54 protein-coding genes and 1 tRNA gene (2 of these 55 cut by a window edge) are annotated in these 56,622 nt (G+C 63.3%); 24 read left to right on the plus strand and 31 right to left on the minus strand.

Annotated elements, in window-relative coordinates; all coding sequences use genetic code 11:
* A protein-coding gene (locus BLU74_RS02500) for a haloacid dehalogenase-like hydrolase (RefSeq protein WP_089764781.1) crosses the window boundary here: on the plus strand, positions 1-359 show its 3' portion. The gene continues 319 nt to the left of window position 1, outside the view; only the last 359 of its 678 coding nucleotides appear in the window; its start codon lies off the left edge, out of view; the stop codon is at positions 357-359.
* A gap of 137 nt (positions 360-496) precedes the next feature.
* On the opposite strand, the gene BLU74_RS02505 is transcribed toward BLU74_RS02500, so the two are convergent.
* Positions 497-1,561 carry a PEP/pyruvate-binding domain-containing protein gene (locus tag BLU74_RS02505; protein ID WP_089764783.1) on the minus strand — a complete coding sequence of 355 codons (1,065 nt, stop codon included), beginning with the start codon at positions 1,559-1,561 and terminating at the stop codon, positions 497-499.
* A 35-nt stretch (positions 1,562-1,596) separates the two neighbouring features.
* Positions 1,597-3,498: a PEP-utilizing enzyme gene (locus BLU74_RS02510; RefSeq protein WP_089764785.1), complete on the minus strand. Its 1,902-nt coding sequence runs from the start codon at positions 3,496-3,498 to the stop codon at positions 1,597-1,599.
* Positions 3,499-3,665: 167 nt separating this feature from the next.
* On the opposite strand from BLU74_RS02510, the gene BLU74_RS02515 reads away from it, so the two are divergent.
* Positions 3,666-4,370, plus strand: coding sequence for a metallophosphoesterase family protein (locus BLU74_RS02515; protein ID WP_089764787.1), 705 nt, complete (start codon positions 3,666-3,668; stop codon positions 4,368-4,370).
* A gap of 68 nt (positions 4,371-4,438) precedes the next feature.
* Here BLU74_RS02515 and BLU74_RS02520 read toward each other — a convergent pair whose 3' ends face one another.
* From BLU74_RS02520 to BLU74_RS02535, 4 genes are all read right to left on the minus strand, one after another.
* On the minus strand, positions 4,439-5,917 hold the full coding sequence (locus BLU74_RS02520; RefSeq protein WP_089764789.1) for an aldehyde dehydrogenase family protein: 1,479 nt from the start codon (positions 5,915-5,917) through the stop codon (positions 4,439-4,441).
* 64 nt (positions 5,918-5,981) lie between these two features.
* Positions 5,982-6,458 carry a hypothetical protein gene (locus BLU74_RS02525; RefSeq protein WP_089764791.1) on the minus strand — a complete coding sequence of 159 codons (477 nt, stop codon included), beginning with the start codon at positions 6,456-6,458 and terminating at the stop codon, positions 5,982-5,984.
* Entirely contained in the window at positions 6,455-6,988 is a 534-nt protein-coding gene (locus BLU74_RS02530; RefSeq protein ID WP_089764794.1) for an aromatic-ring-hydroxylating dioxygenase subunit beta, read from the minus strand. Before BLU74_RS02530 ends, BLU74_RS02525 begins: the two co-directional genes overlap by 4 nt.
* Complete coding sequence (locus BLU74_RS02535) at positions 6,988-8,385, minus strand: aromatic ring-hydroxylating oxygenase subunit alpha (protein ID WP_089764796.1); 1,398 nt, start codon at positions 8,383-8,385, stop codon at positions 6,988-6,990. Before BLU74_RS02535 ends, BLU74_RS02530 begins: the two co-directional genes overlap by 1 nt.
* A 231-nt stretch (positions 8,386-8,616) precedes the next feature.
* Between BLU74_RS02535 and BLU74_RS02540 the strand changes: the two genes are divergently transcribed.
* Entirely contained in the window at positions 8,617-9,711 is a 1,095-nt protein-coding gene (locus BLU74_RS02540) for an alcohol dehydrogenase catalytic domain-containing protein (protein ID WP_089764799.1), read from the plus strand.
* A 93-nt stretch (positions 9,712-9,804) separates the two neighbouring features.
* Positions 9,805-10,356 carry a hypothetical protein gene (locus BLU74_RS02545; protein WP_089764801.1) on the plus strand — a complete coding sequence of 184 codons (552 nt, stop codon included), beginning with the start codon at positions 9,805-9,807 and terminating at the stop codon, positions 10,354-10,356.
* 64 nt (positions 10,357-10,420) lie between these two features.
* On the opposite strand, the gene mutL is transcribed toward BLU74_RS02545, so the two are convergent.
* The 4 genes from mutL to BLU74_RS02565 all read right to left on the minus strand — a co-directional run bounded on the left by mutL (position 10,421) and on the right by BLU74_RS02565 (position 18,100).
* Positions 10,421-12,799, minus strand: coding sequence for a DNA mismatch repair endonuclease MutL (gene mutL, locus BLU74_RS02550; protein ID WP_089764803.1), 2,379 nt, complete (start codon positions 12,797-12,799; stop codon positions 10,421-10,423).
* Positions 12,796-13,221 (minus strand): NUDIX hydrolase, encoded by a 426-nt coding sequence (locus BLU74_RS02555; protein WP_089764805.1) that lies wholly within the window; start codon positions 13,219-13,221, stop codon positions 12,796-12,798. The genes mutL and BLU74_RS02555 overlap by 4 nt, the downstream gene beginning before the upstream one ends.
* A 249-nt stretch (positions 13,222-13,470) precedes the next feature.
* On the minus strand, positions 13,471-16,218 hold the full coding sequence (gene mutS / locus BLU74_RS02560; RefSeq protein WP_089764807.1) for a DNA mismatch repair protein MutS: 2,748 nt from the start codon (positions 16,216-16,218) through the stop codon (positions 13,471-13,473).
* A gap of 208 nt (positions 16,219-16,426) precedes the next feature.
* Entirely contained in the window at positions 16,427-18,100 is a 1,674-nt protein-coding gene (locus BLU74_RS02565) for an NADH-quinone oxidoreductase subunit D (protein WP_089764810.1), read from the minus strand.
* Between the two features lie 85 nt (positions 18,101-18,185).
* Here BLU74_RS02565 and BLU74_RS02570 point away from each other — a divergent pair, with 85 nt between their 5' ends.
* On the plus strand, positions 18,186-18,866 hold the full coding sequence (locus BLU74_RS02570; RefSeq protein ID WP_245705702.1) for a helix-turn-helix domain-containing protein: 681 nt from the start codon (positions 18,186-18,188) through the stop codon (positions 18,864-18,866).
* 6 nt (positions 18,867-18,872) lie between these two features.
* Here BLU74_RS02570 and ubaA read toward each other — a convergent pair whose 3' ends face one another.
* Positions 18,873-19,685 carry an SAMP-activating enzyme E1 gene (gene ubaA / locus BLU74_RS02575; RefSeq protein ID WP_089764812.1) on the minus strand — a complete coding sequence of 271 codons (813 nt, stop codon included), beginning with the start codon at positions 19,683-19,685 and terminating at the stop codon, positions 18,873-18,875.
* Positions 19,686-19,758: 73 nt separating this feature from the next.
* Positions 19,759-20,052 (minus strand): MarR family transcriptional regulator, encoded by a 294-nt coding sequence (locus BLU74_RS02580; protein WP_089764814.1) that lies wholly within the window; start codon positions 20,050-20,052, stop codon positions 19,759-19,761.
* 166 nt (positions 20,053-20,218) lie between these two features.
* On the opposite strand from BLU74_RS02580, the gene BLU74_RS02585 reads away from it, so the two are divergent.
* Positions 20,219-21,451, plus strand: a complete 1,233-nt coding sequence (locus BLU74_RS02585) for an ABC transporter substrate-binding protein (RefSeq protein ID WP_089764816.1) — start codon at positions 20,219-20,221, stop codon at positions 21,449-21,451.
* A 63-nt stretch (positions 21,452-21,514) separates the two neighbouring features.
* Positions 21,515-21,928 carry a Rieske (2Fe-2S) protein gene (locus BLU74_RS02590; RefSeq protein WP_089764818.1) on the plus strand — a complete coding sequence of 138 codons (414 nt, stop codon included), beginning with the start codon at positions 21,515-21,517 and terminating at the stop codon, positions 21,926-21,928.
* Between the two features lie 13 nt (positions 21,929-21,941).
* On the opposite strand, the gene BLU74_RS02595 is transcribed toward BLU74_RS02590, so the two are convergent.
* Both BLU74_RS02595 and leuS read right to left on the minus strand, forming a co-directional pair.
* Entirely contained in the window at positions 21,942-22,139 is a 198-nt protein-coding gene (locus BLU74_RS02595; protein ID WP_089764820.1) for a hypothetical protein, read from the minus strand.
* Positions 22,140-22,270: 131 nt separating this feature from the next.
* Positions 22,271-25,153: a leucine--tRNA ligase gene (leuS, locus tag BLU74_RS02600; protein WP_089764822.1), complete on the minus strand. Its 2,883-nt coding sequence runs from the start codon at positions 25,151-25,153 to the stop codon at positions 22,271-22,273.
* Positions 25,154-25,246: 93 nt separating this feature from the next.
* Between leuS and BLU74_RS02605 the strand changes: the two genes are divergently transcribed.
* From BLU74_RS02605 to npdG, 4 genes are all read left to right on the plus strand, one after another.
* Entirely contained in the window at positions 25,247-26,116 is an 870-nt protein-coding gene (locus tag BLU74_RS02605; RefSeq protein WP_089764824.1) for a TIGR01548 family HAD-type hydrolase, read from the plus strand.
* Between the two features lie 66 nt (positions 26,117-26,182).
* The gene (locus tag BLU74_RS02610) at positions 26,183-26,563 is read left to right on the plus strand and encodes a hypothetical protein (protein ID WP_089764826.1); all 381 of its coding nucleotides are present in this window, start codon (positions 26,183-26,185) and stop codon (positions 26,561-26,563) included.
* Positions 26,560-26,808: a hypothetical protein gene (locus BLU74_RS02615; RefSeq protein ID WP_245705703.1), complete on the plus strand. Its 249-nt coding sequence runs from the start codon at positions 26,560-26,562 to the stop codon at positions 26,806-26,808. Before BLU74_RS02610 ends, BLU74_RS02615 begins: the two co-directional genes overlap by 4 nt.
* Positions 26,809-26,881: 73 nt before the next feature.
* Entirely contained in the window at positions 26,882-27,550 is a 669-nt protein-coding gene (gene npdG, locus BLU74_RS02620; protein ID WP_089764829.1) for an NADPH-dependent F420 reductase, read from the plus strand.
* Between the two features lie 16 nt (positions 27,551-27,566).
* On the opposite strand, the gene hisE is transcribed toward npdG, so the two are convergent.
* The 14 genes from hisE to BLU74_RS02690 form a co-directional block, all read right to left on the minus strand.
* Entirely contained in the window at positions 27,567-27,869 is a 303-nt protein-coding gene (gene hisE / locus BLU74_RS02625; protein WP_089764831.1) for a phosphoribosyl-ATP diphosphatase, read from the minus strand.
* 154 nt (positions 27,870-28,023) lie between these two features.
* Positions 28,024-29,889 (minus strand): PINc/VapC family ATPase, encoded by a 1,866-nt coding sequence (locus BLU74_RS02630; RefSeq protein ID WP_089764834.1) that lies wholly within the window; start codon positions 29,887-29,889, stop codon positions 28,024-28,026.
* Positions 29,890-30,002: 113 nt separating this feature from the next.
* Positions 30,003-31,685: a methyl-accepting chemotaxis protein gene (locus BLU74_RS02635; RefSeq protein WP_245705704.1), complete on the minus strand. Its 1,683-nt coding sequence runs from the start codon at positions 31,683-31,685 to the stop codon at positions 30,003-30,005.
* A 178-nt stretch (positions 31,686-31,863) separates the two neighbouring features.
* Positions 31,864-32,490: a non-canonical purine NTP pyrophosphatase gene (locus BLU74_RS02640; protein ID WP_089764836.1), complete on the minus strand. Its 627-nt coding sequence runs from the start codon at positions 32,488-32,490 to the stop codon at positions 31,864-31,866.
* Positions 32,491-32,581: 91 nt separating this feature from the next.
* Positions 32,582-32,869, minus strand: coding sequence for a DUF5808 domain-containing protein (locus BLU74_RS02645; protein ID WP_089764838.1), 288 nt, complete (start codon positions 32,867-32,869; stop codon positions 32,582-32,584).
* A gap of 208 nt (positions 32,870-33,077) precedes the next feature.
* Entirely contained in the window at positions 33,078-34,673 is a 1,596-nt protein-coding gene (locus tag BLU74_RS02650; protein WP_089764840.1) for a bifunctional N(6)-L-threonylcarbamoyladenine synthase/serine/threonine protein kinase, read from the minus strand.
* A 30-nt stretch (positions 34,674-34,703) separates the two neighbouring features.
* A complete protein-coding gene (locus BLU74_RS02655) occupies positions 34,704-35,021 on the minus strand; it encodes a 30S ribosomal protein S24e (RefSeq protein WP_089764843.1) in 318 nt (105 codons plus the stop codon).
* Positions 35,022-35,072: 51 nt separating this feature from the next.
* Positions 35,073-35,606, minus strand: a complete 534-nt coding sequence (locus BLU74_RS02660) for a GTP-dependent dephospho-CoA kinase family protein (protein ID WP_089764845.1) — start codon at positions 35,604-35,606, stop codon at positions 35,073-35,075.
* A 7-nt stretch (positions 35,607-35,613) separates the two neighbouring features.
* Positions 35,614-35,811, minus strand: coding sequence for a transcription elongation factor subunit Spt4 (gene spt4, locus BLU74_RS02665; RefSeq protein ID WP_089764847.1), 198 nt, complete (start codon positions 35,809-35,811; stop codon positions 35,614-35,616).
* The gene (locus tag BLU74_RS02670) at positions 35,812-36,390 is read right to left on the minus strand and encodes a DNA-directed RNA polymerase (protein WP_089764849.1); all 579 of its coding nucleotides are present in this window, start codon (positions 36,388-36,390) and stop codon (positions 35,812-35,814) included.
* Between the two features lie 3 nt (positions 36,391-36,393).
* Complete coding sequence (locus BLU74_RS02675) at positions 36,394-36,777, minus strand: PIN domain-containing protein (RefSeq protein WP_089764851.1); 384 nt, start codon at positions 36,775-36,777, stop codon at positions 36,394-36,396.
* Between the two features lie 67 nt (positions 36,778-36,844).
* On the minus strand, positions 36,845-38,074 hold the full coding sequence (locus BLU74_RS02680) for a translation initiation factor IF-2 subunit gamma (protein ID WP_175454543.1): 1,230 nt from the start codon (positions 38,072-38,074) through the stop codon (positions 36,845-36,847).
* Positions 38,075-38,237: 163 nt separating this feature from the next.
* A complete protein-coding gene (locus tag BLU74_RS02685; protein ID WP_245705719.1) occupies positions 38,238-39,755 on the minus strand; it encodes a ribonuclease FAU-1 family protein in 1,518 nt (505 codons plus the stop codon).
* Positions 39,756-39,823: 68 nt separating this feature from the next.
* Complete coding sequence (locus BLU74_RS02690; protein WP_089764858.1) at positions 39,824-40,195, minus strand: DUF7532 family protein; 372 nt, start codon at positions 40,193-40,195, stop codon at positions 39,824-39,826.
* A 147-nt stretch (positions 40,196-40,342) separates the two neighbouring features.
* Between BLU74_RS02690 and BLU74_RS02695 the strand changes: the two genes are divergently transcribed.
* Positions 40,343-41,347, plus strand: a complete 1,005-nt coding sequence (locus BLU74_RS02695) for a PrsW family intramembrane metalloprotease (RefSeq protein ID WP_089765264.1) — start codon at positions 40,343-40,345, stop codon at positions 41,345-41,347.
* Between the two features lie 34 nt (positions 41,348-41,381).
* Here the strand turns inward: BLU74_RS02695 and BLU74_RS02700 are convergent, their stop codons facing one another.
* On the minus strand, positions 41,382-42,047 hold the full coding sequence (locus BLU74_RS02700) for a riboflavin synthase (RefSeq protein ID WP_089764860.1): 666 nt from the start codon (positions 42,045-42,047) through the stop codon (positions 41,382-41,384).
* Positions 42,048-42,223: 176 nt separating this feature from the next.
* Between BLU74_RS02700 and BLU74_RS02705 the strand changes: the two genes are divergently transcribed.
* The 3 genes from BLU74_RS02705 to BLU74_RS02715 all read left to right on the plus strand — a co-directional run bounded on the left by BLU74_RS02705 (position 42,224) and on the right by BLU74_RS02715 (position 44,409).
* Entirely contained in the window at positions 42,224-42,922 is a 699-nt protein-coding gene (locus tag BLU74_RS02705; protein ID WP_089764863.1) for a DUF7114 family protein, read from the plus strand.
* 94 nt (positions 42,923-43,016) lie between these two features.
* A tRNA-Thr gene (locus BLU74_RS02710) sits at positions 43,017-43,088 on the plus strand.
* A gap of 196 nt (positions 43,089-43,284) precedes the next feature.
* The gene (locus tag BLU74_RS02715) at positions 43,285-44,409 is read left to right on the plus strand and encodes a tyrosine-type recombinase/integrase (RefSeq protein ID WP_089764865.1); all 1,125 of its coding nucleotides are present in this window, start codon (positions 43,285-43,287) and stop codon (positions 44,407-44,409) included.
* A 192-nt stretch (positions 44,410-44,601) separates the two neighbouring features.
* On the opposite strand, the gene BLU74_RS02720 is transcribed toward BLU74_RS02715, so the two are convergent.
* Entirely contained in the window at positions 44,602-44,928 is a 327-nt protein-coding gene (locus BLU74_RS02720; protein ID WP_089764867.1) for a hypothetical protein, read from the minus strand.
* Between the two features lie 99 nt (positions 44,929-45,027).
* Between BLU74_RS02720 and BLU74_RS18360 the strand changes: the two genes are divergently transcribed.
* The 5 genes from BLU74_RS18360 (at position 45,028) to BLU74_RS02740 (ending at position 50,071) form a co-directional block, all read left to right on the plus strand.
* Positions 45,028-45,333, plus strand: coding sequence for a hypothetical protein (locus BLU74_RS18360; RefSeq protein WP_139175591.1), 306 nt, complete (start codon positions 45,028-45,030; stop codon positions 45,331-45,333).
* Positions 45,330-45,764, plus strand: a complete 435-nt coding sequence (locus BLU74_RS02725; protein ID WP_089764870.1) for a JAB domain-containing protein — start codon at positions 45,330-45,332, stop codon at positions 45,762-45,764. The genes BLU74_RS18360 and BLU74_RS02725 overlap by 4 nt, the downstream gene beginning before the upstream one ends.
* An 88-nt stretch (positions 45,765-45,852) precedes the next feature.
* Entirely contained in the window at positions 45,853-46,083 is a 231-nt protein-coding gene (locus BLU74_RS02730) for a hypothetical protein (protein ID WP_089764873.1), read from the plus strand.
* A 360-nt stretch (positions 46,084-46,443) separates the two neighbouring features.
* Complete coding sequence (locus BLU74_RS02735) at positions 46,444-48,921, plus strand: HsdM family class I SAM-dependent methyltransferase (protein WP_245705705.1); 2,478 nt, start codon at positions 46,444-46,446, stop codon at positions 48,919-48,921.
* Between the two features lie 61 nt (positions 48,922-48,982).
* A complete protein-coding gene (locus BLU74_RS02740; protein ID WP_089764878.1) occupies positions 48,983-50,071 on the plus strand; it encodes a hypothetical protein in 1,089 nt (362 codons plus the stop codon).
* Here the strand turns inward: BLU74_RS02740 and BLU74_RS02745 are convergent.
* The gene (locus tag BLU74_RS02745) at positions 50,057-52,090 is read right to left on the minus strand and encodes a phospholipase D-like domain-containing protein (RefSeq protein ID WP_175454544.1); all 2,034 of its coding nucleotides are present in this window, start codon (positions 52,088-52,090) and stop codon (positions 50,057-50,059) included. The two genes, BLU74_RS02740 and BLU74_RS02745, sit on opposite strands and share 15 nt — an antisense overlap.
* A gap of 125 nt (positions 52,091-52,215) precedes the next feature.
* Between BLU74_RS02745 and BLU74_RS02750 the strand changes: the two genes are divergently transcribed.
* The 4 genes in view from BLU74_RS02750 to BLU74_RS02765 are tightly spaced (at most 24 nt apart) and all read left to right on the plus strand, a layout consistent with a single transcriptional unit that may run on beyond the window.
* Positions 52,216-53,334 (plus strand): MarR family transcriptional regulator, encoded by a 1,119-nt coding sequence (locus BLU74_RS02750; RefSeq protein ID WP_089764882.1) that lies wholly within the window; start codon positions 52,216-52,218, stop codon positions 53,332-53,334.
* On the plus strand, positions 53,327-54,049 hold the full coding sequence (locus BLU74_RS02755) for a hypothetical protein (protein WP_139175594.1): 723 nt from the start codon (positions 53,327-53,329) through the stop codon (positions 54,047-54,049). The genes BLU74_RS02750 and BLU74_RS02755 overlap by 8 nt, the downstream gene beginning before the upstream one ends.
* On the plus strand, positions 54,046-56,334 hold the full coding sequence (locus tag BLU74_RS02760) for an argonaute/piwi family protein (RefSeq protein WP_089764886.1): 2,289 nt from the start codon (positions 54,046-54,048) through the stop codon (positions 56,332-56,334). The genes BLU74_RS02755 and BLU74_RS02760 overlap by 4 nt, the downstream gene beginning before the upstream one ends.
* A 24-nt stretch (positions 56,335-56,358) precedes the next feature.
* Positions 56,359-56,622: the 5' end (the start) of a metallophosphoesterase family protein gene (locus tag BLU74_RS02765; RefSeq protein WP_089764889.1), read on the plus strand. Its footprint extends 1,110 nt past the window's final position; only the first 264 of its 1,374 coding nucleotides appear in the window; it begins with the start codon at positions 56,359-56,361; its stop codon lies off the right edge, out of view.

A 56,622-nucleotide genomic window follows, 5' to 3' on the forward strand; every position in this document is an offset into this window, starting at 1 on the left:
TCGCGGACGAACTCGCCCTCGACTGGGAGCGGGCGAACACGCCGGTCGCCACGGACGGCGTGCTCACGGGTGAACTCCGCGGAGAGATCGTCGACCGCGGGAAAGGCCCCGTGCTCGACGCCCTGGTGGCCGATCTCGGCATCGACCACGACCAGGTCATCGCCATCGGTGATGGCCCGCACGACGAACCGCTCTTCACCCGCGCCGGCTTTTCGATCGGTCTCGACCCGAAGCCGTCGGTTCGGGAGGTCCCCGACGTCGTCATCGACGAACGGGACTTCTTCCGCACCGTTCCGTATCTGCACGAACGGGGGGTACTCGACGCCACGGTCCGTGGTGAACGGTCCGCCGAGTGTTGACGGTGCCGCGAACCGGCGTCGAGCGACTGTCGTCCCGGACCGACGGCTGGGGCGAGAGCAGGTGTGACCGACCGGACGAGACCGCTCGTCCACCGATGAACGAACGCGACCCGGCGAGCGAGGTCCCCGCGGAACGGTTATAGCTGATCGAGAATCCGATCGGCGGCACTCGCGGACGTGTCTACCTCGGTCCGACGCTCCTCCTCGTCGTTCCACGCCGTCTCGGGACGACTCTGGAGGATGTAGAACTGCTTCTCATCGCCCGTTTCCTCGATCGCCCACTCGATGTCCTGGGGCCGATCGTAGTGCTGTTCGATGGCCTTCGCGAGGTCGGTCAGTTTGATGATCTCGTCGGCGGTCAGCGAGGGAACGTCCCGTTTGTCGTCCTCGACGGAGACCTCCTCCGTCCCAGCGTCTGTCGGGACCGTCATGATGTCTTTCTTCTGGACGTTGCGATCGACGATCTTGTAGACTGGCTTGTCGACGAGGAAGCTATCCGGAGTGACCGAGCCGCTCACGACGGCCTCGCCGAGTCCCCAGTTGGACTCGATGCGGACCTTCGATCGGTCGCCGTTCGAGGGGTTCAGCGTGAACATCACGCCGGAGGTCCGCGCGTCGACCATCTTTTGGATGCCGACGCTGATGAGCACCTCGTCGTGCTCGAAGTCGTGCTCCTCGCGGTACGTGATCGCCCGCGCGGTGAACAGACTGGCCATACACGCTTTCGTCCGCTGTTTCACCGACTCGAAGTCGCTGACGTTGAGATAGGTGTCCTGCTGGCCGGCGAAACTGGCGTCGGGCAGATCCTCAGCCGTCGCCGACGAGCGGACCGCGACCTGTAAATCCGTCGTGCCGGCTTCAGATCGGAGTTGCTCCCAGGCGGATCGCAGTTCGGCCGAGAGGAATTCCGGGAACTCGGCGCGCTCGATGTGTTCGCGGATGTCTTCGCTGGCTGCGGCGACGTCGTTGTCGTCGTCGATGTCGACCGTCGAGAGTCGCTCTGTGATGTACTCGGTGAGCGACTGTGTTTCGAGAAACGCCTCGTAGAAGTCGGTCGTGACGGCGAACCCCGGCGGGACCTCGACCTCCTCGCCGGCCTCCATCAGTTCGCCCAGGGAGGCGTTCTTGCCGCCCACGAGGTCGACGCTATCTTTCGTGCAATCCGGCGACGCGAAGTGAAGTGTGTACGTTGGCTCGGTCATTGTATGGTCTCTATTGACAATGTGTTACTTAGCGATTACTCCGCTCGTTCCAGAATCTCGACCTCGCCGGTTTCCCCGTCGAGGCGGACGATGTCGCCGGTCTCGATGATCGAGGTCGCGTGTCCGGTGCCGGTCACCGCCGGGAGACCGTACTCGCGGCACACGATCGCCGCGTGACTCGTGATTCCGCCGTCGTCCGTCACCGCGCCCTTCGCTCGCGGGAAGACCGGGGCCCACGCGGGGTTCGTCAGTGGGGCGACGAGGATCTCGCCCTCCTGCAGTTTGTCGATGTCGCTGGAATCCTTGACGATGCGGGCCGGGCCTTCGACCTGTCCGGATGAGGACCCGAACCCGTCGAGGTTCGTCTCGTCGCCGCTGTCGGACTCGATGTCCAGCCAGTTTTCGACCTTTTCGGTCGTGATGCCCCACAGCATCTGCATCAGCGGGTCGGTGACTTCTTCGGGCGGTTCGCCCAGTGCGGGCGAGGGGTCCCACGCTTTGGCAGCCTCGAAGATCTGTCGGCGCTCCGCGGCGCGGTCCTGCCAGCGCTCGGAGACGAACGCGCCCTTCCCGAGCGCCCACGTCTCACACGCCTCTTCGAGCAACTCCGCCACCTCGAATCGGTTAAAGAGGAAGATGTCCTCCTCGTCGGCCAACAGCCCGTGGTTGACCAGCAGTTCGCCGAACTCTCGCATCTTGCGGAAGACGATGGTGTGCAGCCAGTTCTCGATCCAGAACTGGTGGTTCTCGGCGTACTCATAGACGGCCATACAGGTCTCGTAGGCCGCATCGAACTCCTCGCGCTCCTCGGGGCTCAGATACTGCCGGTACTCGTCGACCACCTCGTCGCGCTCGGCCTGCAGTGCCGCGAAGTCCCGGCCGAGTTCCTCGCCGGCTTGCAGCCGGTCGACCTTCGACTCGAGGTGATCGAACGGGGCCTGGAGGTCCTCGATCCACGAGCCCTTGTAACTGTGGAACCCGTCGCCGTACGTCATATAGAACCAGGGATCTTTGACCTCGTCGAACCGCTCCATAAATTCGGTTCCCGCGTCGGTCGCTCGAAGCCGGGCGATCTTCTCGTCCGGCGATCCCTCGGACGTCAGCACGTCGGTGACGTCCGACCCGAGTTCCACGGCGAACTCGGCCAGTTCGTTCAGTTCCTGGTCGGGGCGGAAGACGTCGGCTTCCACGGCGGAGACCATCTTCCCGATCGCGTCGTCGGAGATGTCGGGGAACAGCTCGCGGCTGAGCTCGGTGAACTGCATATACGCCAGGTAGGCGAGATACAGGAACTCGAAGTGACGTTGCCACCCTTCGAGGGCGAGTTCGGTCAGCCGGTTGTAGTTTCGGACCACCTCGAGCGTCGATTGGCTCTGGCCTTTGCCCTGCGTGATCACGTCGTCGGGGACGTACTCCGGAAGGGCCGACGGGACGTCGAGGTCGTCGATCTCGCGGCCGATCTCTTTGACCGCGGGCAGCCAGACGCCGTTGTACAGGGCGTCGTAGTTCTCGTAGTAGTACTCGCTCCGCTCTTTGAAGAGCTTCCCGCGCTCTTCGAGCAGTTCCTCGTCTTCGACGTTGATACCGGTGAAGTACGCGTACCCGGCGACGACGCGGATGTCGACGGACATCGACGGCGGTATCGCGAAGACGCGGCTGGTGTTCTGCGCCATCGCGATCTGCCACGCCTGCGCGCTGATCGTCATATCCCACGGCAGCAGCGGCTCGGTCGTGTCTTTCTTGTCCCAGAACCAGAACCGATCTCGCTCGTACTCCGTTCGGTCGTCGGTGAGTTCGAACCGGAAGTACTCGGGGTACATCTCCTCCCAGCCGTCCAGTTCCGCGGGGAGGTCTAGTTCGCCCGCGTGGGGGAAGCGCGTCCGCGCTTCGTCTGTCGTGTGGCCCGTTGGTTTCTGCGCACTCTGGTCAGATCCCATGCGAATAGTCACCGCGACACAGCTATTTATAACTAACGAAGGTTAGAGTAGTATTGTAACCTAATACCCGACTGAGAGAAACTATTGTATTCTATATCTCGGATGATATGGATATAAATTCCGGATAAGGGAGTAGTTTGATTACACCGTAATTACAACGGGGTGCTATGCGAGTCGGACTCATCAGCGACGTTCACGCAAACCGTCCCGCCCTCGACGCCGTCCTCGAAGCGATGCCCGACGTCGACGCGCTCGTCCACGCGGGCGACGTCGTCGGCTACGGCCCGTTTCCCAGCGACGTCATCGAACGTTTCCGAGACGAGGGGATCGTCTCGATCCAGGGGAATCACGACCGCGCGGTCCTCGGAACGTTTCACGACAACTTCCATCGGATCCCGAAGACGGCTGCCCAGTGGACGACAGAACGGCTGACCGACGACGAACTCGCGTATCTGGACGCGCTCCCGGTCGAGCGCGAACTGGCTGGTGGCCGTCTCAAGGTCGTCCACGGCGCTCCCGGAAACCCCAACACCTACACCTATCCCGAGGACTTCTCGGCGGACTTGCTCGGCGAGGAGTCGGTGTTGGCGGTCGGTCACACGCATCTCCAGGCGAAAGCCAGCTTCGACGCGGGCACCGTCGTCAATCCCGGCAGCGTCGGTCTCCCGCGGGACGGCGACTGGCGGGCAGCCTACGCGGTGGTCGACCTCGATGCGGGGACCGTCGACCTGCGGCGGGTCGAGTACCCCCGCAAAGAGACCCAGGAAGCCCTCGCGGCGAACGACCTCCCGGAGGTCCTGATCGACGGCCTCGAACACGGCGAGTTGGTGTTCGGGCGGGCGAAACGGTCGGTGGACGATTCGGTCGAGTAGGCGCTCCATCGCGTTACCGGTGCTGTGTTCCCGTCGTCGAGGGTGCTGTGTTCCCGCCGTCGAGCCGTCTAGAACGGGTAGTCCCGCGGCTGGTGCTGGATCGAGGTCCACTTCGTCTCGGTGAGTTCGTCGATGATCCACTCGCCGTTGTACCGGCCCATTCCGGAGGCTTTCATCCCGCCGAAGGGCACGTGCGGTTCGTTGTTGATCGGCTGGTCGTTGATGTGGACCATCCCGGCGTCGATCCGGTCGGCGACGTCGCGGGCCCGCTGGACTCGCCCGGCGTGGACCGACGCCGCGAGGCCGTACTCGGTGTCGTTGGCGAGTTCGACCGCCTCGTCGTCGCTCCCGAACGGCACCACCGGTGCGACCGGGCCGAAGTGCTCGTTGCAGGCGGCGGCCATCTCGTTCGACATCCCCGAGAGCACCGTCGGTTCGACGAAGAGGCCGTCGGCGTCGCCGCCGAGTTCGAGCGTCGCGCCCGCTTCGAGGGACTGCTCGACGTACGACAGCATCGAGTCCCGCTCTGCCGCGTTGATGATCGGGCCGACGACGGTCTCCGCATCGAGCGGATCGCCGACGGGCAGTTCCGCGGCGCGATCGGTGAGCCGGGAGACGTACTCGTCGTAGATCGACTCGTGGACGAGGTGGCGGTTGATCGAGATGCAGATCTGTCCCTGATGCATAAACGAGCCGAAGATCCCCGCGTCGACCGCCCGGTCGACGTCCGCGTCGTCGAGGACGACGTGGGGGTTGTTGCCGCCGAGTTCCATCGCGGGGAACGCGAGCGCCTCGGCCGCGTTGCGAGCGACGCGCTGTCCCACCGACGTCGACCCGGTGAACGCCACCGCCGAGAGTTCGGGATGGGAGGCGACCCGATCGCCGATCTCCGATCCGTGGCCCGTCACGACGTTCAGGACGCCGTCGGGGAGTCCCGCCTCCTCGAACAGTTTGGCGATGAGGAGGCCGCCGGTGATCGGCGTCTCCGTGGCGGGCTTGAGCACGACGCTGTTTCCGAGAGCGATGGCGGGAGCGACCGCCCGAAGCGACAGCTGAAACGGGAAGTTCCACGGCGAGATCACGCCGACGACTCCGACGGGCTCCCGTTTGACGATGTTCTCCTTCCCGGCCACCTTCGATTGGCTGTGGCTGCCCGTCATCCGGAACGGATACGTGGCGACGTCGTGCATCATCTCGCCGGTCGAGGTGAACTCCCGCGACGCCTTCGGGCGGGCGCTCCCCGACTCGATCGCCAACAGTTCCGTCAGCGCCGCGTGGTGTTCTTCGATGCGGTGCTGGACCGCCCGGATGATCTCGCCGCGCTCCTGGGGCAGCACCTCCTGCCACGTCTCCTGGGCACGGGCGGCCGCCTCGTAGGCCGCGTCGACGTCCTCGGTGGTGCCGGCCGGCACCTCGGCGACGACGTCCCGGGTCGCCGGGTTCTCGACGGGGATCGATTCTCGGCCCCCCGACCGCCACTCGCCGTCGATGTACACGCTGTTCCAGTCTGCCGTGATCGAAAAATCGCTCGGATGGGTCTGTGTCATACTCTCAGTCTCGTTCGGTGGTTGCTCGGTCGATGCCTCCGGAATCGAATCCCGTCACGGACGGTCAGTGCGCGTGCCCTCCGGGGCCGTGTGGGGTTTCGAGGAACTCCGAGAAGATGCTCGTGTCCTGAGCGGCCAGCGCTGCGAGGCCCTCCGCGTCGACCCGAATACTGAACTGCTTCTTCGGCGCCTCGACGATGAGGCGGTCCCCGGCGGGTGACTCGATGCTCCGGACGACGATGTCGGCGTACTCGTTGCTGAGCGTGAACTCGCAGTCGACGTCGTCGTCGGCGTCGGACTCCGACCGCTCGGCGAGCGCGTAGTCCCGTCCGAGGAATTCGGAGAACACGTCCAGATCCTGCCAGGAGAGGCTCTCCAGCCCCAGCGCGTCGGCGCGGAGGACGTCGTCGTCGGTCCGGAGTTCCAGCCGTTCGCCCTTCGGGGTCCGGATCCGTCTGACGGTGACTGCCGCGTCCTCGCTTCGGACCTCGGTTTCCTCGTCGATCTCGATGTAGTGGGCTGACTCCGTCGGGTCGGTCATAGGAAGATGGAGATGTTGTCGGTGTCGAGGACGGTCTGGTCTAACCGGATCTCCCGGTCGGCGATCTCGAACGACTCGTCGGTCTGTCGGAGCGTGTCGATGCGTCGTGCCGAGTAGAACGTGTGTGCCTCGCTGTCTCCACGGCTCAGGTACACGAGGAGGTTGCTCTCGACGTGCAGTTCCCCGTCGTCGAGGGAGTCGTCGTCCTCGCTGACGCTGACGTTCGTCACGTGCCGGCGCGTCCGCGTCGGCGGCCGCTCCGCCCACGCGTACTCCGAGTCGAACCGCTCGACTCGGGCCTTCAGCGACCCGTAGTCCTCGTTGAAGTAGTACCCCTGTTCACTGAACGCGCTGGCCTGGTTCTCCCGCATCAGCCGGCGGGGCATCCGGTAACTGATGTCGTCGGCGATGTGGTCGAACCACTCGTGGAGTTCCCGGTTGTCAAGCAGTTCGGCTTCGTAATAGAGGAACTGTTCGACCGACCGTTCGACGAGCAGCGACTCGATGTCCGCCTGGTGGTCAGTCAACATCAGCGGTCCTCCGTGACGTTGATGGGCGAACCGGTCGCGTCGGTTCGGTCGTTGCCGGCGAGCATCTCGTACCACTGTTCGTGGAACAGGCGCATCCCGCCCTCTTCGAGGTTCTCCGTGTACGCGAAGCCCGGCCCGAGCCACTCGTCGTCGATGTCCATCTCGCTCATCCACTCGAGGCCCATCTGGTAGTTCAGTTGGAGGTTCTGACTCTGAGCGAACTGGCCGTCGGCGGCCTCGGTGATGCTCTTCCAGATCGGGACGTCGTCCTGCTCGAAGTTCCCGGTCGGCCCGAAGTTCGAGGTGTACATCTTGTACATCCGCTGTTTGAACGCCTCGGGCGCGTTCTTCGGGGCCAGCCCCCAACTCCACAGTTCCATCTGGTCGGGACCGATCGGCCGCCACTTCCTGATCGTGAAGAAGGGCGCGACGTCCTTCTCGGGGTCGTCGGTGGTGTCGCCGAAGTGAAGGAACCCGAAGTTCGGGAAGATCGCACCCGTGAACGACAGCGCCTGTTTGGCCAGTTCCCACTGCCCCTCCGAGAGGTCGTCTTTGGTGAAGAGGTCCTCGACAATCTCGTCGGGATACGTGAGGAACACGTCTTCGCCCTCGAAGCCGCGCATACTCGTCGTGTGTCCGTCACAGTGGATGTGCCGATCGAGGCTCTCGCCGGTCCCGGCGTGCCCGACCGTCTCCTCACCGCCGAGTTCCAGATCGACGACCGAGCCGTGGGCCCAGGCAGTGTGGTAACTGTCGCCGTTGAAGTTGTCGGCGATGGTTTTCCAGTTCGCGTCGACGACCCACCGGTGGGGTTCGCCGATGACCTCCATCCCGCCCTCGGGGAGTTTCATGTGCACGTCGAAGTACCACTTGAAGTCCCCGAGCCACTCGTCGAGGGACGGACCCTCCTCGGCCAACGAGGCGAACACGAGGCCCTCGTAGGTCTCGAGGCGGGGGACGTGCGCGAGTCCGTACTCCTCTCGGTCGAGATCTTTGAACGCTTTCGACTTCTGTGGGATGCCCGCCGCCTCGCCGTTGTTCTTGTACGTCCAGCCGTGGTACGGACAGCGGAAGTGGGAGGTGTTCCCCTGCTCTGCCCGACAGACTTCGGTGCCGCGGTGGCGACAGCTGTCGAACAGGAGGTTGATCTCGCCGCTCTCGTCGCGGACGAAGATGAACGTGTCGTCGCCAATGTAGCGCTGAGCGTAATCGCCCGGCTCTGGGATCTCGGACTCGTGCCCGATGAAGACCCACGACTGGGCGAAGATCCGCTCCATCTCGAGGTCGTGAAGCCCCTCGTCGTGGAAGAACTCGAGCGGAAATAGCCCTTCGTCGAGTGACTCACGGGCCGCCTGCAGCGTCTGTGCTGTCGAATTGGGGATGTCACCTGCTGCCATATTTACATCCCACAGTCAGTGTGCATATACTTAAATATTCGGAATATAGGAGTTATTGTAATTTCTCAATCGCTATTTCGGTATAATTGTATTGTACTGGACCAAAGATATATTACGAACTCCGTCGAACACGATGCCGAATGAGTTCACAACCGAGGCTCCGGGCTGTCCCGTCGTCGCAGCGTCGCCTCGCTGTCACGCACCGCGCGGAATATGTCCCCGGTGATCAGGATGCGTGAGATTACGGCCGCAGTGACGAGGGAACCGAACGAGTACGCCGTCGAGTCTGTCTCGCTCGCGGATCCCGAACCGGGTGAGGTGCTCGTCGACGTCCGCGCGACCGGCGTCTGCCACACTGATTATCACGCCTACACGAGCGAAGACACGTCGTTCCCGGTGGTCCTCGGCCACGAGGGGGCCGGGGTCGTCGAAGCGGTCGGTGACGGCGTGTCGACAGTCTCTCCCGGCGACCGCGTCGTGCTCTGGGTGTTGCCGTCGTGTGGCGACTGCGAGTTCTGCCGGCGCGGCGACCCGTACCTCTGTCAGGCGCGCCGGGAGGTCCGCGGCCGGATGATGGACGGGACGCGGCGCCTCAGCCAGGAGGGTGAACCGATCAACCACTTCTACGCACAGTCGTCGTTCGCGAGTATGGCCGTCGTCCCCGAGCGGCAGGTCGTGCCGATCCCCGACGCGGTCCCCTTCGAGATCGGCGCACTGCTGGGGTGCGGCGTCACGACCGGGCTCGGGGCCGTCACGAACATCGCCGGGGTCGGAAGCGGCGAGACGGTCGCCGTGTTCGGCTGTGGGGGCGTCGGCGCGGGCGCAGTGCTCGCCGCGGGCGCCGTCAGTTCGGGCGCGATCGTCGCGGTCGACCTCGATCCCGAGACGCTCGCGACGATGGAGACGATCGGGGCCACACACACGGTGAACGCGACCGAGGCCGACCCCGTCGAGACGATCAGGGAGCGCACCGGCGGTGTCGACTACGCCTTCGAGTGTATCGGCCGACCGCAGACGGTCCGGCAGGCGATCGACGTGTTACGACCGGGCGGGACGGCGGCAATCACGGGAACGAGCAGTACCCCGCCGGCGGAGATCGACCTCGGCCGCTTCACGAAGGGGATCTCCGTCGTCGGAAACATCGTCGGATTCACCCGGCCACGGGTCGATATCCCGCGGTACGCGACGATGTACCTGAACGACGATCTAGCTCTCGATGCGGTCCTCACGGGGCGGTACGAGCTTCCGGAGCTGGGCGAGGCGTTCGCCGCGCTTGACGCGGGAACCGGGATCCGCAGCGTAGTTCAGTTCCCCGAGGGCGCATAGCTGGCGCCGCCCGCTCGCGCCGCGTTCGCGTCCTCTGTCGAGCGGTCCTCTCGCAGTGTTTTTTACTATTGCCCGAATAGAGGCGAGGAAACTATGTCTGACGATCTGCTCACCGAAATCGACGCCCGCGACCTCATCCTTCTGCAGGCCCGGATCTCGAACCCCACGGCGTCGAGTCGGGAACTCAGCGAGATTCTCGACGAGGAGTACGACATCTCGCTGTCGCACAACCACGTGAACACGCTCCTCCGGGAGATGGAGAGCGAGGGGCTCTTCCGCAAGACCGTCGTGCCGCGGCGAACGCTGTTCAAGCACTACGTGTTCCGGATCGCCTTCCACTATCCGAACTTCGAGGATCACTGGGAGGACTGCTACGAGGCGCTGGTCGACGACCCGCACGTACTGATGTTCTTCAACGCCGACGACAAGTACCGCTGGCAACTCATCACCCAGTTCCGCAGTACCGACCAGATGGACAAGTGGGTGACTGACTTCTTCGAGGCGCACGGTGCGGTGATCGACGAGTTCGAGACGACTTCCGTCCACAACCTACACAAGTTCAGTACGGACGCGGCGATCTTCGACGATCTCATCTCGGAAACCGAAGCGGGTCAACAGTACCTGGACAAGCGCGACGAGGAGTGAGATCGACCACGGCGAGGACGCACGGTCGCAATCGGGGCCGCCGCGTGCGCCGAGTGGCCAGCCGTCAGTGCCCGGGGTAATCCCGCTCGAAGCGGTCTTCGATCTCTGCGGCGTCGATCCGTATCACCACTGGACGGCCGTGCGGACAGGCGTAGGGGTTCTCACAGTCGTCCAGCGCGTCGAGGAGTTCGATCACCGACCCTTCGGTGAGGGAGGTGTTGCCCGTCACCGAGGGGTAGCACGCCAAGTCTGCGAGCAGGTCCGCGACGACGGCCTCGACGGTTTCGGCCCCGTCGGTCCCCTCACTGACGAACGCCGTGAGCGCGTCGCGGAGGAGTTCCGGATCGAGTGTCGCCGCGAACACCGCCGGGACGGCCGCGACCTCGACCGTCCGGTCGTCGGTCCGCTCGGCCCGGAACCCCAGTTCGGCCAGCGCGTCGCGGTAGTCGTCGAAGGACGCGGCCTCCCGAGCGGTGAGTTCGAGCGTGACCGGGTCGGCGAGCGCCTGGCTCGCGACCTCGCCGGAGAACGCGGCCTGGAGTCGCTCGTAGTGCACCCGCTCGTCGGCCGCGTGCTGATCGATCAGCACCATCCCGTCGTCGGCCTCGGCGACGACGTAGGTGTCGTGCAACTGCCCGAGGACGCGCATCGACGGGAGCGAGTCGAACGCCGGTTCGAGCGTCGCCGCGTCACCGCCCAGGTCGTGTTGGACGGTCGGCCCGACGAACCCCGTCGGGCGTGACTCCCGGTCGGCCGTGCGGTCGGAACCGGACTCTGCCGAGGCTGAAGTGTCGGACCCCGCCGGGGGGGTAGTGTCGGCGTCCGGTCGGGTGGTCGGCTCCCCGTCTCGCGGGGTATCTGCGAATCCCGAAGCGTCGTCTTCGCTCTCCGAGACGGACCACGCGGCCTCGTCGGCGGGATCGACCGGGTGGGCCCGCGACTCGTCCGCGTCAGCGTCGGTGCCACTGGCGTCGACGTCGAACGCAGGATCGGGGTCGGTGTCGGTGGGAGCGGATTCGGCAGTGGGGCCAGCGGCTTCGTCGTCGGGGTCCGCCGCCGAGGCCGGGGCGTCCGCAGCGTTCGCCTCGTCGGTGTCGTCGGCGGCCGTTTCTGCAGCAGCGTCGCGGGCCCCGAACGCGTCGGCGGGAGCGTCACTCCCGACGTCGGTATCGGTCGCGGGACGCTCGGCCGATCCGTCAGCCGAGTCGGACTCCGGTTGGGGGCTGTGTCCTGCGCCGCCGCGGACCGCCGACTCCGGCGACTCGGGGGCGATTTCGGTCTCTTCGGGTGCCGAGCGACCACGGGGCGCGGTCGAACGGATCAACCCCGCTTCGAGGAGCGCATCACGGACGGCGGCGGTGACTGACTCGCGCACGCCAGACTCGTCGTCGAACCGGACTTCCATCTTCCGCGGGTGAACGTTCACGTCGACGGCGTCCGGCGACAGATCGACGAAGAGCACCGCGAAGGGATAGCGGTCGGCCGCCAACTGGCCGCCATACGCCTCCAGGACGGCCTCTCGGAGGACGCCGGCGGTGACGTACCGATCGTTGACGAACGTCGAGAGGTACTCACGGGTGCTGCGGGTCGTCTCGGGGTGACTGACCAGTCCCGTGACGCGCTCGAGCGGCCCCGAGTCGGGTTCGTGTGCGACCTCGATCATCGACTCGGCGACCTCGCGGCCGTACACCGACAAGACCGCCGACCGGAGGTCGCCGCGGCCCTCGGTCGCGAAGAGTTCCCGGTCGTCGTGTTCTATCGAGATGGCGACGTCGGGGTTCGCCAGCGCGTAGTGGGTGACGACAGTGTTGACGTGGTCGAACTCCGTAGCGGTCGTCTTCAGGAACTTCCGACGGGCGGGAGTGTTATAAAAGAGGTCCGTCACCTCGACGACGGTTCCCTCCGGGCAGCCGGCGGGGGCGACCTCGGTCACCTCGCCGCCCTCGACGCGGAGTTCCGTCCCCGCGTCGCCGCCGCGGGGCTTCGTTCGGATCGTCAGCCGCGAGACCGCGCCGATGGTGTGCAGCGCTTCGCCGCGGAATCCCAGCGTGCCGACACCGGCCTCGAGGTCCTCGATGTCGTCGATCTTGCTCGTGGTGTGCTCTTCGACCGCGCGTTCGACGCTCGCTCTGCGCATACCGACGCCGTCGTCGCGGACGCGGATGCCCTCCGTCCCGCCGGCGTCGACCGCGACGGAGATCCGGGAGGCGTCGGCGTCGAGGCTGTTTTCGAGGAGTTCCTTGACGACCGATGCCGGCCGTTCGACGACCTCGCCGGCCGCGATCTGTCGCACCGTTCGATCGTCGAGTTCGCGGATCGTCGGCGTCCGCGGTTCGTCGGTGTCGGCGTCGGTATCGACGTCGGTACCGGAGTCTTGGTCGCTTGCGTCGTCCGTCGCGCCCGCGTCGGTAGCGGCCTCGGTATCGCTCGGGTCGTCACTCATTCCTCGTGGACCTCCGTCGCGATGGAGACGGCCTCCTGCTGGACGTCGCTCAGTCGGTCTTTCGCCGTCTCGGGGAGCAGCCACGCGTGGTCGGTGTGCTCGTCGCTGAGCGTGACCGGGTCGTCGACGTCGACATCGAGGCTGGCGGGGACCACGCACCGGTAGTAGACCGCAAACCGCCCGCGGTCGGTGTCGTTCCGCCACGACGCCGCGTGGATCGGGCGGTCCACGTGGACGTCGAGTCCCGTCTCCTCGACGATCTCGCGGTGGACGCCCGCGGGGGCGTCTTCGTACGGTTCGAGGCGGCCGCCGGGGAGTTCCCAGCCGCCGTCGGTGCTGCGGCGGACTATCAGGATGGTTTCGGTCTCGGCGAACAGGACGCCGCGCTGACTGATCGTCGCCTCCAGGTGGGCCTCGGTCACGTCCGATCACCGACGCTCCGATCCGCTCGCGCCGTTCCTGTCGGCACCGTCGGCCGAGTCCCGGCGCGATCGCTCGTCGAACACATTTGCTACTCGAACACTGTTCGCAGACGCCCTAATCCTTACCGGTCGTCTACACGCGTGTGACGCGTCCGAACCGTGTGTGTCGTGAACGAGGCTGTGGCTCCGCACCGAGAGTCACGGGTGACGCATCGTCGTGCCAGGGGCGGGTCGTCATCGGCGGCGGCGCTACGTCTCGTCGAGCCGATCCTGCCACTCCTTGACGCGCCCCATCAGTTCGAGCGGGGACAGTTCCTGGAGGTCGAGGTCGTCGATCTCGGCCGCGACGTCTTCGGTGGCCTGCGGGACCGATGGCGACGGCCCGTCGGCAGCCTCGGCTGACGCGGACGCGTCCGTTCTCGCGCCCGAGTCGGTCGCGTCCGCTCGACCCCCGTCGGTGGCCTCGGCCGTGGTCGCGTCGTCGACGAACTGTCCCGACGAGAGGTCGAAGACGGCCTGCGTCGGTTCTGCGCTGCTGCCCCCGCTGCCTCGTGCCTCGATCGCCTCGTCGGCGCGGAGCCGTGCCAGCACCTCGTCGGCCCGGGAGACGACGGGGTCCGGAACGCCAGCGAGTTCTGCGACGTGGACGCCGTAGGAGCGGTCCGTCGGTCCCTCCTCGATCGTGCGGAGGAACGTCACGTCGTCGCCGGCGTCGTCGACCGCGACGTGGACGTTCTCCACGCGCTCGAGGAGGTCCGCCAGCGACGTGAGTTCGTGGTAGTGCGTCGCGAAGAGCGTCTTCGCGCGGATCTCGTTGTGCAGGTACTCGGTCGCGGCCCACGCGATCGAGATACCGTCGTAGGTCGCGGTCCCGCGGCCGACCTCGTCGAGGATGACGAGCGAATCCTCGGTGGCCGAGTGGAGGATGTTCGAGAGCTCCTGCATCTCGACCATGAACGTCGAGCGGCCCTGGGCGAGTTCGTCGAGCGCGCCGACGCGGGTGTAGATCCCGTCGACGACGCCGATCGTCGCCGAACGCGCCGGGACGAAACTCCCGATCTGCGCGAGCAGCGTGATGAGTGCGACCTGTCGCATATAGGTCGACTTCCCGCTCATATTCGGTCCGGTGACGAGCAGGAACTCGCGGCCGCCCGACGCCGCTGCGCCGTCGGCGTCGCCGCCCATCCGGAGGTCGTTCGGGACGAACTCCGTCGTCTGCTCGACGACGGGATGCCGGCCCGCCTCGATGTCGAGCGGCCCCGGAGCGGTGAGTGCCGGTCGAACCCAGTCGTTGCCGGCGGCGTGGGTCGCGAGCGACGCCAACGCGTCGATCTCGGCGAGTGCCCGGCCGACGTCCTGGAGGAGTTCGGCGTGGGCGGCGACGCGGTCGCGGAGGTCACAGAACAGGTCGTACTCCAGGTCGCCGCGGGCCTCCTCGAGTCGGAGGATCTCGCGTTCGCGTTCTTCGAGTTCGTCGGTGACGAACCGCTTCGAGTTCTTGAGCGTCTTGATCTCCGTGTAGTGTTCGGGGACCTGATCGGCGACGGACTTGCCGACCTGGATGTAGTGCCCGTCGGTCTTGTTCCGATCGACCGTGACGTGACTGAGGCCGTGTCGGCGCTTTTCGCGGTCGGCGAGCGTGTCGATCCACTCTTTCGCCTCGGCGTGTCGCGACAGCAGGTCGTCGAGCTCGCCGTCGTAGCCGCGGCGGAACAGGCCGCCCTGTCGGACCGTCTTCGGGGGATCGTCGGCGAGTGCCGAATCGAGTTCCTCGCGGATCGCCGCCGCGGCCGCTCTGTCGGGCCGTTCGACGATCTCAGCGAGCGGCGAGTCCGCGAGCGGCGAGCCGTCGATCGCCTCGGCCACCGCTGGGAGGATCTCGAGCGTCTCCCGGACGGCGAGGAGGTCTCGCGCGTCCGCGCTCCCGGAGGTCGTCCGCGCGGCCAGCCGTTCGAGGTCGTAGCCGCCGTCGAGCGCCTCGCGGACCCGCTCGCGCGCCAGCGCGGCCGAGGCGAGCGCGTCGACACAGTCGAGTCGCCGCGTCAGTTCCGCACGGTCGCGTCGGGGGCGCGTCACCCACTCCTGGAGGAGGCGCCGGCCCGGCGCAGTCACGGTGTGGTCGATGGTCGCGAGCAGGGTCCCGTCGCCCGCCCCCTGCATCGTCTCGGTGAGTTCGAGGTTCCGCTGGGTGGTCGAGTCGAGTTCGAGGTGCGTCGAACTCTCGAAGGACTGCAGGCGCGTCATCGACGGCAACACGCCCGCGCCGGTCTCCTCGACGTATCGGAGCACGGCACCGGCAGCCCGGACCGCTGCGTCCTCGTCGATGCCGACGCTGTCGAGCGTCTCCCGGCCGAACTGCTCGCGGAGTGTGTGCGTCGCCCGGCCGGGTGCAAACGCGTCGGCCTCGAACAGCGAGACCGTGGCGTCGGTCGACTCGCGGAGCCGCCGGGTGAGGGCGTCGTCGCCGCGGACGGCCGGTCCCGGGAGGATTTCGACGGGGTCGAAGCGGTGGAGTTCCGAGAGCGCGGCGTCGGCGTCCGCGGCGACGGTCACGAGGAACTGCCCGGTCGTCGCGTCCGCGAACGCGAGGCCGAAATCGGCCGTCCCGTCTGCCCCGTCCGCGCCGTCGACGACCGCGGCGATGTAGCGCGCCTCGGCATCGTCGGTCTCCAGCAGCGTTCCCGGCGTGACGACACGGGTCACCTCGCGGTAGTGATCCCCGCTCGCGCCCTCGAACTGGTCGGCGACGGCGACCCGGTAGCCGCGCTCGACTAACGCCTTCAGATACGGCGTGAGGTCGTCGACCGGCACGCCCGCCATCGGGTACGACGACCCGTGGGAGGACTTCTGAGAAACCTTCAGATCGAGTTCCTCGGCGACCAGTTCGGCGTCCTCGGCGAAGAACTCGTAGAAGTCGCCGCACTGCATCGTCAGCATATCGGCATCGGTATCGGATTTCAGAGCGAGAAACTCCTCAACGATTCCCTGCGAGGCCATATCCGCACCTGGGCGGCGGGCGGATAAAACGCTACGGTGTGGGCGACGGCGTGCGCCGGGTCCTGCGCGAGCGTTTATGTCGGATGACGCGGCCAGCGTCGTTGTGACCTGACGCCACCCCCGCGCCGGTCAGCGGTTGCCCGGCACGTCGGCGCGGGACGAACGCGGGTGCCGGCTGTTCGCCACGGCGTCTCGGGGCGACGGACCGCTACCGGTCCACTTCGCCCATAATCGTATCGAGGCTGCCGAGCGTCGCGATCAGATCGGGGATGTAGCCGCCGCGGGTCATCTCCGGGAGCGCCTGGAGGTGTGAGAAGGATGGGCCGCGGATCTTGAACCGCGCGGGCGAGTCGGTGCCGTCCGCACGGATGTAGATCCCCAGTTCGCCCTTCGCGGCCTCGACCGCCCGGTAGATCTCCGCGTCGTCGTCGGGCTTGAGCGTCCGCGGGACGTTCGCCTGGATCTCCCGTTCGTCGTCGGGCCAGTCCTCGAGCAGTTCGGCGCACTGCTCGACGATCCGCGCCGACTGCTCGATCTCGCGGAGCCGGACCAGCAGTCGGGCGAAGTTGTCGCCGTCGGCCTGCGTGACGACGTCCCACTCGAGTTCGTCGTAGTAGCCGTAGGAGTCGTCGCGGCGGAGGTCGTAGTCGACCCCCGAACCGCGAGCGACCGGTCCGGTACACCCGTAGGCCTTCGCCGTCTCGGTCGGAAGGACACCGGTGTCGACCGTCCGGATCTGGAGCACTTCGTTGCCGGTGAGGAGGTCGTGGTACTCCGCCAGCCGCTGGGGAAGGTCGTCGACGAAGTCGTAGATCTTCGTGACGAACTCCTCGCGGGGTTCGGGGAGGTCCCAGACGACTCCACCGAGCCGGAAGTAGTTGAACATCAGCCGCTGGCCGGTGAGGTCCTCGAGGATGTTCTGGACCCGCTCGCGGTCCTTGATGGCGTACATAAACGTCGCCGTGAAGTCGCCGATCACGTCGAGCGCGTACGCCCCCACCGCGAGGAAGTGCGAGAGCATCCGCGAGAGCTCCGCCGCCATCGTGCGGACCACCTGCGCGTACTCGGGGACGTCGATGTCTGCGAGCCGCTCGGCCGTCCGGGCGTACGCCCACTCGTTGAGCAGTCCAGCGCCACCCCAGTCCCAGCGATCGGGGTACGGCATAATCTGGTGTCGGTAGGTCTTCGACTGGCACATCTGCTCCTCACAGCGGTGGATGTAGCCGATGTCGGGATCGACGTCGACGACCTGCTCGCCGTCCAGCGTCACCTCCAGGTGGAGGACGCCGTGGGTCGCAGGGTGATGCGGCCCGATGTTCAACAGTAACGTGTCGCCGTCGCGCTCGTCGTCCTGAACCGGATTCACGTTCTCGGTGTAGGGGACGATCTGCGGCCGGTCCTGATCGTACTCCTGGGAGAGCGGATGCCCCTGCCACGTCTCCGGCAGGAGGAGCCGCCGGAGATCCGGATGCCCCTCGTACTCGATTCCGATGAGGTCGTAGGCTTCCCGCTCGTGCCAGCCGGCCGTCGGAAACACGGGTGCGGCCGACTCGATGGTTGGATCGTCCAGCGGCGCGGGGACGACCACACTCAGTTCCTCGGTGGGATCGTCGTAGCGCTTCATGTGATAGATCGTCTCGTAGCGGTCCGCGTACTGCTGAGCGGTGGCGCACGAGAGGTGATCGAAGCCGGCCTCGGTGCGGAGGAATCCGAGAACGTCCTGGACGGCGTCGGGACGGATCACGACGCCCGGCGCGTGGCGGTGGTCGTCGCGGCTGACGCCGAACCGGGATTCCAGGGCATCGATGGCGGCCTCGGCAGTGGTCTTCGCCGACACGTCGAGCGATGGCTGCTCCGTGTGGAGGTCCGAGGAGGGCTGCATACGCCTAATTCGTCGACCAGTAGCCTGGAATTACTGCCTCACGCCCGAGGTGCATTTTTGTGCGTGGGTCGAGCACGGAGACGCGATGCAATCGGTTCGACTTCGACTCGGGCTCCCCGAACCGTACGTCCATCCGATGCACGCGTTCGTCGCCGACACGCCCGGGTTCCGGGAGACGCGACTGCGACACTGGAACCCCGCTGTCGGCGAGCGGAACACCCTGGTGTTCTTCGTCGACGGCGACGATCGTGCGGCCTACACCGAGGCGTTGGTCGAGCAACCGTCGATCTTGGAGTACGAAGTTGCTCCAGCGGCGGGCCGGCGCGGCTTTCACCTCGCCGTCACCGAAGACCAGCGGTCCGCGGACGCGCGGCTCACGGCGGCGTTCCTGGGGACCGGCGTGGTCGTCGTCCCGCCGATCGTCTACCGGGCGGATCGCTTGATCGACGTCTCGCTGGTCGGGACAGGCGAAGAATTGACGGCCGCCTTGGAGGGACTGCCGGACGAAATCGACATCGACGTCGAACGGGTCCGACCGTACGACGGGCGCCTCGCTGACCCCACGGCCGCGCTCACGCCGCGGCAACGCGCGGCGCTCGACGTCGCCGTGGAGGTAGGATACTACGCGAGCCCTCGCGAGGCGACACTCGACGCCGTCGCCGACGAACTCGGCTGTGCACCCGGAACCGCGGCCGAACACCTCAGGAAGGCCGAAGCGACGGTGCTCGGGCGAATCGTCGACTCGGTACCGGGCGCGAGAACGTAGGCCCGATCAGTCGGCGCGCACCGAGCACGCCTCGGTGTACTCGATGTCGGCGATCGAGTCGATCGAGTCGTCGCCACAGATCGGGCACTGGGGGTTTTGCTGGTAGGGAACGGTCTCGAAGGACAACTCCATCGCGTCGTAGAAGACCAGGCGCCCTTCGAGTTGGTCGCCGGCGTCGAGCGCGAGTTTGACCGCTTCGGTGGCCTGGATACACCCCACGGTGCCCGGGAGGACGCCGAGGACGCCCGTCGTCGCACAGTCGGGGACGGTCCCCGGTTCGGGGGCCTCGGGGAACAGACAGCGGTAACACGGGCCGTCCGGGACGAGCGTCGTCAACTGTCCCTCGAACTTGTAGATCGCGCCGTGGGCGATCGGAATCTCGTGGATGCGACAGAAGTCGTTGAGGAGATAGCGCGTCGGGAAGTTGTCGGAGGCGTCGACGACGACGTCGTAGTCGGGGACGATGTCTGCGACGTTTGCCTTGGTCAGCCGCGTCTCGTACGCGTCGACCTCGACGTCGGGGTTGAGTTCCGCGACGAATTCGGTGGCGCTGTCGACCTTGGGCCGACCGATGTCGCTATCGCGGTGGATCACCTGCCGCTGGAGGTTACTTCGTTCGACGGCGTCGTCGTCGGCGATCCCGATCGTTCCGACCCCGGCGGCCGCGAGGTACTGAATCACCGGTGACCCGAGGCCGCCCGCGCCGACGACGAGGATCGCGGCGTCGAGCAGCCGCTGTTGGCCCTCCGGACCGACCTCGTCCATAATGATGTGTCTGGAGTAGCGATCCAGCTGCGTGGAGTCGAGTGAGAGTGACATACGTGTGCTCGGTCGCGAGAGGGGTTAACTTCACCCGGTGTCGATCCGCGGCCCGGTCGGCGTCGTCGGGTCGTTACTCAGCGCAGCAGGCTTCAGCCTCGTCGGCGTCGCCCTCTGCCGGGTGGGTGTTCGGCGCGTCGTCTGTGAGTTGATACAGGTTCTGCCGCGCGTCCGCGAAGTAGACGTCCTCGTCGACCACGTCGATCCCTTCGAGGCGCTCGAGGGCGTAGCGGACCGTCCGAGCCGAGAGCATCGACTCTTTGACGATGCCTTTCTGGGTCAGCGGGCCGTTGTACTCGAGTACTTTGAAGACCAACTTCGCGCTCGGCGGGAGGTCGTCGAGACTCTCCTGTTCTGCCTCTGCCATTGTAGGTTTTGACACAGCGAACGGTCATAAACCTTCGCGAGTGAGCACGGCGAAACGCCCGGATATCGGAGAGGCAGCAGGTGACAGCAGTGTAATCGCTACCGGCGGTTTTTCGGCCCGCCTAAAATTCGGAAGAGATTTACGTCTGTTTAGGTCTGCCTAAACTATGCGCGACACCCAACGATCGAGACCGCTGACGCGACGGCGATATCTGGCAGGCACCGGGGTCCTCGGGGCGGCACTCCTCGCCGGCTGTACAGGCGGCAACACGGAGACGACCGCCGCCGACTCCGGCGGCACGCCGGCCACGGACGCGGCGACCACAACGTCGGGAGCGAAGCCGTCGACCGGAGCGGCGTCACACGCTGCGGCGCTGGCACCCGTGGGCGACGTCAGTCTCGATTCGGTCCCGGAGCGCGTCTTCACGCTGTACAACCAGTACGCGGATATGCTGGTCGCGATCGGTCACGGCGACGCCGTCAACTCGATGTTCGTGCCCGAGATGGCCGGCCCGACGATGAACCGCTACTACGAGCGCCTCGACGGCGTCACCTTCGAGTGGGAGGGGCTGCCGAACCCCTACAACGACTTCTCCAAAGAGTTCCTCTACAGCCTCGACAGCGACCTCCACCTCCTCGATCCGGCGTGGGCGGTCACGCAGGAGGGCTGGAGCGAGAGCGACGTCGCAGAGATCACCGAGAATCTCGGGCCGTTCTTCGGGAACTTCTACAGCGGGACGCACGCGAGCCCACCGGAACCGTACGCGGAGCGCTATCAGTACTACGACCTGTGGGAGATCTTCGACCGCGTGGCCGCACTCTTCGACGAGCGTGAGCGGTACGAGCGTCTGGCTGCCGTCCACGAGGACCTCCTCGCGACGATCGAGGCCGACCTCCCACCGGAGTCCGAGCGGCCCACGGCGGTGCGTGTGACCCTCGGCGACGGACAGTTCTGGACGTATCACCTGAACCGTCCCGGCTTCTGGCTCGCGGACACTCGCCCGCTCGCCGCCACGGACGCCTTCGGGAGCGAGACGTGGGACGGCCTCTGGGGCTCGGTCGGCTACGAGACGATGGCCGAAGCCGATCCCGACGTCATCCTCCACCTGTGGGGGGTGACGCCCCGCTACGAGATGGCTGCGATCCGCGAGCGACTCCGGTCGCACCCGGTCGGCAGCGACCTCGCCGCAGTCGAGAACGATCGGGTCTACGCGCAGGGGATGCGCTATCAGGGCCCGCTGATGAATCTCTTCCAGATCGAGATGACGGCGAAGCAACTGTACCCAGAGCGCTTCGGCGAGTGGCCCGGCTACGAGGACGGAGAGCCGTATCCGGAGATTCCGGCCGGAGAGCGACTGTTCGATCGCGCTCGCGTCGCCGACATCGTCACTGGGGACTGAGCGTCGCTCCGGGCGGCCGACGCGACGCCACGCTTTTGCGATCGCCCCCCATAGTGGCGCGAGATGACAGACGGCGCGAAGATCGCGGACGTCGACGACGTCCCCCCGTCGGGATCGTATCTCTTCACCGCGGCGGACGCGTTCACGAACGAGACTGAACTCATCCTGGTGCGGTGCGAGGAGGAACCGGGAATTCAGGCGTGGCCCAACACCTGCACGCACCAGCAACAGGCGTTCGACCGCGGCGACGGCGCAGCGATACGCGACGGACAGCTCGTCTGCCCCCGGCACGGGTCGCTGTTCGACGCCTGCGCGGGCACCTGTGACAACGGGCCGGCCGCGGGGACCGAACTCTCGACGGTCGAGGTCACCGTCGAGGACGGATCGGTGTTCCTCAGCGACGACAACTACACGTTCCGGCACGCCGGGGGCACTGGCGACGACGATCCAGCGTCGACGTCACACATCTCGTTCTGACGGCCGGCGGCGGTCAGAAGACGTCTTCGCCGGGGAGGAGATCGCGGTGACAGTCGCGGCACGCGGTGAAGCCGTGCTGCTCGAAACACTGTGCCTCGTGTTCACACAACTCACACCTCGTGACCTCACCGAGCGTCGGTCCGGGGTGTGCGTCTCGTCGGTACGGACTGATCGAATTCCGCTCGGTTCGCGGCCGCGACGACTCAAGCATTTCGTACGCATATCTTTGGTTTCGAGACGGATAACCCTATTTTAATACAGTCGACCGTGTTAAAATATTTACTCGCGATGTCGTCATCGTTGCGTTCGTCTCAGTGAGAGATCCGGACAATCGCCGGCGACTTATTCGGCTTCGAGTTCGATCGCCGGGCGGAACGGGACGGCCTGTTTCTGTGCCTCGACGTCCTGGCCCTCCGTCTGGACGACGATGTCGGCGTCGAACTCCCGCCCCAGGAAGTCGGCGGCGCGCTCGTAGGCGGCTGCCTCGTCGACGGCCGCGAGCGCATCGAGGTCGGCGTCCGCACGCCCGCGGGCGAACTCGATCAGTTCGCCCACGAGGTCGTTGACCGCGTTGCCGCGCTCGCGGAGAGCCGGATCCTGCATCACTTCGCTCATCACCGCACCCTGATCCGCGCCGATCTCCGCGATCGTCGCGAACACCTCCTGCTTCCAGTCGGCCGCGACGGTGACGCGGATGCGATCGGGGTCGGCTTCGGGAACGTCCTCCTCGGCGTTTTCGAGCGACTGTTGGATGCCCTGGATGTCCTCGACGACGCGTTCGATCTGTGACTCTGCGACCTCGATCTCGCTGTCGAGCAGCGCGGCGTCGACCTCGGGCCACGGCGCGTCCTCCGCGGGCGTTCCGGTCAACTCCTCGTGGAGTTCGTTCGTCAGGAACGGGATGAACGGCGCGAGCAATCGGAGCCGGGTCTCAAGCACCTCGCGGAGAGTCCACCGCGCGGCCGGCCGCGATCGGTCCGTCCGCCGTCGGTACCACCGCAGGTCCTCCTCGAAGTCGTAGAAGGCGGCCTGACTCGCCGTGCGCGTCTCGGACCCTTCCATCGCGTCGGTCACCTTCGCGACCGTGCGCTGAAGGCGCGACAGCAGCCATCGGTCCTCGGTCGCCAATTCGGGGCGCTCCTCGGGGCCGGGGACGTCGACGACGTCCTGCGCCCGGGTCCAGAACCGCTCCAGTTGATTTCGGACGGAGGCGACCTGTTCGGCCCGCCAGTCGTAGTCCTGCCACGGCTCCGCCGAGTTCAGGAGGAAGAAGCGGACCGTGTCCGCGCCGTACTCATCGATGGCCTTGCCCGGGAGGACGACGTGCCCCTTCGAGGAGGACATCTTCTCGCCCTCCAGCAGGCCCATCCCCATAATGACGATTCCCTCGGGCCACTGTTCGGTGTCGAACAACTCGGCGTGGTGGAAGAGATAGAACGTCAGGTGGTTCGAGATGAGATCGTTCGCAGAGAAGCGGTAGGTCACGGGGTACCAGTAGCGCCACTCCGCACGGAGTTCCAACGCCCGCTCGTCGGGGTCGTCGACCGCGTCCGCGCCGTAGAAGAGCGCGTCGAAGAACTCCCGATCGAGGTCCTCGGTCGGAATCTCCCGCAGGCGGTGAGCGATCGTGTAGTACGCCATATAGATGGTCGAGTCCGAGAGGGGCTCGATCACGAAGTCTTCGTCCCACGGCAGGCGGGTGCCGAGCCCGTAGTTCCGGATGCAGGGCCACTCGTTCAGCCAGTCGATCGTGTGATCGTACTCGCCGCGGGTGTTCTCGGGGATCGCCTCCATCTCCGCGACGGCGTCGTGGGCCGCCTGCTTCCAGTCCTCGTCGTTGTAGCGCAGGAACCACGTGTCTTGCTCGGCGACGACGACGTCGCCGCCGCAGCGGCAGACGACCTCCTCGGAGAACTCCTGCATCGTCCCGAACGCCCCCGTCTCGCGGTGCGCGTCGCGGAACCGGTCGCGGACGTCCTCGACGACCTCGCCGGCGAATTCGCCGTACTCGTCGTTCAGCCGGCCCTGGTGGAACTCGCTGTTGTACAGTTCCTGGGTCGCCTCCTCGAGTGCGGGATCCGTACTGGACTCGATCCCGGCCGCCTCGACGGCGGTCTTCGCCGGGATCTCGCCGTAGCCCTCGATCGAGAGGATCGGGACCGGATCGATCGCGTCGACGTCGGCCGGGTCGATTCCGTACTCGGCCAGCCGCTCGTCGTCGGCTTTCGCCTCCTGGAGGGCGACGTAGTCGTCCGGGGAGTGCGCCGGCACCGACATCACGACCCCGGTGGCGTTCTCGGCGTCGACGAACTCGGCGGGAAGGACGAGGACGTCGTCGCCGGTGATGGGGTTCGTGACGTACTCGCCCACGAGGTGCTCGCCGGAGACGGTCCGTTTCGGGACGACCTCGTACCCCTGGAGTTGGAGTTTCTCGACGGCGGGCGCGGAGACGAACCACTCCTCGTCGTCGACGTCGGCGATCACGTAGTCGGCGTCGGGGTCGATGTACGCGTTCGTGACCCCCCTGACGGTCTCGGGGCGGAGCGTCGCCATCGGGACGACCGTGTCGCCCCGGCCGAAGCGGACCAGGGTGTACTCCTGGAACTCCGCCTCCTCACCTTCGAGCAGGTCGTGAGTCGTGACCGGCTGTTCCTCGTTGGTGCAGTACTTCACGGGGTGGAGGCCCTTCTCCAGACGGCCGCGGTCGCGCAGCGTCTCGTACTGCCAGGTGACGAACTTCGAGTAGCGCTCGTCGTTGGTGGTGAACTCCCGCCGCCAGTCGATCGAGAGCCCGAGGTCTTTCATCCCCTTCTTGTAGTGGTCCTCGATGAAGTGGCGGGCGTAGCCCATCGGCGTTTCGAGGTCCTGAAGCGTGTCTTCGGCGACGTTATAGGTGTCTCGCAGAACTGAGAGTTGCTCCTCCTCGCCCTTCTTCAGGCGCTCGACCGCGCCGATGATCGGCGTGCCGGTGACGTGCCAGGCGATCGGAAAGAGCACGTTGTCGCCGCGCTGGCGTCGGTACCGCGCGTAAACGTCCGGGACGGTGTAGGTGCGGGCGTGACCGATGTGCATCCCGCCGCTGGGGTAGGGGTACGGAACCGTGATGAACGTCGGATCCTCGTCGGCAGCGTCGGCAGCGTCGGCCGCGGGATCGGCCTCGTAGCGACCCTCCTCGGCCCATCGCCTGCGCCACCGCGTTTCGAGTTCCTGCGGGTCGTAGTCCATATCTACCCTCTCTGGACCCGACGGTAAAATATCTCCTAACTCGGCCGAGGCCGAACGGACAACGCTAAGGCCGCCGCCCGACGCCTACGGGATATGCACCCAGACGCGGTCGTCCTCGACATCGACGGCGTCCTCGTCGACGTCGCCGACTCCTACCGACGCGCGATCGTCGAATCTGTCGAACGGCTGTACGAGCGAACGATCGACCGCGACGACGTCCAGTTGTTCAAGGACGCCGGCGGCTTCAACAACGACTGGGACGTGACGTATGCGGCGGCGCTGTACGTCCTCGTCGACGAGCACCGACCGCTCCCGCTGTCGACGTTCGCCGCCGAGATCGAGGCGGCCGGCGGCGGCCTCGACGCGGCCGAGGCGGTGGCGGCCGAGCACCTCGACGACGACGCGTGGGACGCCGTCCGCGACGCCTGGGACCCAGAGGGCCTCCACGACGCGTTCCAGGCGCTCTACCTCGGCGCTGATCGCTACCGTGACCTCGAAGGCGGCGAACCGCCGTTCGAGACGCGAGGCTACATCCACGACGAACCGGTGCTCCTCGAACCGGCGACGCTCGATCGACTCGAAGCGAGCGCCGAGCTGGGAGTGCTCACCGGTCGCCCGGCCGCCGAGGCGGAGATCGCGCTCGACCGCGTCGGGCTGTCGGTCCCCGACGAACACCGCTTCACGATGGACGACTGGGAGGCGGGCAAGCCACACCCCGACGCCCTGACGACGCTCGCGGCCCGCTTCGACGCCGAGACCGTCGCGTTCGCCGGCGACACGCTCGACGACGTACGGACGGCGGTCAACGCCGCCGCGGCCGACGGAGGTCGGGCGTACCACGGGATCGGGGTCCTCACCGGCGGCCTGACGGGTGAATCGGGCCGAGAAGCGTTCGAGGGCGTCGGTGCGGCCGCCGTCGTCGATTCCGTGAACGACCTGCCCGAACGGCTCTTCGAGAACTGATTCGGCGGCCCGGAGAGCGGTCCGACGACGGGTACGCTTATTTTCCCGGTCGCCAACGTCTATTCGATGGATGCGCTCCGATTCGAGCGGACCGCCTGGGCCGTCGTCTTCGCCGCCGTCGTCGCGGTGTTCGGGACGCTGCTGCTGCTCCCGGACCCGACCGGGGTCGTCGCTGCCGGCGTCGCGCTCGCGATCTTCGCCGTCGTCGCGTTCCTCGCGATCCGGTACGCGCTGGGATCGCTCCCCCGGGACGCCGTGGTGGGCGATCAGACCGTCCGGTATCTCGTGTTCTTCGCCGTCGCGATCGTCGGACGGGTCGGCCTCGGATCGCTCGGCTACACCGGCATCGCGAGCACCGCCGTGACGTTCGCCGTCGCGTGGGTGCTCGCGATGTGGGCCGAACGACTGAACCCGAAGCGCTGGGGAGAGGAGGCGAGCGGCGCGTGACCGCCGGCTCCGGATCCGACGGCGGTCTGACAGGCGGGATCGGTCACCACTTCGTCCGGTTCATCGCCGTCGTCGTCGCCGTCGACGCGTTCGGCCTCGGCGCGTGGTGGCTGCTCCCCGCGGGCGGGTCGATCCGGACCGGCGTCCTGCTCGGGACGCTCGTCGTCGCGCCGCTGCTCGGCTTCCTTATCGTGTACGCGCCGGCCGTCTCGGCGGCCCGCAGACGAACGGGCGACGAGCGGTAGGACCAGCCTGTCGACACCGGCAGCCGTGCCCGCTCACGCAACCCTTTACCGGATTCCACCCCACCTCTGGGCTATGCGAATTGCACTTCTCGGCGGGACTGGCGACATCGGAGCGGGCCTCGCGGTCCGCTGGGCGTACCACACCCACCACGACGTCGTGATCGGCTCCCGGGACCCCGACGCCGCCCACGACGCTGCCGACGAGTACGCGGAGGCCGTCGCCAGCCACGGTCGCGAGCGGAAGCTCACCGGCTTCGAGAACGCGATGGCGACCGACCGCGCCGACGTCGTCGTGCTCTGTGTGCCGCCGTATCACGTTGCGGACACCGTCGAGTCCGTCGCCGACGAACTCGACGGCGACGACATCCTGGTCACGCCCGCGGCGGGGATCAAGCGGGAGGACGGCGGATTCAGGTCTCACGCCCCGAGCGCCGGGAGCGTGACTGCGCTCGTCGCCGACGCCGCACCCGACGACGTCCCCGTCGTCGGCGCGTTCCACACCCTCCCGGCCGGCCGTCTCGCTGACCTCGACGCGGAACTGGACATCGACACGCCCGTCGTCGGCGACGACGACAGCGCGAAGCGTCAGGTGATCGGACTGGCCGAGGACATCGACGGGCTGCGTGCGCTCGACGCCGGCGGGATCGGCGCCGCGGCGGAGGTCGAGTCGGTGACCCCGCTCCTGCTCAACGTCGCACAGAACAACGACGGACTCCACGATCTCGGCGTCCGATTCCAGTAGTTCCAGTCGTCCGCGCTCAGAATCGGTCGCGGAGTTCGACCCTGAGATCGTCGAGATCGCGCTCTTCCATCGCGAGCAGCACGAGCAGGTGATAGACCAGATCGGCGCTTTCGGCCAGAAGTTCCTCGCGGTCGCCGTCTTTCGCCGACAGGATGGTCTCTGTCGTCTCCTCGCCGAGTTTCTCCAGTACGGCGTTTTTGCCCTTCTCGTGGGTGAACAGCGAGGCGGTGTAGGAATCCGCTGGGAGCGTCTCCCGTCGGTCCTGGATCGTCGCGAAGAGTTCGTCGAGCACCTCGTCCGGCGGCGTCTCGGAGTCCATACGAGTGCGTAGGTCCGCCTCGGGGGAAGAATCGTCCGGTTCCGACGACGAGGAGGTGTCCGTCGGCCGACTCATAGTGTTTACTCTCATCTCTTAGCGCCGGGCGCTGCCAACGGGGGTGGCGCTCGGCGGTAAAAAGTGAGAGTAAACACTATCAGGCCGGGTGGACGGTGATCCGTTGCGTGCGGTCGATGGCCTGTTCGAGTTCGTCCGCGATGGCGCTGCCGCGGGAGACCTGGATGTCGCCGCCGCGGCCGACCGTCGCGGTGAAGAGGTACTCGCCGTCGGCGCGGACCTCGACGGTCTCGCCGACGTGTTCGTCCATCCGGATCACGACGTGCCGGGAGGTCACCTCCGGCGTGACGACGACCCCGTCGTCGGCCGAGTCGCCGCCGGACCCCCCACTGCCACCGCCGCCACCGGCGTGCTGACCGCCCTGTGCGGGCTTCTCGTCGTGCGTTCGGACGTCGATGTCGATGCCGAGGCGGTCCTCCACGTCGGAGATGCGGCCGCCGCCCTTGCCGATCACGTAGGAGATGTCGTCCTCCTCGACGTAGACGACGGCTTCGTTCTGGTTCTTGAGTTCGACCTCGACGTGCCCGCGGGCGATCGAGCGGATCTCCCGTTCGATCTCCTGGCGGGCGAGACGGTCGACGCCGGTTTCGCTGCTTCCCTCGCCGTCGCCGAGCGGAACCGTGATGACCTGCCGGTTGAACGTGTAAATCTCGTACTCCGGCTTCCCGGTCTCGAAGTCCGCGACCTGAATGACCGGCCGCGCGAGGTCCTCGGCGGTGAGCCCCTCGGGCACCTTGACTTCCGTCTTCACGTCGTAGACGGTGTCGACGCGGCCGTCTTCGATGTAGACGACGGTGTCGACGACCTGCGGGATCATCCCGAGTTCGACCCGGCCGACGAGCCGCTGGAGCGCGTCGATCGCGCGGGTCGCGTGGACGACGCCCACCATCCCGACGCCGGCGAGTCGCATGTCCGCGAAGACGCCGAAGTCCTTCGTCTTCCGGACCTCGTCGTAAATGGTGTAGTCCGGGCGGACCAAGAGCAGCGAGTCGGCGGTCTTCTCCATATCGCCCCCGAGCGCGGTGTACTGGGTGATGTCGTCGTCGACCTGGAGGTCGCGGGGCTTCTCCATGGTCTTCACCGCGTAGTCGGCGTCGGTGAGGAACTCCGCGACCGCCTGCGCGAAGGTCGACTTCCCCGCGCCGGGCGACCCGGAGATGAGGACGCCGCGCTGGCGTTCCTGCAGCCGATCGCGGAGTTCCTCGGCGAACTCGTAGTCGTCGAGGTCGGTCTTGACAATCGGCCGAACGGCCGTGATCTCGATGCCGTCGGCGAAGGGCGGACGCGCGACCGCGATGCGGTAGTCGCGGAACTGGACGATGCTCATCCCGGGTTCGGAGAGTTCGAGGAAGCCCTCCGAACTCGTGCGGGCGGTCTCTTCGATGTCGTCGGCCCACTCTTTCATCTGCGCCTCGTCGGTGACCGCGTCGCGGATCGTCTGGTAGTGCATCTCACCGATGGCACCGCGCTTGGCCTTCGGCTTCGTGCCGGTCTTGAGGTGGACCGACATCGTCTGGTCGTCGAAGAACTCCTCGATGACGAGTTCGTCGGATCCGCGGACGCGCGGTTCGACGTACTCCACGTCGATTCCCTTGGCCGTCGCGACCTCCGATTGGACGACGTCGCTCGTCAACAGGGTCGCGTCCTCCTCCTCGGCGACCTCGCGGATGAGCGCGTCGATGTCGCCCTCGTGGGCCCCGGTGGCTTCGCTGGGCTTCGTTCGGCGGCCGACGTACCGGACGGAGACAGCGCCGTCGTCGGCGAGTTCGGCGAGCCGCTGGAGCTCTTCGAGGCCGGCCCACCCCGTGTCGAGGCCGTCGTTGGCCTGCGACTCGAGTTCCCCGACGACAGCCTCGGGGACCAACACCTCGATCTCCTCGTCCGACTCGACTCGCTCGGACACGCGACCGTCGATGACCGCGCTGGTGTCCGGGACTGTCTTCATAACCGCGAGTTCGACCGGCGGACGGATAAGGGTATAGACTGCCGGTGTCCGGCCAGCAGCCGCGGATCAGTCACCCGAAGTGCGGGTGGCCGGGACCACCGAAGCGTCACCGATCAGTCGTCGGCGGCCGCTCCGGCGGCACCGTCCCCGTCGCCGAACTCGAACCCGCCGAGGGAGTCGGTGTCGTCCGCGCGGTGTTCTTCGAGCACCTCGAAGGAGCCGGCCAGGTTGTCGAGCCCGTTCGCGCGCTGGGCGAGGGTGTCCGCCTGCTCGTCGAGTTCGCGGAGGGACCGCGACTGCTCGGCCGCGTCGTCGACGGCGGCGGCGGTCTGGGCGGTCGTCTCCTCGGAGATGTTCGCGACCTCGTCGACCCGCGCCGAGACGTCCTGTGCGGACTGGGCCTGCTGGTCGGTGGCGTCGCTCACTTCACGGATGCTCGCGTCGATGCCCTCGATGTCGTCGACGATCGACTCGAACTCCGCGATCGCCTCCGAGACCGTATCGACGCTGGATTTGACCTGTCGGTCGGTCTCCCGGACCGTCGAGAGCGTCTCCTCGGAGCGCTGGGTCACGTCCTCGATGAGGCCCGAGACCTCGTCGGCGGATTCGCGCGTCTCCTCGGCGAGTTCTTTGACCTCCTGGGCGACGACGCCGAAGCCGTCGCCGGCGTCGCCCGCGTGGGCCGCCTCGATGGAGGCGTTGATCGCCAGCAGGTTCGTCTGCGAGCCGATGTCGTCGATGAACGACGCGATCTCGTCGATCTGTTCGATCTGGGCGGCGAGTTCCTCGACGGCGGCGGCCGTCTCTTCGATCTGCGTCTCGACCGTGTCGAGTTCGGCCATCGCCTCGGTCGCCACGTCGCGGCCGGCCCGCCCGCGCTCTGCGGCGCGTTCGGCGGAGCCGGCGACCTCGTCGGCTGAGGCGGCGATCTCTTCGACCGTCGCCGAGAGCGTCGACAACTCGGAGGCGACCGTCTGGAGGTGGTCGGTCTGTTCGTCGGCCCCCTCCTCGATCTCGTCGACGGCGGCCGCGACCGCCTCGCTCGACTCGGTGGCGCGCTCGACGTGAATCCGGGCCTGGTCGCTCATCTCGGCAACCTGGTCCGCGAAGGTCTGGACGTCGGCGACCGTCTCCGAGAGCGTCCGGACGAACTCGTTGTACGAGCGGGCGACCTCGCCGTATCGATCGTCCTCACTCGCCAGTTCCTCCGCGGGGACCAGCGCCGTCAGGTCGCCCTCGCGGGCCCGCTCGGTCGCCTCGCCGAAGGCGTCGACGAGTCGCTGGAGCGCTCGGGTGTGCGCGGCCAGGTCGGTCGACATCCGGCCGAGAGAATCACCGAACGCGCCGGGAAGCTGTTCGTCGAGGATCGGGTCCTCGAAGTTCCGGTCGGCCATCGCAGTCGCCTGCGCGGAGACGAGCTGAAGATGGTCGTGCATATCGGCGAAATCCTCGACGAGCTGTGCCACCTCGTCCTCGCCGTCGGCGGTCGGCGGCGGCGTCGAGAGATCGCCCGCGGCCACTGCGGCAGCCGACGTCGAGAGGTCGTCGATCGGGCCGACGACGTCGCGACGGACGATCAGCACGGTGTTCAGGAAGGCGACGATCGATGCCGCGAGCAGCCCGCCGGTGAGCAGCGTCTGGATCCCGCCGCTCGTCACGAGCGGGAGCCCGGCCTGTGCGACCGAGATGCCGAACTGGATCCCGACCGCCGTCAGGAGTTTCCGCGCGACCGACTGGGAGACCCCCAGAATATCCATCGTCCCCCAGAGGAGCCGTTCGTACGGTTCGAGTAACATACCTCCCGGTGGCGGCCTCCGTCCTATAACGACATTAGTCGTTCCCACGGGTCGATAACTGGATGCAGCGAAAATTAGATCACGACATCAATGTTTGCTTCGCATATTCAGATTTGATATCCGGGATGTGTCTCAGGAGTCCAAATACCGGGAGCGCTCCCCGATCCACGCGCGTCGGTCAGCGCTCGTCGAGCCAGGACGCGAATTTCGCGAGCGCGCGACCGCGGTGAGAGATCGCGTTCTTCTCGGTGGGACTCATCTCGGCGAGCGTCGCCCCGTCGTGTTCGAAGATCGGATCGTACCCGAAGCCGCCGTCGCCGCGCGGTTCGACGATTCGACCGCGGACTGCCCCCGTGAACAGTTTGACCGGCAGCGCGTCCTCGTCGCCGTCGGCAGCCGAGTCAGCGGCCGCGGCGGCCGTCCGATCGTCCCGATCGACGGGGTCGGGGCTCGCGTCGAACGCGTCGCCGTCGCAGTAGGCCAACACGCACCGGAACGCGGCGCGACGCGGCGCGTCGAGTTCACGGGCAACCAGTCGCTGGACGGCATCGATGCCCAGCGTGTGCTCGACGAACGCGGAGTACGGGCCGGGGAATCCGTCGAAGCCCTCGACGAACAGGCCGGCGTCGTCGACGAGGACGGGCTCGCCCGCGTGCCGATACGCCTCGCGCGCGCCGCGAGCGGCGATCGGGCCGAGTTCCGACGACTGGATCTCGGTGTAGTCGTAGTCCAGCTGTTCGACCCCGTCGAGGTACTCGCGCGCCTCTCGGACCTTCCCCGCGTTCGTCGTGACGTATCGGAGCATTCGACCGATGGGAGGCGCGTCGGGAGAAAAGTCCCGTCGGTTCACTCGCGGCGGGTCGACCCCCAGAGCGGGCGCACCGGGCGGACGACCGTCAGTCGACGATGACCTCGACCGGGCCTCCGTCGTCGTCTTCGTCGACCGCTTCGTCCTCCGCCGCGCCGCCGGATTGCTGTTCCTGCCAGAGGAGGACGCCCACGACCGCGAGGGCGATCCACGACCGCCAGCTGGCGAGGTTGAGTGAGTAGCCGACGCCGAACGGCTTCTTCACGAGCATGCCCTCGTCGGGCTGCCAGTACGACGAGAGGAGGCGACCGAGCGACGGCCGCTCGAAATTGTACGGAATCCCGAGGATCTCACCCTGTTTCGGTTTGTCTGCCATACCCTCGGCTACGCCGGGCGGTAATAAATCGTTTTGGCATCCGACGGCGGTCGGCCGGTCGGCCGGAGCGAGGGTTTACAACCGATCGGGGGGCCAGCAGCCGCGTGCGCTGACAGCCGCCCCGCGTCGGGCAAGCGGTCGCTTGGCACGTCGACGCGGGACAGGGGAGAGAAGTCGTGCCGACTGTTCGCCACGCTGCCGGTCTGCGCTACTGGTACCGGCCGCGCCCTTCGACGTCGCGGAGTCGCGCTCGGACGGCGTCGTCGCCGACGTCCTCGTACCCGGATTCGAACGCCGACAGCAACGGCGCGGGGTCAGTGGCCGTCCCGGCGACGCTCTGCTCGAACACGTGGAGGTCCATCGCGTAGTCCTCGACGTGATCGGTGTAGTATCCGAGGCCGAAGTCGATGAGGTAGGTCCGCTCGTCGCCGACGCGGACGTTCCGCGTCGTGGGGTCGCCGTGGACGAACCCCGCGCCGTGGATCGTCGCGAGGTGTCGACCGACGGCGCGGCAGCGATCGGGACCGAGCGCCGCCGCGAGGTCGGCGTCGCCCACGCGCTCGAAGACGAGTGTTCCCTCGGTGGGATCGACGTCGTAGACGACGGGCGTCGGAACCCCGACGCGTCGCGCGGCGCTGGTGAGCCGCGCCTCCGCCCGGGTCCGCTCGGCCCGGAGGCGGTCGTCGAGCGCCGGGTGTCGGTACGCCTTCGGGAGGCGGCGCTTGATCACGCGTTCCCGGTCGACCGTGACCGTCGCTTCGGCGCCGCGGATCGTCCCGGACACCGCGGGGTCGCGGACGACCGACTCCGCGTCGCCACGCCAGGTCACCGGCACCTCGTCCGGGCGGAAGTCGGGGTCGACAGCGGACTCCGGGATCGAGACCGTGTCACCCGCCGCATACATCTTCGCGCCGAGCACCGCGATCATCCCGGCGTTGTCGCGGAGGAACCGCGGTTCGGGCGCGTGGAAGTCGGCGCCACGCTGCTCGCACATCGACGCGAGCATCGCTCTGAGTCGGTCGTTCTGTCCGACCCCGCCGCCGAGGACGAGTTCGTCGGTCCCGGTGAGCGACAGCGCCCGTTCGGCGACCTCGGTGAGCATCGCGAAGATCGTCTCCTGGAGGCCGGCGCAGACGTCCTCGACGGGAACGCCGTCGTCGACGGCGTCTTTCGCCGCGGACATGATGCCCGAGAACGAGAAGTCCATCCCCTTCACGACGTACGGGAGGTCGTAGTACTCGCCCTCGCGCGCTCGCTGCTCGACTTTCGGGCCACCGGGGTGCGACCAGTCGAGGTGCCGCGTGAACTTGTCGATCGCGTTGCCGACGCCGGTGTCCATCGTCTCGCCGAGGATGCGGTACCGGCCGTCGTGATAGCCCAGGAGGTGCGCGTTCGCGCCCGAGGCGTTCAGACAGACGGGGGAGTCGAACCCCGAACGATGCCGGCCGATCTCGAGGTGCGCGACCATGTGGTTGACCCCGACCAGCGGCACCGAGAGCGTGCCCGCCAGCGACCGCGCCGCCGTCCCGACGATACGGAGACACGGGCCGAGCCCCGGCCCCTGAGAGAACGCCACGGCGTCGACGTCGAGGCCCGGGCCGTCGGCTGTTTCGTCCGCGCGGTCGAGGATCGTCGAGACTACGCTGGGGATCGCCGAGCCCATATGCTCCGCCGCTTCACGCGGGTGAAGCCCGCCGCTGTCGGGCTGATACGGGTCCGATTCGATGTGGACCTCGTCCGTTTCGGTGTCGTAGAGAGCGGCGCTAGCGGCCCACGCGGTGCCCTCGATGCCGACGATACGCATTCAAAAAGCCGCGGTCGGTTCGATGCCGACTCAGGCCTCTTCGGCCTCGGCGTCAGCGTCGGCCTCGGCCCCCTCGATCTTGTTCCGATCGAGCATGTAGTCCTGTTCGATGTCGCGAGCGAAGTCCGGCGATTCGTAGACTTTCGCGTAGCCGACGGTCTTGCGCATCCCGAACTTCGTGTCGAGTTCGTGGACGACGACCTCGTCGGAGTCCTTGTTCAGTTTCGCAGCGAGACTGTCACGGACAGAGAGTCGCGACGGCGTCGCCTCTTCGTGAACGATCTCGAAGCGGACGTCGGACCGATGTAACATCGGGTTCTCGTCCTCGGAGATAATGTCGATTTCCATGGTTCAGTTGTTCTACAATCCAGCGGAAAGCAGTAAAAGGATTTCGAAGACTCAGGCGTCGACGCCGAGCGTGGTCAGCGCGGCCTCGACGTCGCCCGTCATCTGTTCGAGAAGCGAGCGCATCTCGGCTTTGGCGTCGGGCGTGACGGCCACGGCGACCATCCCCTCGCCGGGCTGTCCGTAGACGACGGTCCCGCCCGCTGGCGTGACGAGGACGGCGGGGAGCGCCGCGAGGTCCTCCTCGCCGTCGACGACGATGGTGATGGGTTCGGGAGCGTCGACGGCGTCTGCGAGCGTTGCGAGTAGCTCTTCGGAGATGGCCCCGGGCGGGTTCTCGACGGCCCGCCGGTGCTCGGGGTCCGCGAGCGCGTCGCTGATCGCCTCGTCGACCGCCTCGCGCTCGGTCCGGCCGTCGACGAGCGCGACGGCCGGGACGTGGCCGGCCTGCCGGAGGTGGTAGGTGACGACGTCGCCGACGGCGACGATCGGTCGACCGGCGTCCGCGAGCAATGCGTCGGCGTCCTCGTAGACGTCGCCGAAGGGGTCCTTGAACGAGCCGCGCAGGTCGTCTGGGAGCGTGAGCATCCGTCAGTTAGCGGACTTTCAGCGCGTAGCCGCCGGGTTCTCTGACGTTCATCTCCTCGGCGATCTCCGAGCGTTCGGGGTGCGTGATGACGACGTAGCCCGCCCAGTCCTCGGTGAGGCTGCTCGATCCGCAGTTCTCACACGCCTGCGCGTCGCCGTGGTTGATGTAGTGGCACTCCCGGCAGGCGAGACGGGACTCCGCCATCTATTCGCCCTCCGCGCCGGTCGTCGCGGTGTTGGCCTGCCGATCCGCTTCGAGCCAGCCGTGTTTGCCGAGGCCGGGCTGCTTGGCGGTGAGGCCGATCTTCGAGTCGCGGGGGTTGCGTTCGTCGATGCTCTTCGTCACGACGCGGACCCGGACCGAGTCGCCGACGCTGAGCGTGCGGTTCGATTCGGTCGAAGCGAGCTGTTGGTTCTCGCCGTCGTAGGCGAGGTATTCGTCCGAGATCTGCGAGACGTGGAGCAGCCCGTCGACCGGCCCGATGCCGACGAACGCGCCGAACTCGACGACCTCGACGACCTCACCGTCGACGACCTCCTGCATCGAGGGGTCGAAAGTGATCGCGTCGAACTCCGCCTCGTAGTAGACGCCGGCGCGGCCGGGGAGTACCGTCCCCTCGCCGATGTCGTGGACGTCGGCGACGCTGACGACGCTACCGACCTCCTCGTCCATCCGTCCCTCGAGTTTGTCCTGCAGGAGCCGCTTGACCCGCTGTGGCGTCACGTCCGCGAGGTGCTCTGGCGGCACCTCGACTGTGTCTTTGAGTCGTACCCGTTTGTACATGCGTTATGGTTCTGTTATCTCCAATGTGTTTCGACCCCTTAAACCGATTACGCGAACGCCGTGTTCGAGCAATCGGTCGCGGAGCGGCCTGTCGTTGGTGAGCGCGTAGTCGCCTTCCGCCGCGGCGAGTTCCACCACGGCATCGTCGGCGTAGGACTGCCCGGTCTCGACGACGCGACACCGCGAGACGAGGTCGCGGCCCACGCTCGCGGCGACCGCCTCCTCGCCGTTCCCGGATTCGGCGAGTTTCTCCAACTCGGCGACGACCGAGCGTGGAACGGCCAGGTCGGCGTCCGACCCGACGAGGCGGTCGAGCTCCTCGAAGACGCGAACGTCGAGTTCGACCGGCATCATCAGCGCGTTCGTATCGAGGATCACCGTCGTCATCTCCGGTTCGAGTGGGCGTCGCCGCGCCCGGTCGTGTCGCCGGTCGGTTCGTCCCGCGCCGTCGGGCTCACTGCAGCGTGCCGATCCCGATGAGCCGCCAACGGGCCCCGACCCGTCGGTTGATCGCGATCTTCGCGCCGGATTCGGCGCAGACGGGGCGCTTCAGCGCCACTTCGGCCTCGCCGGTGCGGGCGCTCGTGACCGAGCCGACGGTCGTCGCGGTCCCGACGGTGAGCATCAGCGGCTCGCCGGTCGATATCTCTTCGACGGAGCCCTCGTCCTCGCCGACGATCCGGTCGAGGAGTTCGACGTCCATCGTGAATCCCTCGCGCGTCGGCGGGAGTGTCCCGGGTTCACCCGCGACCTGGCCCGCCAGGGCATCGCCCTTCGTGAGGCTCGGATCGAGGCCGGTCCCGATGCCGCAGAGGCCGCCCGGTTCGACCTCGTCGACGGACTCGCTGCCGGCCTGCAGCGATCGGATGTCGGTCGTGATCGGCTGCCACTCGGTGGCGCCGCCCTCCTCGACCTCACGGCCGGGCCGGAGTTCGACTTCCTCGCCGGTGGTCAGATTGCCCTGGACGACGGATCCGCCGACGACCCCGCCTTTGAGGTCTGCCCAGGTCGTGCCGGGCCGGTTGATGTCGAACGACCGCGCGGCGAACAGCCGAGGCGATTCGCCCTCGTCGCGCTCGGGCGTCGGAATCTCCTGTTCGATGGCGTCGATCAGGAGGTCGATGTTCACTTCCTGCTGGGCGCTGACGGGGATGATCGGGGCGTCCTCGGCGACAGTGCCGGAGACGAACTCTTCGATCTGTTCGTAGGACTCGACGGCGCGCTCGCGGTCGACGAGGTCGATCTTGTTCTGTGCGATGACGATATTGTCGATCCCGATGATGTCGAGCGCCATCAGGTGCTCTTCGGTCTGCGCCTGCGGGACGTCCTCGGTCGCGCTCACGACGAGGACGGCCCCGTCCATGATGGCCGCCCCGGAGAGCATCGTCGCCATCAGCGTCTCGTGACCCGGGGCGTCGACGAACGAGACCGTGCGCAGTACGTCGGTCTCTTCGCCGTCCGGGCCGGTCTCTTCCACGGTGTAGCACTCGGGCGGGTCGACGCCCGGGACCTGTCGGAACGTGGCGTCGGCGTAGCCGAGGCGGATGGAGATACCGCGCTTCATCTCCTCGGAGTGCTGATCCGTCCACGATCCGGACAGCGCCTGCACGAGCGTCGTCTTCCCGTGGTCGACGTGTCCGACGAGTCCGATGTTCACCTCCGGTTGTTGTGTTTGTCGTGTCACCATTGACCTCCTAGAGAGTAATCTTGCGAGCAATTCGCCGCGAGCGACTGATAAAGTTGCTGTTCTCGCTCCACGACGCCGGGCAAACGAGGTCGAATGCGGCCGAAACAGGCCGTATCGCCGCCGATCGTGTGGTGCGTGAACAGGGTTTTTCCGGCGGCGGTCACTCCGAGAGCGCTCGTTCGAGGCTCGCCGCGACCGCCCGCGCCTTCTCGGCGACGGGGTCGGGCACGGTGCCGGCGGCCACCGCGGCGTCGAGTTCGTCGTCGTCGACGCGCTCGACCGTGCCGTCCGGATGCTTGATGACGTCGACGTGGAGATCGACGTACCGGATCTCCGCTGGGAAGCACTCGACCGGGGTGCAGACGTTGACGTAGGTGCCCTTCAGGTCGCCGTCCTCGCCGCGGTAGATCGTCGGATACCACCAGCGGCCCTCCCGAAACTTCGTCAGGGCGGTGTCACCGCGTTCCCGCGACGTCCCGAGCGCGTCGTAGGTGCCGCCGCCCGAGAGCGTCCGCTCGACGGCGACGGTCCCGTCGGAGTCCCACTCGGTGACCGTCCCCCGACCGAGCGAGAACGCCCGTCCGTCGGGCTTGCCGTGCGTGATCGCGACGGTGTCCCCCTCGACCGGGCCGAACTGCCGGGTCACGACCGCGAACGGGAAGGTCTCGTCCGCGTTGGCGGTGTCGTTGCCGTCGTCTGTACTGTCAGCGTCACCATCGCCGTCGTTCGTACTGTCAGCGTCGCCGGTATCCCCCGACGGGCCACCGAGCCCGTCACCGCAGAGTGCTTCGGCGAGGTCGACACCGGCGCTCGCGGCCTCGCTGCCGGCCTTCGTGCGATGGTGTCCGGGCATCGTCGCCGTCACGGCCCGACGCGCGTCGTCGAGCGCGAACCGGGACTCGCGACCGAACCAGCACCACTGACCGCTCGTCGGCGCGGCGAGGGCCCCCGTCGGGGCCGCGTCGGCAGGGGGCGTGTCGCCGTCTCCGGCGTCTCCGAGCGCGTCCGAAAGCGAGTCGGCACGGTCGACGGCGCGCGCCAGCGCGGCATCGAGCGCGTCCATATCGGCTCGGGTGGCCGCGTGCGACCACTCCAGCCCCCAGCCGTCGGGAACGGTGGTCGAGAGGAACTCCGTCATTCCCGCGAGTTCGCGCCCGGCGGCGTCGTCCCGGGTGTCGACTGTCACCCCGCTGCCCCCACGAACGAGTGTCGCGAGGCCGGCGTCGGCGCGGATGTCCGTCCCCAGTTCGGCCCGGTGATCCGCCCACGGCGGCGCGCTCTCGCGCACCTGCACGCGAACCCGGTCGCCCGCGTCGAGGTAGTCGTCGCTCTCGGCGTACGGGAGGAAGCCCTCCGCGTCGCCGAGCGCACAGACGGCCCCGGAGCCGAGCGTCTCCGTCACCTCGGCCTCGAACACGGCACCCGGGGGCGTCGGGTCCACCCACGCGAACGTGTCTCGACCGACCTCGCGGAGTTCGTCCGCGACGCGGTCGACCGCGTCCGGATCGCCGTGGACGCCGACGCCCTGTCGGTCCTCGGTCGTCGCGACCGTCACGTCGTGGGTCTCATCGCCGAAGTCGGCGTCGAACCGCTCGCGGATCGGCGCGGAGGCCTGGACGACCGTCTGGCCGGCATCGAGGAGCGAGCGAGTGAGGGCAGTCGTGTAGATCCCGCGGATCCGGACGGCTGGCGGATCGCCGGAGCCGTCCGGGGATTCATCGGACTCGGAACGGTGGTCGTCGCCCGTCACAGCGCGTCCTCGTCGCGGGCGAACCGCACGCGGTCGTGGACCGTCGGGCCGAGCGAGAGTTCGACGACGTCCGCCGAGAGGATCCGGCCGCCCTCGACGGGGACCCCCCAGGAGTCGAAGCGGAGGTACCCCCGGAGGTCGCTGCCGTGCGTGAAGAGATCGAGGTACGCCACGTCGTGTTCGTGGATGTCATCGGCGCTGTGCGCCTTCGACATATCCGAGTAGAGGGTGTCGGCCTCGAAGAACTCCCGGAGCCGAGCGGCGTCGCGCTCGACGGCCTCGGCGACACGGTCGGAGGCCTCGCGGATCTCCTCGTCGGAGAGCCCGACCTCCCGGAGCGCCGCCTGGGTGCGCTGATCGAAGTGCATCGTACTCGGCGCTACGAACGGCCGACGGTTTAATCTCACTCGTCGCGTCCGCGGGGAAGTCCCCAGCGGACGAGACGGGCACCAGCGGCGCGCCGGTGGCTGGGATCGCCGAAGACGTTAGGTGAAATGGTCGTGAATCGGTGTTCGATGGAAGACCGTCGGGATCCGATCGAGGAGGCGTCGGACGGCTCGCTCGACCTCTACGACGTGGCGACCTGGGAGAGTCGGACCCGCATCGACAGGCTATCGTCGATTCTCTGGCAAGTCATCGCCGGGTCGGCCCGGATCGCCGTCGTCCTCGTGGCGTTTCTGCTCCTCCTCGGGATCGGCGGACTCGCCGCGCTGACAGATCCCCAGACCGGGGTTCTCACTGTGCTCTCGGCGATCCCCGCGATCGGCCTCGCGGCGTACGTCTACTCGACGGACGTGACCTCTCGCGAGCCGCTGTCGCTGCTCGTGGCGACGTTCCTGCTCGGCGTGCTGACGGCGAACTTCGCTGCCATCCTCAACAGCGCCCTCAGACCGTACTTCCAACTGCTGGGCTTCGTCGGTTCGGCGCTGTTCTTCTATCTCATCGTCGGCCCCATCGAAGAGACCGTGAAGCTTCTGGCGGTTCGACTGTACGCGTACACTGACGACCGCTTCGACGCCGTTCTCGACGGAGCGGTCTACGGGGCGATGGCGGGGCTCGGCTTCGCCGTCATCGAGAACGCGCTCTACATCACCCGACAGATCCCGAACGAGGGACTCGATCTCGGACTGGGGTTGATCGGCGTCGGCGGCGGCATCACCGCAGTCCGGGCGCTCGCGGGCCCGGGGCACGTCATCTACTCCGCGATCGCGGGGTACTACCTCGGCCTCGCGAAGTACAACCCCGGCAACCGCGGCCCGATCGTGGTGAAGGGGATCCTCCTGGCCGCGCTCGTCCACGGCACCTACAACACGACCGTCGGGATCGGAACGGGAGTGATAAGTCTCCTGACCGGTCTCTCGGGCATCGCGCCGTATTTGATCTACGTCGTGATTTACGACGGGATCTTCGGGCTCTTCTTGCTCCGGAAGATCCAGCGCTACCGCGACGCGTATCACCAGGCGCACGCGCCTCCCGCAGACGGGTCCGAGTTCGAGTCGGAGATGACCGAATTCGAGTGAGAGGTGGGTGGCCGAATTCGAGTGAGACGCCGGATTACTCGGCGCTGGTGCCGGCGGCGAGACGGTCATCGAGCCCCTCGACGTAGCCCGAGACCATCTGTTCGACGTACTTCGCGACGACGTCGACTTCGATGTGGACCGGGTCCCCGACCGACTTCGCCGAGAGCGTCGTTACGTCGTACGTGGTCGGGATGATTGCGATGCCGAAGCGCTCAGCGCCGCGTTCGGCGACGGTGAGGCTGATCCCGTCGATCGTGATCGATCCCTTCTGGACGACGTAGCGCTCGATCGACTCGGGGAGTTCGAACTCGAACACCCAGTCGTCGCCGACCCGTTCGATCCCGGTGACTTCGGTCGTTGTGTCCACGTGGCCCTGAACGAGGTGGCCGTCGAACCGGCCCTCAGCGGGGAGCGCGCGTTCGAGGTTCACCCGGTCGCCGGCGGCGACGTCGCCGAGGTACGTCTTCGCGACGGTCTCGGCCGCGAGGAACACCTCGAACCACGGCGTCGGGTCGGTCTGGAACGCCTCGACGGTGAGACAGACGCCGCTGACGGCGATGGACTGCCCGTGGTGAAGGTCCGAGAAGTCGATCTCCGTCGCCGCGTCGTCGACGTCGGGTTCGATTCGAAGGCGGCGACCGCCCTCGTCCGCTGTGGCGTCGACGACGGTGCCGGTGGTCTCGACGATGCCGGTGAACATACCTGCCCCTTCGTCTCAGTTCCGAAAAGCGTCTCGGAACCGGTTCGGATCCGATCGGCCGCCGAATACCGACGATCCCGGTAGACGAGCGGACGGTCGGCTCGATGTGGGGCTGTCCGAGCGGCAACCGCGGGGTTTCCAAAGGTCTTTGCCGCTCCCGTTGCTAGGCTACGTCGATGGACGACGCCGTGCGGGTCCGTGACGCCGCGCGCGAGGCGGTCGACGACATCCACCCGAATCGGCTCCGGGAAGTGCTGGGTGATCGGCTCGCCGACGCGCCGATGACACCGGCCGTGTTGGCGCTGGTGAGCGCCCGGGCACCCGAGACCGGAGTGGATACGGACGCCGACGGGCTCGCCGAGCGGGCTGCAGGAGTACAACTGATATACGAGGGCCTGCGACTCACTCGGTCGCTGTCGCACGACGAGCCGTGGCTCCGAACCCAGGGGGGCGACGCCGACGGCGACATCGACGCCGACCTCGACATCCTCGCCGCCGACGTGCTCGTCTCCCGGGGCTTCTATCTGCTCGCGCGGACCGACGCCGCCGACCGGGCCGTCGAAGTGGTCCGATCGTTCGGCCGCGATCAGACGCTGCGCCGCGGCGAGGGCGCCGACCGAGAAACGCTGGACCGGAATCTCGAAGCGGACGTGTTCGTGCTCGCCGTCGTCGCGGGGATGACAGCCGTCGGCGAGACGCCCCCCGCGAGGCTGCTCGAGTACGCCGCCGAACTGGGCCGAGAGTCCGACGCCGACGGGCAACTCCAGCCCGCAGAGGTGGCACTCTCGGAGGCGACCACCGAGCGGATCGCGTCGCTGTCGGCGCTCGGCGGGGGCTCCGACGACCGCGTTCCCTCCTCTGCAACCGATTCCTGAGCTGTCGCCCCGGCGACGTATCGTGTTCTCCGCATCGCCGAGTACCGTATCGAATCGAAACGCCTAAAGACGAATCCGGGCTACGGAGAAACGCGCCTGGGTAGCTTAGCGGTAAAGCGCGTCCTTGGTAAGGACGAGACCCCGGGTTCAAATCCCGGCCTAGGCTTCCTCTCCCTGCTACGTCCGGTAGTTACCGGGTTCTTCGTCGGTGAAAGAATGTCCACCGCGCAAGAACGAGTACCCGGTACCAAATACGGTACCCCGACGCAGTCACGCGTTTTCACAGAAAAGACAGGCATACTACATTATACATTTAAAGATTGCCACGCAAACGATCTAGATCTAGTACAGAGGATCGAACTATGACGTACAGCTCTGAAAACAAAGTTGACGGGATCGTACTCGTCACCGACGACGCGAAAGAATACCTAAACCCGAGACAAGAAGTCACATACCGCGAACACCGCCGCAACCTAGTAGAATGGATGCTAGCCCTCGGCAAAAACCCTGACAAAGCCCAGGGCTACAGCCACTCCACCACCAAAAACAGAATGAACCGTTTGGATTTGTTCTACCGGTTCGTCTGGAACAGGAAAGGCCGGTTCGTCCAAGACCTGACCACGGACGACGCCGACGACTGGATGCGCCACCTCGCCACCGAGGATATGAAGGAATCCACGAAGAACCACTACCAGAAAGCCGCCAAGACCTTGTTCAAGTGGAAACGCGAGGCCCGCAACAAAAACACGGAATGGGAACCCGAGATCCAGTACAGCGACCCTTCCACGACTTACACTCCACGGGACTACCTAACCAAAGACGACCGCCGCAAACTGAGAGAAGCCGCAATGAGCTACGGAAGTGTACCCCACTACAACAGTGTAACCCCCAGTGAACGCGACAGATGGAAAACATACCTCTCACAGAGACTTCAGAAACCGAAGGATGAAATCACGATGAAGGACTGGGAAAAGGCAAATTCCTTCAAGTACACTTCGATGATTCACGTCGCCCTGGATGCGGGCCTACGTCCTATCGAGATTAAGCGAAGTAATGTTCACTGGGTCGACACCGAAAACGGCGTACTACGGATCCCACGCGAAGAAAGCAGTAAGAACCGGGAGAACTGGATAGTCGCACTCAAAGAAGAAACCAGTCAAATCCTGAAACGCTGGCTCGACGAACGAGAAACACGAGAAAAATACGACGGCCGGGACGCGCTCTGGCTCACAATGTACGGCAACCGCTACAACAAAGACAGTTTCCGGGACGTCTTCCGCAAAGTCGCTAAGGAAGCCAATCTGGATTTGGAGAACCGAGACCTAACACCGTACAGCATCAGACACAGTACTGCGACCTACGTAGCCGAGGAAGAAGGACTCGCAGTAGCCGCCCAGCAGTGTAGACACAAGTCGAAGCGGACCACGGAGAAGTACGAACACAGTAGTACGACACGGCAGCAGGACGCCGTCAACAACATAGACTAAAACCCCTCCTCTCTTTTTTCTCCCTCGTTCCAGAAACCCGTACACGGCAGTAAGTCGTTCGAGTTTAGAGCCTGTTTCAAAGCTTTCTGTCGAACCAGGGAGAGGTGAGTGTGACCTGATTCACACCTGATTTTCTGTACCTGGGGGAAATGTTCGGGGCTGTTTCCGGTGCTGGTTTTCCGTACCTGTCGGCTATAGTTCCTTGATTGCTTTCTCGATGCTGTCTCTCGCGTTGACCACTTTCTGTATCTGTTCCTGGTTGTCGCCTTCGTATTGTGTGAGGGTTTGTTCGAGTTCGTCGGAGATATCGATTAGTTGCTCGGCTAAAGCAGTGTCTGGGTCGTAGGCAACGATGTAATCCTGTACCTCTTCGGGAGGTTTGCTGTCTTGGTAGCTGAGGTGGTATTTTTCGCTTTCATTTTCGCCGCAGCCTCTACAGACTGGTACGACGTCGCTGTCCGCGTGAGGTTTTATCCAGAGGTCGTGTTGTCGTTCGCAGTTTCCAAATGCACATTTCATTATGTTATTATTTAGTATCAGTTTTTAAATAATTGAGGCAGACTATCCGTCAAAGTGTAAGATACTTATTTAAAAGTTGTAGACAATATGTAAGATAAGGTGATTGGATTGTCGCAAAAACGTAAGACGGAATCTCAACTTGGCAAATTCAAAAAATTGTACAACTATGCGGTTACCCGGCCGTGCGGTCACTCTCTCCAGTACAGAGGTTACACCTTGGAGAAAGTGGACTGGCCTCACCCGGAGCACGATGAATATAACATCAAAAACCGGGATGGCAAAGTAGTAGAGAGCTACACCATCACAGCCTTTGACTCACCTAAAGACCTGAAACAGAAACTGGACAAGCTGATCAACCGGAACCCTTCAACAGTCAAGGAAGCCCTCGGAGGTGGCAACACGTGAGGCAGGAACTCGGCAACCTCACAGTAAAAGCCGAGATACAAAAACAAGAACCCGACACGGTACAGTCACTTCACGACGTAGTCGACAGGTACGAGTCCCTGAAACACGGGCAAAAGGAGCACCTGTACGCTGTTTTCCTCACCAACGGCAACCGGTTCATCGGAGACAAAATAATCGGGTTAGGCAGCCGCGACACCGTCGAGATTGACATACAGGACGTGGTCAGAACCGCCGCACTCACTAACGCCGGCGCAGTCATCCTTGTACACAACCATCCCTCCGGCAAACCTGGAGCCACAGCAAAAGACATCGAAGTCACCAGGGAAGCCAGGGAAGTACTGGAGAAAATCAACGTCGAACTATTGGACCACGTCATCATCTCCAGGGAAAGCCACTACAGTATGCGGAGGGCAAACGATGGACCATTCTAAACACAACCTTCCTTTCCCCTTTCTAGATCTGCGAGTGGTGGAGTCCTCTAATAAAATTCAATTCCCCAAACGTTTCCAGGGCAGCAGAATGGACACACAGACAGTACTCGAAGAATACGGGCTTTCCCGAGAAACAGCCGGCAAATACGTAGACGCGATCACCCGATCCAACCAGACACAGACCGCAGAAGAACTCAACGTCAGCAGGGACACAATCAACCGGTACAAGAACGCCTTCTCAGAAATGAACGCGCAGGAACGATTACTTCTCATCTCCACTCTAACCCAGGAAAAACTCCTCGACCAAGCCACAGAGTGATCCACCTATCGCGCAGGCATACCAGAAAGGCGACCACGTCAAACTCATACTCGACAAAGAAACAGAGCCGGACAACCATCTACACGGCAAAACAGGGGAAATCATCGACGTAAGCTTCGACGACGCTGCCTCAGTAACTGGAGACAGCGAAGACAACTTCATCTACACCGTCAAACTCGACAACGGCGAAATACCTGAGATCCACTTCCGCAGACACGACCTGAAGCACCTGGAATAATCACCCAGTCTTGGCCAAATACATTTGAGAGTTGAGGAAGACAGACAATACAGTCAATGCGCCATAATGACCTTCCTCGTTTGGATCTACATACATTAGAAGGGTTATCAGAGTTGTCGGAGGTGGAATCAACGGAGTCCTTGGAGGATGGCGTTAGGATTGAAGTCAATGGTTCGTATTTGTACTTCTATCATCCTGGTGGACCGCAAAGCCAATTAGAGAGCCTTCCAGAGGATATTGATCGTGTTTTCATTACGGTCGAGAGAGGATTCTTAGAATTTGCTGACCAGGGAAACCTGTACTACACGTCTTCTGAAGCCGATTCTTTTGAAGAAATTGTAGAGATGTTAATTACTCAGGAGATTGAGGGAGAGGTAGTTGAAATTGATGAAGCATTAGAGAAACTGATTGATTCCGGGTACTTAGCAGGGTTTACTCCCCAGTCGGTAACCGAGATCTTAGCTGGCTGGGCAATCTCATCATCAGATGAATCTGTTTTGGATATTGCGACGGGAACAGGCAGCCTTCTGAAACAAGCCGCCAAAGAGAACGAAGAGGCAGAGTTAGTCGGGATAGAAATAAATCCGGTAATCGCTAAATTAGCTCAAGCCCGGTTGAAAGACATTAGCAACGCTGAGATTCTGAATACCGATTTCTTCGACTGGAACCAGTTAGGTCAGCAAGAGCTGGGTGAAAAGGATGACTCACGAAAGTTCGACGTTGTGATCGGTAACCCTCCGGTTGGAAGGATGCATCATATAATACCGGAGAAACGTGATGAACTACGGGACAAATACCCAGATATCGGATCCACGGCAGCAGCTGGGTTCGTAGCGAAGGCAGCAGAGCACCTGAAAGAGGGAGGATGTGGAGCATTCGTACTTCCTAAATCCGCTCTAAGAGATGAGTTGCTGCAGCACCTAACAGAATTCTGTAGCATCCATAGAATTGTAGAAATGCCGATTGGCACATTCAACTACGCTAGAGCTCCAGAACTGGTGCTGCTAACCTTTATTAAAGAAGAGAGGTCGCGGGAAGAGCGAGAAACAGGGATTGCGAGATTCAACAAGCCAGAACTACCAGAAAATGCTCGTGGACTCTTCGAGCAACCGTTGAAAGGAATTGTTCAAAATCGACATAACCCCTACGACGCCGAAATCGTGCGGGCATCTCACGCCGATCTTGAAGGTAAAAACGTGATGCGGATACTCTCGAACCCGCCAATCTACGACATAGTTACCTCTGAACAGTTCCCAAGACTGGGTGATCTACCTGGTGTCACAGTTGGCTCAGGTGTTCAAACAGGAAATAATGATTTATTTTATTTCGGCGTTGATGAGAAAGAAGATTCGAAAATCGAGGCCCGGTTCTTCCGACCACTCATCAAGAATCCTCGCGATGACGTTCAATCAATTACTGAGGACGAGATTGATCGATATATTCTAGATCTACAATCCTATGTTGAGGAGCAGGAGGAGAATGGAGTCGAGGTCACAGAGGAGAACATTATTGACCAGCTGGAGGATGATGGATACAGTGGTTTAGCTGACTATCTACGGGATGTACCGGTTAATCCCCGTAAGCGAAGACCGTATTTCCTACCTGAATACCGGGGTAAAATCGACAGCGTAGACTTGGTTATTCCGGAATTCTTCGACACTCCTCGCTGCTACTCTGTAGAGGTTGAGGACGCAATGTTTGATAATACGATGATTGGTGTCCAAGTTGAAAATGACCAGATGGCAGATGCTATATCACGATTGCTGAATACACCACTTTACAGAGAGTTTTTCCAGACATTCGCCGGCACGATGAATTTGGATTGGTATCGGATGAATATCGGCCAGGCCAAGGATATTCCCATTATCAAGAATGCCCTTACCGAGGATGTATTCGACCGTATGGACCCGTTCTTTCCGCCAGATGATGACAACGACTTGGTGAATCTGAATCAACTTCTGATAGAAAGCTGTGAGAGCGATGAAGGAAGCCAGATGCTTCGCCAGTACTTGGCATCCAGAGATAATTACGCCTGGTCTTGGTTTATGACTCTACCCGAGTTTGAGGAGTTTCAGGAATTGCTGGAGTCAGATAAAGAGGAAGCGCGGGAGTTCGTCGTTAACCGGTTTGATCAAGAGCTCTTGGATCAGGCTCGGAACACGTTTGAGAATATCGAGTTCTTTGAGGAGCGTAGAGAACTGTTGAATGATCTGCTGATGGAGTTTGAGGAAGGACACTACAGAGGGTTCTTGGCCGGCATTGTTCTCCAGTTTGAAGGAGTGCTCGCTGATCTGGTGGAAGAAGCAGGTGGAGAGATAATTGAGGAAGATCACGAGACCAAGTTCAAGATGCCGGGCAGAGGTCGTAGCCAAACAAAGAATCTGGGTAGTCTGATCTCACACTTCTTTGACGGCGTCTTCAGCACCTTCTTGGACGAGACTGTAAGACAGCGACGTAATCAAATCGCGCACGGAGACGTTATAGAAAACAGCCGTGACCTCTCAATACATTTCTTTATATCCTTCTACGCCCTCTGTAATGCTTCTCTAAATGAGTACGTGCGTTTAGCTGAACAAGACCAATCTGGAATGCCTGCCTAAGCTACGCAATTCCTCGGGTCTTGGGTTAGACCTTTGAAATTTGAGGTTTAATCCGGCGGGTATGGGATTCCTGGATTTCCTGACTGGCCTGTTCGGCTCGCAGGAGAGCTCTACAGCTGATAGTAGTTCTCAAACGTCGACTTCGTCCGGTTTGAGGGTTGACCTTCCTAACGTTGAGTACCAGGGGAACCGGTTTTTCTCTGAAGCCTCTGAATCGGAGAACGGCGAGTGGATAGTAGTCTACGGGAAGGCTATGCAGGTGGAAAACGAGATTCATAGGCTCTTCCTCCTGAGAGAGGAGGAGCTCCAGTTCACGAAGGAGTTGAAGCGTATCGAGGATGCGAGGATAAGTGATACTGGTAGTGTGCTGGCTATTGACGGTGAGAGCCGGGAGGACTTGTCCGGCAGGCTGTACGTGTTTAATCGTAGCGGCGATCAGGTTTTCAGCCAGGGTTTCGATGCAAACGTCGGGGCTTCAGCCCTCTCCAGCGACGGCAGGTACGCTGCTGTCGCCACTTTGAATCCGGACTGCTCCACGTACGTCTTCGACCTCAGTGAAAGCCGCCAAGTTCTGAAACACGAGAACCAGGAAGGTAACAAGATGGGCTTAGAGTACAAAGACGAAGAAGGCGAGACCCGTGTTTATTTGTCTGAAAGCCCTGATTCTGGGCCTCTCTACGCTATCGATTTAGGGGGAGATGTTGTGTGGAGGAGTGAGGAGTTGCAGAGAAAACACCGGTTGCAGGAGTTGATGGATAGCAGTGAGACTGAGGATCTTGAAGAGGCTCTAGATCTGCTGGACGAAGCTTACGAGCTGGCGGACGGTGAGAACGAGAAGAAGAACGTGGCTCAGAAGTTGGCTGATACGCACTGGAGTCTAGCTAAAAGCTCGGAGAATGACTCGGACGAGTGGTGGCAGCACCTGAACCAGGCCAAGGCGTACTACACCGAGATATTGCCGTGGTACGATGGAAAGCAGGGTGTGGCGAAGGTCTCCCGCAAACAGGGGAAGTACTACCTGAAGCAAGACCAGGAAGAAGCCGCTTTGGAGATGTTCCAGAATATTGCTGATCTAGAAGAAGAGTACGACGTACAACTTCTCACGGATGCTGACGAGAGGAAGTTGGAGGAGTTGTCACAGGAATCTTGAGATCAGGCCTTTGTCCTCGTTGATGTTGAAGGGGAACCAGTCGTCTACTGCTTCTTCGGCTTTGATCTGTATCTGGTTGCCGTCCTGCTGTGCACGTGCTTCGTTTGGTAGTGTGCGGGCGTATTTCCGGACGCTGCTGTAGACGCTGAGTGAGTCATCGAACTTGGCAATGAGGTTGCCGTTACGCCTTTGGAATTCGACGAGATCACTTCTGTATGCGTCTTCCCACATCCATTTCCCGATGTCGTATCTTTTCTCGGCAGGCTCTTCAGGGAAGTAGCTGGGTAGGTCCCGGTTTGCTTGTTGGTAGAGGTTTTTGAAGACTTGACGGGCTTCTGCGAGTGTGTCGGCGTCTTGACTCCGCATTGTGACGTCTCTGTCTTTGAAGATTTCCGCGAACCAGGTGAATAACGGGTTGCTTCGCTCTGTGAGGTCGTTCACGTATTTCGCGGTTTGATGAGTGTCTTTGAACTGGATGTCGAAGTTGAGGATCTTGGCGCGGTGCTGTATCCGGCTTCGTGGGAGGTTGTCGTTGCTGATGAATGCGAGTGCTGGGATATCTACTTCGCCGGTCCAGTGTTTCTGCCGGAAGTTGAGGTAGGTCTCGATGTCCAGGTCGTTTGGATCGATGTCGTCGAATACGACGGGGAAGACGGAGTCGACCCTTCGAACTCTGGTGAGATTGGTTTTGTTTAGGTCGTCGCCGTCTTTGGGTTCTGTGACGTGGCCGTTGGAGAGTAGGTGGAAGGCGTACCGGGTGAGTGTTCCTTTGCCGCTGCCCGGTTCTCCGTAGACGTAGAGGCTGGGCAGGTACTTGTCGAGGTCGATGCCGTTGTCTTTGTAGACTGCTGCGTACCGGTTGATGAACGGTGCCCAGAAGAACCAGATGATGGCCTCCCACATCTGGGCCTTGACCGCTTCAGGGTGATCCGTGCGGCCGAACTTGTCCACTGTTTGGAAGTACTGTTCTAGGTATTCCAGGGCTTGATCGATTTTCTCTGGGTCGTCTGGGAGTTCGCGTGTGAGTTCGAGCTGTCTTGCGGATTCGGTTTGTAGTATGAGTTTGTCGTCGCTGTTGAACCACATTTTCGGTGCTCCGAATTTCTCTTTCGAGTGTTTGCTGATTGCACCGGGAGATGCTCGAAGGGTTTTGCCGTCGATTGCTGCATCGATGGAGCGGGTTTCTTCTCTCAGGTCGGTGAGAATGTCGTCAAATCCGTTCAGGGATTGTGTGATGGTTTGGTCGGCTTGGTTTTCGTTGTTGCTGACGGCCAGTGTGAGGTCTGGGTCTTCGAATTCTCCTATGATGGTTGCTTTTTCGACGTTTGCTTCGTCCAGTCGTTCGGTCAGTTCTTGTTCGAGTTCGGCCTCTTCTTCCTGGGATGTGGTGCGGCCGTCCACCCACGCGTGTATGATTTCTTCGCGTTCTTCGTCGTCGACCTCTTCGAGCTGGTCGGTGAGGTCTTGCATAAACTGGTCGGCGTAGCCTTTGTGTTCGTCGTACCAGGTGTCGAAGACGTTGTCGAGCGGCTGGTTGCCATCGGTTTGGAAGACGGCTATCGCGTTTTTCTGTCGTGTTGATCCCCAGCCTTGTTCGCTGAGGTTGGGTGATCCGAGGATGTTGGTTCGGGAGCCGTCTTGGTGTTGTAGTATGTATATTTTGGAGTGGACCTCGTTGCTTCGGAGGCTGGCAAGGTAGATGCGTAGCCGGTTTTCGCGTTGTAGGCGTTCGAGTTTTTCTGCGAGTTGTTCCTTGCCGCGTAGTTTCTTCCTGTAGTCGAGTGTGTTGTCTCCGATGACGACTTCGAGGTTGACGTCGTCTGTTCCGATGTCTTGGAGGAGGTTGAGGAGCGTCTCGGGTGAGTCCGAGTAGGTGATTGCGCGTATGTCGGTTACGTCTTCGGTGAAGTAGGTCTCGAAGTTGTCCCTGGTTTTGAGCGTGGCTAGCTCTAGCTCTGCTTCTTCGTCTTCGCTGAGCTGTACTGCGGTTTCGTAGAGCGTGTTTGGGTTTTCTGGCATAGGTTTCCCCGTCCTCCGGTGTGACCTGGAATCGGTCAACTGTCCTACTAGTGGAATATCCGGGGAAGGTTTTAATAGTTTTGCTGATAGAGTATAGTTTGAGAAAACGAGAGTGGTTTCACCTAATGGATGACGAGCAAGACAAACTGAATCGATTCCAAGAAGCATTCGAGAGAGGTCAGGAAGGCCAGATCAGCAACTATGAGGCCTGGCTACAGGACCAAGGAATCGACTCAGAGAAAGTAAATAGAGAATACTTGGAACAGTACTTCCGGGAGAACCCGGAGAATGCAGTAAACCACGAAGAAGAGTTAGAGGAAGTTGCGGAGTACATCGGGTTCTTCTCCCGGAGAAGCAACGTCTACCACCTACCGGTTATCGGGATTTCGGAGGTAGGGAAGACCCAGTTCATTCAAACAGTCTCCAACCTTCTCGGCCAGATCGAACCGGAGATCGAGCAGCGAACCTACCGGGCAGACGATTTCACGGAACTTGGTGAAGACGAGGAGAGGATCTTCGAGGTCAGAGATGAGCTTCGAGGCCTGGACAAGGTCGTTGTATACGTTGATGACTGTGAGTGGGCAGAGGCGGAGAGTCTCCTTGAATCATTCCGCGTGATTGAGAGCGTTGTTGATGACGCGTTCCTTGTCACGTCGTGGACTCCTGAGTACTGGATGCACCACAGGGAGGATGTCGAAACAGTCCTTCCCTCCTCTACTGAGATCCACCTCTCTCCGTTTTCGGAGAAGGATTCACTGGAGGCGTTGAATCAGGTAGTCAAGGTTCTGTCCGATGACGGGTTGGATCTCCCCGAGGAATTCCTTGAGGAAATCCACCGGTACAGCACCGGTATTCCAGGCGTCTTCACGGACTTGTTGCTTGCTTCGCTACGCGAGGCGTTTGTGAAGGAGTTGGAGTTGGGTAGTACGGAGTCGGTGGAGGCTGCCGCCGGGAAACTGAACCTCGACGAAGTGGAGGAGACGGTGTACGAGTTGTCGGATACGAAGGTAACGATTCTGACCCATATGCTGCTGTGGAACCACAGGGATGGAATACGGCCGTCTCAGCTTGTCGACCTGCTGGACAGGGACAAGTCAACGGTGTCGTACCACCTGAAGGACTTGCAGGCAGATGGCTTGGTCGAGTCAGAGAAGCAGGGTCGTTCAGCGTACTACAGGGTCAAGAATCAGGTTAAACCATTCATCCAGACCAGAATCGCGCAAAACGGTGAGTACAATGGCTAGTTACAAGATACTACCATTACGGAACGAAGGTATTGATCTCGAAAAGATCGAAAATCGTGTAGAGAATATGTCGGCGCTGGAGTCCAGCGCAGACCTGAGAAGCGGCACCTTGCCTCGGAGCTTACAGACATTCCGGGGCGAGATGTGCTACGTCGAGTACGCACAGGAAGAGGAGACAGAAGTCACGACGTTGGAGGGTGAAGATGAGCCGATCAAGGTCGCGGATATGTACCCGATCATCTTCCTCGGGAACGGCTACGTGGCCTACGATGCTAACCTCCCGAACCAAGACGTCGAAACAGAAGTCGTCCAGATGGTTTCAGACCTGCTGGACACGGACATCTCCTACGAGGCGGTCGAGTTCGACAAAGACGACTTGGAAGGTGTCGTGGATCAAGCGAACAAGGTTCGGGAAGCCAATTTCAATCCGTCCAATCAGAAGCCGAACAGTGTCTCAGCACGGTATCTTCCAGGTCTCCAGGATACTGAAATCTGGCATCAATACGAGAACGATCCAATGGAGAAGGTGAGGGTGGATTTGCCGGATCAAACGACCTATAACGTCTCGTTCTACGAGAAGGGGAAAGTCACGGTCCACGGACGAAACATCCCGGTAGATGTCCAGGTCGAGGTTCTCAGGTACATTACTGATGAGGTAGTGTCTAACCTGGATATCGGTTCGTTCCAGAAGAAGCTGGGAGGTGAGTTCCAATGATGCTAACCAATATTTTCCAGATGCGGAACGCTCCGGAAGATCCGTCGATGCGGCGGGTCAAATTGAGCGGTTTACCTGTCGACGAGAAACGGGACAGGATTTCATTCATACAGGCGATTATCTCGAACTTGAACAAGATGGGTGTCGACGCGTCGTTGGCACCGCAGGACAGTGAAGGAGATATCACTCTTCTCAGTCCTGACGGTAAGGAGCTAGATCTGGTCAGGGCCACGTACGACAGCTTCAACCCTGAGTTCTTGGCCAGTAAGAAGGCGACTCAGTACGAGGTCAAGGAGGCCTGGCAGAACCGGGTGAGGACTCACTTGTCGGAGAACGGGTTCCAGAAGGTTGGACGCAAGTACGTCAGGGTGGAGGATATCCTTGATCCGTCTTCGGATTTCAAGGAGGCCTATGAGATCCAGGCGGAGATAATCGATGGGGAGCCAGCGATTTCTATTGATCCGTGTACGCGCATAATGGAGAGTTTGTCCGGTGAGGATATTCAGCGGGCAGGTAACCCGGATGAGCGTGTTGATGTACAGGTTCTTCCGAAGTGGAAGAATGGTGAACTGGTAGGACGTGCAGGGTTCAAAGCCGGGGACAAATCGTTCGAGTACCACGGTGAAAGCCTCTCCACGCCAAAGTACTGGAAGAAAAAGTACGATATCGAGTTCGTGGATGATGACGAGGAGATGCTGGATATCTACATCCCTGATTATGATATGGAGCTTCCTTATCCGGCGTCTGTCGTCTTCGGAAGTTTCAGCCGTGGACGCTCTCTTCCGGATGATTTGAAGAAGGATCCGAAGCAGAGGGTTTCGGAGGCTGCTACGGCAATCGACCAGTACTTCGACTCGATGCAGTTCACCGGGAGTGAAGCGGATCTAAGCAAGCTCACGACCGCGAAGGAACTGGGATACGATACTCCGAGCTTCGGTAGTTCCTACGACTTCGATGTCCGGCTGGGCGATGACAGGAAGACCGGGGTTAATGATATTCACAAGTCGTTGAAGAGGAACGGTCCTTACGCTGGCCCGGTCAACGGCGAGTACGTTGTCATCACTCCGGAGGATGGCCGTGAGATCAGGGATGGGTTCGACGAACTGGCGAGTATTTACAACCAGTTGAACCTGGGTAGTATCTCGCGGTGTAGCGAGGTCGGAAACGATGGGATCATCGAGGTGGGAAGTCAGAACAGCAATACCTACGCTAACCGGATTACCGAGGTTCGGGATCAGTTGGACGCTATTGATTCAGACTTGATCGCTTTCGTTGTCCTGCCTGGCCACAATCAGGACGTGTACTTCCAGGCGCGTGGAAAGCTGTTTGAGCGGTTGTTCGGAAATAATCCGGTTCCGGCGCAGGCCATTCAGTACAAGAATGTCGTGAAACTGGCCAATGACAACGGGTACTTCATCGGGGTCAACACGGCTTCACAGGTCTATGTGAAGCTTGGGAAGGTTGGTTCTGCGGTCTGGATACTGGATGAGCCCGCAGATGCACACGTCCCCGGTGTTGAACCTGGTAGTACGTGCTACGCCTACCACGACGTCTCCCGTAGGCCGGACAAGAAGTCCGCGGCAACAGCTTACAGCGCCACCACTGATTCCTACGGGCGTTACATCGCAACAGGAGCTCAGCCGACTGGTGGCGAGAAGCTGACTGACGAGGTCTTCCACAGTATCTTGAATGAGTTGCTGAGGAAGGTTTCCGCGTTCCACCGCCGTCAAGAGACCAGTGGTGAGAAGGATTTCCACTTCAAGCGGCTGGTGTTCGCCAAGGACGGCAAGATCGGTTGGCAGGAGCAGAAGATGATGAAGAAGGTGATCAGGGAAGGCGTCCCGAGCGAGGGGAAGCGGCCTATCTCTGAGATCCTCGACGAGTCCGGTCTTCTACCGGATGATATGATTATCGACGTGGTCAGCGTCAACAAGTCTCCGAACAAGCGCGTGGTCACCCGTGACGGAAACGGGTTTGACAACGTGGCCGGCGGGAACGCGATGATTTACGGTGATGAGAGCGGGCTCCTGGTTTCACATAAGCCTGAGAGAGGTACGGCGAAGCCCTTGGAGATCACGGCGAATGACCACGTCTCCCTGAACAGGGACGACGTCCCGGAACCGACTGCTGAGAGTCTACTGAAAGAGTACTACAACTTGAGCTACTTGAACTGGTCCTCGATCTTCAGCCAGGGCAAGTACGCCTTGCCGCAGATACTGACGCAAAATCTCGGAGAAAACCTTTCCGCCGGGATCGATGTCCCGGAAAATATGGCAATGATATAACAAACTAAAGGAGGATTACAAACTATGACCCAATCAAATCAAGGCCCGCGCTTCGTTCACCTTTCAGACGCACATATCGGCCACCGACAGTACGGTGTAAAGAAACGGCGAGACGATATGTATATGTCCTTCAACACCTCGGTTTACGAGGCTGTTGAAGAATCTGAAGTTGATTTCGCGGTTTTCGGCGGTGACTTGTTCCATAATAAGAATGTGAATGCCCGTGCGTTGAGTGATGCTGAGGAAGGGCTTTCACGCTTCGAGGATGCGGATGTCCCTGTTGCTGCT

Origin of the sequence: Halobellus clavatus (assembly GCF_900107195.1) — an archaeon.
Taxonomy (GTDB): Archaea; Halobacteriota; Halobacteria; order Halobacteriales; family Haloferacaceae; genus Haloquadratum; species Haloquadratum clavatum.

Bases quoted from the DNA above. Each gene is read 5' to 3' on its own strand.
- BLU74_RS02505 (WP_089764783.1), bottom strand. From the start codon at position 1,561: ATGACCGAGCCAACGTACACACTTCACTTCGCGTCGCCGGATTGCACG.
- BLU74_RS02510 (WP_089764785.1), bottom strand. From the start codon at position 3,498: ATGGGATCTGACCAGAGTGCGCAGAAACCAACGGGCCACACGACAGAC.
- BLU74_RS02515 (WP_089764787.1), top strand. From the start codon at position 3,666: ATGCGAGTCGGACTCATCAGCGACGTTCACGCAAACCGTCCCGCCCTC.
- BLU74_RS02520 (WP_089764789.1), bottom strand. From the start codon at position 5,917: ATGACACAGACCCATCCGAGCGATTTTTCGATCACGGCAGACTGGAAC.
- BLU74_RS02525 (WP_089764791.1), bottom strand. From the start codon at position 6,458: ATGACCGACCCGACGGAGTCAGCCCACTACATCGAGATCGACGAGGAA.
- BLU74_RS02530 (WP_089764794.1), bottom strand. From the start codon at position 6,988: ATGTTGACTGACCACCAGGCGGACATCGAGTCGCTGCTCGTCGAACGG.
- BLU74_RS02535 (WP_089764796.1), bottom strand. From the start codon at position 8,385: ATGGCAGCAGGTGACATCCCCAATTCGACAGCACAGACGCTGCAGGCG.
- BLU74_RS02540 (WP_089764799.1), top strand. From the start codon at position 8,617: ATGCGTGAGATTACGGCCGCAGTGACGAGGGAACCGAACGAGTACGCC.
- BLU74_RS02545 (WP_089764801.1), top strand. From the start codon at position 9,805: ATGTCTGACGATCTGCTCACCGAAATCGACGCCCGCGACCTCATCCTT.
- mutL (WP_089764803.1), bottom strand. From the start codon at position 12,799: ATGAGTGACGACCCGAGCGATACCGAGGCCGCTACCGACGCGGGCGCG.
- mutS (WP_089764807.1), bottom strand. From the start codon at position 16,218: ATGGCCTCGCAGGGAATCGTTGAGGAGTTTCTCGCTCTGAAATCCGAT.
- BLU74_RS02565 (WP_089764810.1), bottom strand. From the start codon at position 18,100: ATGCAGCCCTCCTCGGACCTCCACACGGAGCAGCCATCGCTCGACGTG.
- BLU74_RS02570 (WP_245705702.1), top strand. From the start codon at position 18,186: ATGCAATCGGTTCGACTTCGACTCGGGCTCCCCGAACCGTACGTCCAT.
- ubaA (WP_089764812.1), bottom strand. From the start codon at position 19,685: ATGTCACTCTCACTCGACTCCACGCAGCTGGATCGCTACTCCAGACAC.
- BLU74_RS02580 (WP_089764814.1), bottom strand. From the start codon at position 20,052: ATGGCAGAGGCAGAACAGGAGAGTCTCGACGACCTCCCGCCGAGCGCG.
- BLU74_RS02585 (WP_089764816.1), top strand. From the start codon at position 20,219: ATGCGCGACACCCAACGATCGAGACCGCTGACGCGACGGCGATATCTG.
- BLU74_RS02590 (WP_089764818.1), top strand. From the start codon at position 21,515: ATGACAGACGGCGCGAAGATCGCGGACGTCGACGACGTCCCCCCGTCG.
- BLU74_RS02595 (WP_089764820.1), bottom strand. From the start codon at position 22,139: ATGCTTGAGTCGTCGCGGCCGCGAACCGAGCGGAATTCGATCAGTCCG.
- leuS (WP_089764822.1), bottom strand. From the start codon at position 25,153: ATGGACTACGACCCGCAGGAACTCGAAACGCGGTGGCGCAGGCGATGG.
- BLU74_RS02605 (WP_089764824.1), top strand. From the start codon at position 25,247: ATGCACCCAGACGCGGTCGTCCTCGACATCGACGGCGTCCTCGTCGAC.
- BLU74_RS02610 (WP_089764826.1), top strand. From the start codon at position 26,183: ATGGATGCGCTCCGATTCGAGCGGACCGCCTGGGCCGTCGTCTTCGCC.
- npdG (WP_089764829.1), top strand. From the start codon at position 26,882: ATGCGAATTGCACTTCTCGGCGGGACTGGCGACATCGGAGCGGGCCTC.
- hisE (WP_089764831.1), bottom strand. From the start codon at position 27,869: ATGGACTCCGAGACGCCGCCGGACGAGGTGCTCGACGAACTCTTCGCG.
- BLU74_RS02630 (WP_089764834.1), bottom strand. From the start codon at position 29,889: ATGAAGACAGTCCCGGACACCAGCGCGGTCATCGACGGTCGCGTGTCC.
- BLU74_RS02635 (WP_245705704.1), bottom strand. From the start codon at position 31,685: ATGTTACTCGAACCGTACGAACGGCTCCTCTGGGGGACGATGGATATT.
- BLU74_RS02640 (WP_089764836.1), bottom strand. From the start codon at position 32,490: ATGCTCCGATACGTCACGACGAACGCGGGGAAGGTCCGAGAGGCGCGC.
- BLU74_RS02645 (WP_089764838.1), bottom strand. From the start codon at position 32,869: ATGGCAGACAAACCGAAACAGGGTGAGATCCTCGGGATTCCGTACAAT.
- BLU74_RS02650 (WP_089764840.1), bottom strand. From the start codon at position 34,673: ATGCGTATCGTCGGCATCGAGGGCACCGCGTGGGCCGCTAGCGCCGCT.
- BLU74_RS02655 (WP_089764843.1), bottom strand. From the start codon at position 35,021: ATGGAAATCGACATTATCTCCGAGGACGAGAACCCGATGTTACATCGG.
- BLU74_RS02660 (WP_089764845.1), bottom strand. From the start codon at position 35,606: ATGCTCACGCTCCCAGACGACCTGCGCGGCTCGTTCAAGGACCCCTTC.
- spt4 (WP_089764847.1), bottom strand. From the start codon at position 35,811: ATGGCGGAGTCCCGTCTCGCCTGCCGGGAGTGCCACTACATCAACCAC.
- BLU74_RS02670 (WP_089764849.1), bottom strand. From the start codon at position 36,390: ATGTACAAACGGGTACGACTCAAAGACACAGTCGAGGTGCCGCCAGAG.
- BLU74_RS02675 (WP_089764851.1), bottom strand. From the start codon at position 36,777: ATGACGACGGTGATCCTCGATACGAACGCGCTGATGATGCCGGTCGAA.
- BLU74_RS02690 (WP_089764858.1), bottom strand. From the start codon at position 40,195: ATGCACTTCGATCAGCGCACCCAGGCGGCGCTCCGGGAGGTCGGGCTC.
- BLU74_RS02695 (WP_089765264.1), top strand. From the start codon at position 40,343: ATGGAAGACCGTCGGGATCCGATCGAGGAGGCGTCGGACGGCTCGCTC.
- BLU74_RS02700 (WP_089764860.1), bottom strand. From the start codon at position 42,047: ATGTTCACCGGCATCGTCGAGACCACCGGCACCGTCGTCGACGCCACA.
- BLU74_RS02705 (WP_089764863.1), top strand. From the start codon at position 42,224: ATGGACGACGCCGTGCGGGTCCGTGACGCCGCGCGCGAGGCGGTCGAC.
- BLU74_RS02715 (WP_089764865.1), top strand. From the start codon at position 43,285: ATGACGTACAGCTCTGAAAACAAAGTTGACGGGATCGTACTCGTCACC.
- BLU74_RS02720 (WP_089764867.1), bottom strand. From the start codon at position 44,928: ATGAAATGTGCATTTGGAAACTGCGAACGACAACACGACCTCTGGATA.
- BLU74_RS02730 (WP_089764873.1), top strand. From the start codon at position 45,853: ATGGACACACAGACAGTACTCGAAGAATACGGGCTTTCCCGAGAAACA.
- BLU74_RS02740 (WP_089764878.1), top strand. From the start codon at position 48,983: ATGGGATTCCTGGATTTCCTGACTGGCCTGTTCGGCTCGCAGGAGAGC.
- BLU74_RS02745 (WP_175454544.1), bottom strand. From the start codon at position 52,090: ATGCCAGAAAACCCAAACACGCTCTACGAAACCGCAGTACAGCTCAGC.
- BLU74_RS02750 (WP_089764882.1), top strand. From the start codon at position 52,216: ATGGATGACGAGCAAGACAAACTGAATCGATTCCAAGAAGCATTCGAG.
- BLU74_RS02755 (WP_139175594.1), top strand. From the start codon at position 53,327: ATGGCTAGTTACAAGATACTACCATTACGGAACGAAGGTATTGATCTC.
- BLU74_RS02760 (WP_089764886.1), top strand. From the start codon at position 54,046: ATGATGCTAACCAATATTTTCCAGATGCGGAACGCTCCGGAAGATCCG.